Source organism: Streptomyces mashuensis (assembly GCF_014654785.1).
Lineage (GTDB): Bacteria > Actinomycetota > Actinomycetes > Streptomycetales > Streptomycetaceae > Streptomyces > Streptomyces mashuensis.
Genome location: NZ_BNBD01000004.1, coordinates 446,741 through 492,610, shown reverse-complemented (window position 1 = coordinate 492,610; position 45,870 = coordinate 446,741). Strand labels below are relative to the sequence as shown.

Annotated in this window: 35 protein-coding genes and 5 tRNA genes; 21 read left to right on the top strand and 19 right to left on the bottom strand. The window is 73.5% G+C overall.

Translation table 11 applies throughout. From position 1 onward, the window contains the following. Window positions 1-186: 186 nt before the first annotated feature. Window positions 187-735 carry a MarR family winged helix-turn-helix transcriptional regulator gene (locus IE305_RS14085; RefSeq protein WP_190129850.1) on the bottom strand — a complete coding sequence of 183 codons (549 nt, stop codon included), beginning with the start codon at window positions 733-735 and terminating at the stop codon, window positions 187-189. A gap of 101 nt (window positions 736-836) precedes the next feature. Here IE305_RS14085 and IE305_RS14080 point away from each other — a divergent pair, with 101 nt between their 5' ends. Then, window positions 837-2,138, top strand: coding sequence for an MFS transporter (locus IE305_RS14080; protein WP_190129849.1), 1,302 nt, complete (start codon window positions 837-839; stop codon window positions 2,136-2,138). An 8-nt stretch (window positions 2,139-2,146) separates the two neighbouring features. Here IE305_RS14080 and IE305_RS14075 read toward each other — a convergent pair whose 3' ends face one another. Both IE305_RS14075 and IE305_RS14070 read right to left on the bottom strand, forming a co-directional pair. Continuing rightward, complete coding sequence (locus IE305_RS14075; protein WP_190129848.1) at window positions 2,147-3,892, bottom strand: ATP-binding SpoIIE family protein phosphatase; 1,746 nt, start codon at window positions 3,890-3,892, stop codon at window positions 2,147-2,149. 188 nt (window positions 3,893-4,080) lie between these two features. After that, window positions 4,081-5,406, bottom strand: a complete 1,326-nt coding sequence (locus IE305_RS14070) for an NAD(P)/FAD-dependent oxidoreductase (RefSeq protein WP_190129902.1) — start codon at window positions 5,404-5,406, stop codon at window positions 4,081-4,083. Window positions 5,407-5,958: 552 nt separating this feature from the next. Here IE305_RS14070 and IE305_RS14065 point away from each other — a divergent pair. The 3 genes from IE305_RS14065 to IE305_RS33765 all read left to right on the top strand — a co-directional run bounded on the left by IE305_RS14065 (window position 5,959) and on the right by IE305_RS33765 (window position 8,913). Next, on the top strand, window positions 5,959-6,735 hold the full coding sequence (locus tag IE305_RS14065; RefSeq protein WP_190129847.1) for a TetR/AcrR family transcriptional regulator: 777 nt from the start codon (window positions 5,959-5,961) through the stop codon (window positions 6,733-6,735). A 158-nt stretch (window positions 6,736-6,893) separates the two neighbouring features. Further along, on the top strand, window positions 6,894-8,063 hold the full coding sequence (locus IE305_RS33770) for a sigma-70 family RNA polymerase sigma factor (RefSeq protein WP_373311623.1): 1,170 nt from the start codon (window positions 6,894-6,896) through the stop codon (window positions 8,061-8,063). A gap of 10 nt (window positions 8,064-8,073) precedes the next feature. Continuing rightward, complete coding sequence (locus IE305_RS33765; RefSeq protein WP_373311622.1) at window positions 8,074-8,913, top strand: NPCBM/NEW2 domain-containing protein; 840 nt, start codon at window positions 8,074-8,076, stop codon at window positions 8,911-8,913. On the opposite strand, the gene IE305_RS14055 is transcribed toward IE305_RS33765, so the two are convergent. After that, entirely contained in the window at window positions 8,897-11,035 is a 2,139-nt protein-coding gene (locus IE305_RS14055; RefSeq protein ID WP_190129846.1) for an asparagine synthase-related protein, read from the bottom strand. The two genes, IE305_RS33765 and IE305_RS14055, sit on opposite strands and share 17 nt — an antisense overlap. An 847-nt stretch (window positions 11,036-11,882) precedes the next feature. On the opposite strand from IE305_RS14055, the gene IE305_RS14045 reads away from it, so the two are divergent. Together IE305_RS14045 and lhgD are read left to right on the top strand one after the other, a co-directional pair. Further along, on the top strand, window positions 11,883-13,352 hold the full coding sequence (locus tag IE305_RS14045) for an NsdA family TPR-like regulatory protein (RefSeq protein WP_190129845.1): 1,470 nt from the start codon (window positions 11,883-11,885) through the stop codon (window positions 13,350-13,352). 66 nt (window positions 13,353-13,418) lie between these two features. Then, window positions 13,419-14,693, top strand: coding sequence for an L-2-hydroxyglutarate dehydrogenase (lhgD, locus tag IE305_RS14040; RefSeq protein ID WP_190129844.1), 1,275 nt, complete (start codon window positions 13,419-13,421; stop codon window positions 14,691-14,693). 25 nt (window positions 14,694-14,718) lie between these two features. On the opposite strand, the gene IE305_RS14035 is transcribed toward lhgD, so the two are convergent. After that, window positions 14,719-15,654: a glycoside hydrolase family 16 protein gene (locus IE305_RS14035; RefSeq protein ID WP_190129843.1), complete on the bottom strand. Its 936-nt coding sequence runs from the start codon at window positions 15,652-15,654 to the stop codon at window positions 14,719-14,721. Window positions 15,655-15,884: 230 nt separating this feature from the next. Between IE305_RS14035 and trmB the strand changes: the two genes are divergently transcribed. From trmB to IE305_RS32995, 4 genes are all read left to right on the top strand, one after another. Beyond that, window positions 15,885-16,691 (top strand): tRNA (guanosine(46)-N7)-methyltransferase TrmB, encoded by an 807-nt coding sequence (gene trmB / locus IE305_RS14030; RefSeq protein WP_229890926.1) that lies wholly within the window; start codon window positions 15,885-15,887, stop codon window positions 16,689-16,691. 74 nt (window positions 16,692-16,765) lie between these two features. Beyond that, window positions 16,766-18,082: a PrsW family intramembrane metalloprotease gene (locus IE305_RS14025; RefSeq protein WP_373311621.1), complete on the top strand. Its 1,317-nt coding sequence runs from the start codon at window positions 16,766-16,768 to the stop codon at window positions 18,080-18,082. Window positions 18,083-18,934: 852 nt separating this feature from the next. Then, entirely contained in the window at window positions 18,935-19,321 is a 387-nt protein-coding gene (locus tag IE305_RS14020; RefSeq protein ID WP_190129842.1) for a very short patch repair endonuclease, read from the top strand. An 83-nt stretch (window positions 19,322-19,404) separates the two neighbouring features. Then, complete coding sequence (locus tag IE305_RS32995) at window positions 19,405-19,716, top strand: hypothetical protein (protein WP_229890953.1); 312 nt, start codon at window positions 19,405-19,407, stop codon at window positions 19,714-19,716. Here IE305_RS32995 and IE305_RS14015 read toward each other — a convergent pair. The 8 genes from IE305_RS14015 to IE305_RS13980 form a co-directional block, all read right to left on the bottom strand. Further along, complete coding sequence (locus tag IE305_RS14015; RefSeq protein WP_190129841.1) at window positions 19,691-20,632, bottom strand: aldo/keto reductase; 942 nt, start codon at window positions 20,630-20,632, stop codon at window positions 19,691-19,693. The two genes, IE305_RS32995 and IE305_RS14015, sit on opposite strands and share 26 nt — an antisense overlap. 23 nt (window positions 20,633-20,655) lie before the next feature. After that, entirely contained in the window at window positions 20,656-22,182 is a 1,527-nt protein-coding gene (locus tag IE305_RS14010; protein WP_190129840.1) for an MFS transporter, read from the bottom strand. A 134-nt stretch (window positions 22,183-22,316) separates the two neighbouring features. Further along, window positions 22,317-23,372 (bottom strand): M23 family metallopeptidase, encoded by a 1,056-nt coding sequence (locus IE305_RS33485; RefSeq protein WP_268255925.1) that lies wholly within the window; start codon window positions 23,370-23,372, stop codon window positions 22,317-22,319. Between the two features lie 385 nt (window positions 23,373-23,757). Next, the gene (locus IE305_RS14000; RefSeq protein ID WP_229890924.1) at window positions 23,758-24,921 is read right to left on the bottom strand and encodes a PP2C family protein-serine/threonine phosphatase; all 1,164 of its coding nucleotides are present in this window, start codon (window positions 24,919-24,921) and stop codon (window positions 23,758-23,760) included. Window positions 24,922-25,206: 285 nt separating this feature from the next. Further along, complete coding sequence (locus tag IE305_RS13995; protein WP_190129838.1) at window positions 25,207-26,865, bottom strand: DEAD/DEAH box helicase; 1,659 nt, start codon at window positions 26,863-26,865, stop codon at window positions 25,207-25,209. Window positions 26,866-27,033: 168 nt separating this feature from the next. Beyond that, the gene (locus IE305_RS13990) at window positions 27,034-27,237 is read right to left on the bottom strand and encodes a cold-shock protein (protein WP_190129837.1); all 204 of its coding nucleotides are present in this window, start codon (window positions 27,235-27,237) and stop codon (window positions 27,034-27,036) included. 279 nt (window positions 27,238-27,516) lie between these two features. After that, complete coding sequence (locus IE305_RS13985) at window positions 27,517-28,335, bottom strand: DUF6227 family protein (RefSeq protein ID WP_229890920.1); 819 nt, start codon at window positions 28,333-28,335, stop codon at window positions 27,517-27,519. A gap of 163 nt (window positions 28,336-28,498) precedes the next feature. Continuing rightward, window positions 28,499-29,998 (bottom strand): MFS transporter, encoded by a 1,500-nt coding sequence (locus tag IE305_RS13980; protein ID WP_190129836.1) that lies wholly within the window; start codon window positions 29,996-29,998, stop codon window positions 28,499-28,501. 480 nt (window positions 29,999-30,478) lie between these two features. On the opposite strand from IE305_RS13980, the gene tuf reads away from it, so the two are divergent. Further along, on the top strand, window positions 30,479-31,672 hold the full coding sequence (gene tuf, locus IE305_RS13975) for an elongation factor Tu (protein ID WP_190129835.1): 1,194 nt from the start codon (window positions 30,479-30,481) through the stop codon (window positions 31,670-31,672). 161 nt (window positions 31,673-31,833) lie between these two features. Here the strand turns inward: tuf and IE305_RS13970 are convergent, their stop codons facing one another. Beyond that, window positions 31,834-32,559 (bottom strand): TetR/AcrR family transcriptional regulator, encoded by a 726-nt coding sequence (locus tag IE305_RS13970; RefSeq protein ID WP_190129834.1) that lies wholly within the window; start codon window positions 32,557-32,559, stop codon window positions 31,834-31,836. Between the two features lie 116 nt (window positions 32,560-32,675). Between IE305_RS13970 and IE305_RS13965 the strand changes: the two genes are divergently transcribed. Together IE305_RS13965 and IE305_RS13960 are read left to right on the top strand one after the other, a co-directional pair. After that, window positions 32,676-33,023, top strand: coding sequence for a darcynin family protein (locus IE305_RS13965; protein ID WP_190129833.1), 348 nt, complete (start codon window positions 32,676-32,678; stop codon window positions 33,021-33,023). A gap of 190 nt (window positions 33,024-33,213) precedes the next feature. Then, window positions 33,214-33,330, top strand: coding sequence for a SapB/AmfS family lanthipeptide (locus IE305_RS13960; RefSeq protein WP_190129832.1), 117 nt, complete (start codon window positions 33,214-33,216; stop codon window positions 33,328-33,330). A 394-nt stretch (window positions 33,331-33,724) separates the two neighbouring features. Here the strand turns inward: IE305_RS13960 and IE305_RS13955 are convergent. Both IE305_RS13955 and IE305_RS13950 read right to left on the bottom strand, forming a co-directional pair. Beyond that, a tRNA-Lys gene (locus IE305_RS13955) sits at window positions 33,725-33,797 on the bottom strand. A gap of 132 nt (window positions 33,798-33,929) precedes the next feature. Beyond that, window positions 33,930-36,065 carry a DEAD/DEAH box helicase gene (locus IE305_RS13950; protein WP_190129831.1) on the bottom strand — a complete coding sequence of 712 codons (2,136 nt, stop codon included), beginning with the start codon at window positions 36,063-36,065 and terminating at the stop codon, window positions 33,930-33,932. 287 nt (window positions 36,066-36,352) lie between these two features. Here IE305_RS13950 and IE305_RS13945 point away from each other — a divergent pair, with 287 nt between their 5' ends. Continuing rightward, window positions 36,353-36,841 (top strand): hypothetical protein, encoded by a 489-nt coding sequence (locus IE305_RS13945; RefSeq protein ID WP_190129830.1) that lies wholly within the window; start codon window positions 36,353-36,355, stop codon window positions 36,839-36,841. Between the two features lie 76 nt (window positions 36,842-36,917). On the opposite strand, the gene IE305_RS13940 is transcribed toward IE305_RS13945, so the two are convergent. Continuing rightward, the gene (locus IE305_RS13940) at window positions 36,918-37,268 is read right to left on the bottom strand and encodes a metallopeptidase family protein (protein ID WP_190129829.1); all 351 of its coding nucleotides are present in this window, start codon (window positions 37,266-37,268) and stop codon (window positions 36,918-36,920) included. A gap of 149 nt (window positions 37,269-37,417) precedes the next feature. Here IE305_RS13940 and IE305_RS13935 point away from each other — a divergent pair. From IE305_RS13935 to IE305_RS32985, 6 genes are all read left to right on the top strand, one after another. Then, window positions 37,418-37,490: transfer RNA gene (locus tag IE305_RS13935), tRNA-Glu, on the top strand. Window positions 37,491-37,540: 50 nt separating this feature from the next. Beyond that, a tRNA-Asp gene (locus tag IE305_RS13930) sits at window positions 37,541-37,615 on the top strand. Window positions 37,616-37,636: 21 nt separating this feature from the next. Then, window positions 37,637-37,710, top strand: a tRNA-Phe gene (locus tag IE305_RS13925). A gap of 143 nt (window positions 37,711-37,853) precedes the next feature. Beyond that, complete coding sequence (gene hrpA, locus IE305_RS13920) at window positions 37,854-41,864, top strand: ATP-dependent RNA helicase HrpA (RefSeq protein WP_190129828.1); 4,011 nt, start codon at window positions 37,854-37,856, stop codon at window positions 41,862-41,864. 108 nt (window positions 41,865-41,972) lie between these two features. Then, window positions 41,973-42,047 (top strand) — tRNA-Asp (locus tag IE305_RS13915). Between the two features lie 196 nt (window positions 42,048-42,243). Next, a complete protein-coding gene (locus tag IE305_RS32985; RefSeq protein WP_229890952.1) occupies window positions 42,244-42,402 on the top strand; it encodes a DUF6274 family protein in 159 nt (52 codons plus the stop codon). Between the two features lie 466 nt (window positions 42,403-42,868). Here IE305_RS32985 and bldC read toward each other — a convergent pair whose 3' ends face one another. Both bldC and IE305_RS13900 read right to left on the bottom strand, forming a co-directional pair. After that, complete coding sequence (bldC, locus tag IE305_RS13905; protein ID WP_003949541.1) at window positions 42,869-43,075, bottom strand: developmental transcriptional regulator BldC; 207 nt, start codon at window positions 43,073-43,075, stop codon at window positions 42,869-42,871. Window positions 43,076-43,588: 513 nt separating this feature from the next. Beyond that, window positions 43,589-44,425 (bottom strand): DUF8083 family protein, encoded by an 837-nt coding sequence (locus IE305_RS13900; RefSeq protein ID WP_190129827.1) that lies wholly within the window; start codon window positions 44,423-44,425, stop codon window positions 43,589-43,591. Between the two features lie 168 nt (window positions 44,426-44,593). Here IE305_RS13900 and IE305_RS13895 point away from each other — a divergent pair, with 168 nt between their 5' ends. Next, a complete protein-coding gene (locus tag IE305_RS13895) occupies window positions 44,594-45,730 on the top strand; it encodes a Leu/Phe/Val dehydrogenase (protein ID WP_190129826.1) in 1,137 nt (378 codons plus the stop codon). The last annotated feature ends 140 nt before the right edge of the window (window positions 45,731-45,870 follow it).

The window sequence follows — 45,870 nt, the reverse complement described above, 5'->3', positions numbered from 1 at the left end:
TCCGAATTCCGGACACGCCGAGGCATGCCGAAATACTTCCCGATAAAGGGTCGTACAGGTTTGTGGTGGTCGCCCGTGAGGCGGAGACGCTGTCGCAGAACCGTTACGGCGCCGCGGCAACTCGGAGAACACTACGGATGGGTCGGCTCCGTGTCAACTCTCGGTCAACCCGGTTCTGTCGGGTCGTCAGTCCAGGTCGCTGAGACGGCCGCCCGCGTCGGGCTGGGCCTCTTCCACCCGGCGGAGCAGCCGGGTGAGCATCTCGCCGAGGAGGGCTCGCTCGGCCGGCGAGAGGTCCTGGAGGAGGTCCTCCTCGAAGACGGTGGCCCTCCGCAGGCCGTCGAGCCACTTGGCGCGGCCTTCCTCCGTGATGCCGACGATCACGCGGACGCGGTTGGTCTCGTCGCGCTCGCGGGTGACGAGGCCCTCGGCGACCATGCGGTCGATGCGGTGGGTCATGGCGGCGGGCGTCAGGCCCAGGCGCTTGGCGAGGTCGCCGGGGCCGAGGCGGTAGGGCTCGCCGGCGAGGACGAGGGCCTTGAGGACCTCCCACTCGGCGTTGCTGATGCCGAGTTCGGCGGTCTGTCGGCCGTAGGCGACGTTCATGCGGCGGTTGAGCCTGCTGAGGGCCGAGACGACCCGTTCCACCTGCGGGTCCAGGCCCTGGAACTCGCGCTGGTAGGCGGCGATCTGTTCTTCGAGGCTCGGCTCGGCGGGCCCGGGGGTGTCAGCCATGCCCGGCAGTATGACACGAAAGCGATTGCCCTAAAGCCCTTCGCTGTGTACTCTTTACCTTCGAAGTTTAGGTCTGAAGTCTTCGAGCTTGAGGGGTGAGTGTGACCACCGCGATGGGCGCCGCGCTGCGCCGGATCCAGCTGGGCAACGCACTGAGCGCGTTCGGCAACGGCTTCACGGTTCCGTTCCTGTTCGTCTACGTGGCGCAGGTGCGAGGGCTGGGCGCCGGCACGGCGGGGATCGTGCTGGCGACGTTCGCCGTGGCCGCGCTGCTGGTGCTGCCGTTCATCGGTCGTGTGATCGACCGACGGGGTCCGCTGCCGGTGGCCGTCGCGGGTACGGTCTCCGCCGCCGCCGGCTCGCTGGGGCTGGGGCTCGCGAGCAGCGAGCCGCTGGTCGTCGCCGCCGCTGCGGCGCTGGGTGCGGGTATGGCGGTCATCCAGCCCTCCCTGGCCACGATGATCGTGTGGTGCTCCACGACGGCCACCCGCTCGCGTGCCTTCGCGATGCAGTTCTTCCTCAACAACCTGGGTCTCGGCGTGGGTGGCCTGCTGGGCGGCCAGCTGGTGGACACGTCCGAGCCGTCGAGCTTCGTGCGCCTCTTCGCCATAGAAGCGGTGATGTTCCTGGTCCTCGGTGCCGCCGTGGCGACGGTGCGGCTGCCCCGGGCGCCCAAGGTGGAGGACGCCGTGCCGGGCGCGGCCTCGGACGGCCGTGGCTGGCGGACCCTGCTCGGTGACCGGGCCATGGTGCAGCTGTGCGTGCTGGGCTTCGTGATGTTCTTCGCCTGCTACGGACAGTTCGAGTCGGGTCTCTCCGCCTTCGCGGTCGAGGTCACGAAGATCTCCCCCGCGACGCTGGGTGTCGCGCTCGCCGCCAACACCATGACGATCGTCGCCGCCCAGTTCCTGGTGCTGCGGCTCGTCGAGGGGCGCCGGCGCAGCCGGGTCATCGCGCTGGTCGGGCTGATCTGGGCCGTGGCGTGGGTGGCGGCCGGCCTGTCCGGGCTCGTCCCGGGGGCGCACGGCGTCGCGACCGCGCTGCTGATCTCCACCTATGCGCTGTTCGGCCTGGGCGAGTCGATGCTGGCGCCGACCGTGGCCCCGCTGGTGGCGGACCTGGCGCCGCCGCGGCTGGTGGGCCAGTACAACTCGGCGTTCGCCCTGGTGAAGCAGTTGGCGCTGGCGGTGGGCCCGGCCGCGGGCGGCCTGCTGGCCGGTGCGGGTCTCTACGTGCCGTACATAGGTCTGCTGATCGTCTGCTCGCTGGGCATAGCGGGGCTGGCGCTGGGGCTGGGCCGCCGGCTCACCTCGGCGCAGGACAATCCGGTGCGGACCCGTGTCGTGCGGACCGGCAATGCCACTCCTGCCGAGGTGGGCGAGCGGGTGACCGTCGCCGCCTGAGCCTCCGGTCAGCCGCGGCGGTGGCCGGTGGGCAGGGCGAATTCGCACCACACCGCCTTGCCGCCGCCCGGTGTGCGACGGGAGCCCCAGGACGAGGCGATGGTGGCGATGATCGAGATGCCTCGGCCGGCCTCGTCGGCGGGTTCAGCGCGGCGGCGGCGCGGCAGGTGGTCGTCGCCGTCGGTGACCTCGATGATCAGGCGGCGGTCGGTGCGGCGGAGCCGCAGGCGCATGGGGGGTGTGCCGTGCTGGAGCGAGTTGGCCACGAGTTCGCTGGTGGCCAGGACGCCGAGGTCGCGCAGGTCGGTGGGGAAGCGCCAGCTGGCCAGGACGCCGGAGGCGAAGGCGCGGGCGCGGGGTGCAGCCTCGACGCCGCCGAGGAGTTCCAGGGCGGCGTTGTGGAAGAGCTCGGCGTCGTGGCCGGTGCGGGCGGGGTGCTGGAGGACGAGGACGGCGACGTCGTCGTCGTGTTCCTGGGTGACACCGAGGGCGCGGATGAGGCGGTCGCACATGACCTGGGGGGAGCCGGTGGCGCCGGCGAAGGCGTGTTCCAGTGCCGCGACGCCCTCGTAGATGTCCTCGCTCCGGCGTTCGACGAGGCCGTCGGTGTAGAGGACGGCGCTGGCGCCGGGGGTGAGGGGGACGCTGCCGCTGGTGTGCAGCCAGCCTCCGGTCCCCAGGGGCGGGCCGATGGGTTCGGCGGCGCGATGGACGGTGCCGTCGGGGTCGCGGACGAGGATGGGGAGGTGACCGGCGGAGGCGTAGACGAGGCGGCCCTCGTTGGGGTCGTGGACGGCGTAGACGCAGGTGGCGATCTGGGTGGCGTCGATCTCGGCGGCGAGTCCGTCGAGGAGCTGGAGCACCTCGTGGGGCGGCAGGTCGAGACGGGCGTAGGCGCGTACGGCGGTGCGCAGCTGGCCCATGACGGCGGCGGCGCGGACGCCGCGGCCCATGACGTCGCCGATGACGAGGGCGGTGCGGCCGGCGCCGAGGGTGATGACGTCGTACCAGTCGCCGCCGACCGCGGTGTCCTTGCCGCCGGGCAGGTAGGTGGCGGCGACGCGCAGGTCGTCGGGTTGTTCGAGCTGCTGGGGCAGAAGGCTGCGTTGCAGGGTGACGGCGGCTTCGCGCTGGCGGCGTTCGCTGGCGCGCAGGCGTTCGGCGGCCTGCACCTGGTCGGTGACGTCGGAGGCGAAGACGAGGACGCCGCGCTGCTCGTCCGGGCCGGCGCCGGTGCCGAGGTCGAGGGGTGAGCAGGTGAAGGTGTAGTAGCCGGGCCGGGCGCGGCCGCGGTCCGTGGTGGTGGCGGGGGTGACGCGGCGGGATTTCACGGTGCGGGGTTTGCCGCTGCGCAGGACCTGGTCCATCAGGGGCAGCAGGCCGAGCTCGGCGAGTTCGGGGAGGGAGTCGCGGGCCGGTGCCCCGGGGTGGCGGGGGCCGAAGACGGCGGAGTAGGCGTCGTTGACGTAGGCCAGGCGGTGGTCGGGCCCGTGGAGGACGGCGATGAGGGCGGGCACCCGGCCGAGGAGGCCCGGGGCGGTGAGCCCGTCGAGGGCGGGTCCGGCGGGGTGGGGGCCGGGCGCGGCCGCCGGGGGGCTGCCGGCGCGGGCCGCGGGCACGGCGCCGGGCACCGGCCCGGCGGTGCGGGCGGGTCCGGCCTGGGCCGGCTGTGCGGCGGCGGTGCTGGTGGTGCGGTCGGTGCGAGCTCGGCGTTGTGCTCCGGGGAGCCGGGCGCTCCAGCGGGTGAAGTTCACTGAGGGTTACCTCGTGGAGTCGTGCGGGGTCCGGTCCCCGGGGAAGTGCGGCGAACGTCCCGTTCCCTCGTGCTCGTCGCTCTTCGCAGGGAGCGGCCCGCCGGTGGTCACGCGTCCAGTGTGGCCGACCGGACCATCGCTCGTCAGGCGCCGCGTCCGGGAAGGGTGTTCGTGGTCGGTGAACCGTCTCAACTGGCCTCGGGGTGACGTCCGGTGCCCGCCGCGAGTTCGAATTCGGCTCGGGGGTTCTCCAGGGAGCCGAGGGAGACGATCTCACGTTTGAACAGTCCCGCGAGGGTCCATTCGGCAAGGACGCGCAACTTCCGGTTGAAGGTGGGGATGCGGCTGAGGTGGTAGGCGCGGTGCATGAACCACGCCGGGTAGCCCTTGAGCTTGTGGCCGTAGACGTGTGCGACGCCCTTGTGCAGGCCGAGGGAGGCGACCGATCCGGCGTAGGCGTGCCGGTAGTCCTTGAGGCCGAAGCCGCGGATGGACGCGAGCACGTTGCGGGCGAGGACCTTGGCCTGGCGCACGGCGTGCTGCGCGTTGGGCGCGCACTCGGCGCCCGGCTGGTCCGAGGTCAGGTCGGGCACCGCGGCGGCGTCCCCGGCAGACCAGGCGTGCGGGGCGCCCTCGACCTGGAGGGCCGCGGTGCACTTGAGGCGGCCGCGTTCGTCGCGCGGCAGGTCGGTGGCGGCGAGCACGGGGTGCGCCTTGACGCCGGCGGTCCACACGAGGGTGCGGGTGGGGAAGCGGGAGCCGTCGCTGAGCAGGGCCACGCGGTTCTCGCAGGACGTGAGGCGGGTGTCGAGGCGCACGTCGATGTTGCGTCCGCGCAGTTCCCGCACGGCGTAGCGGCCGAGGTCCTCGCCGACCTCGGGCAGGATGCGGCCGGTGGCCTCGACGAGGACGAACTTCAGGTCCTCGGGCTCGACGTTGTGGTAGTAGCGGGTGGCGTAGCGCGCCATGTCCTCCAGTTCGGCGAGGGCCTCCACGCCCGCGTAGCCGCCGCCGACGAAGACGAAGGTCAGGGCGGCGTCGCGGACCTCGGGGTCGCGGGTGGAGGACGCGATGTCGAGCTGTTCGAGGACGTGGTTGCGCAGGGCGATGGCTTCTTCGACGGTCTTGAAGCCGATGCCGTACTCGGCCAGGCCCGGAATGGGCAGGGTGCGGGAGACGGAGCCCGGGGCGAGGATCAGCTCGTCGTAGTGGAGGGAGAGGGGCCCGGTGCCCTCGTCCTCGGTGGCGAGGGTCTTCACGGTGGCGGTGCGTTCGGCGTGGTCGATGGCCGTGACCTCGCCGGTGACGACCTGGCATTTGCCGAGGGTGCGGCGCAGCGGGACGACGACGTGGCGCGGCGAGATGGAGCCGGCGGCGGCCTCGGGCAGGAACGGCTGGTAGGTCATGTACGGCTCGGGGTCGATGACCAGGACCTCCGCCTCGCTGCGGCGCAGCTTCTTCTGGAGGTGCAGGGCCGCGTACAGGCCGACGTAGCCGCCCCCGACGACGAGGATGCGGGCGGGGCCCTCGTAGGGGTGCTCGGGGGGCCGCTGAGGCGCGGGGGACGGGGCCGTGTGCCCCTCCCGTTCCCGCTGTTCCCTGCGTGCCTCCTGCCCCTCGGGGGCCGGCTCGTTCACCAAGGCACCTTCCTCCGCTTTCCTCGAGGTGTTCCCCGGGTGTTTCCCTCGTGCCGCGCGTGCCTTGCGGGGTTCCGCGCGTTCCTCCGGGCGTTGTGGCACCACTTCTTCCCATGACGCACCGGGGTCATTGCTTTGTCCACAGGACCGGCGAAATGTATGACCGGTGTCGGAGCTGATCGCTCCATCTCGGTGAACCGGTTCCGGGCAGAAGTCCCGCAGGTCAGGGGGGATGCGGCGGGGTGGTGCGGTGGTGCAGAATCGGGTGGGATCGGCCCTGTACTCCAATCGGGGGTGGTCTGTGCGGAGCTACCCTCTTCTTTCTTGACCTGGGCTCAACTATGTTCGTACTCCGTCGGGGTGCCGAGACACGCCCCGGCAGTCAGGGCGGGGAGTCTCCGGGGGGAGACGTCATAACCGGGGGAACGTATGCACATTCAGGGCTCTCATTGGTCTGCTGCTGTCGCGACGACTGACGGCACGGGTGGCCGTCATACGCCGTTGCGCGTGGATGCACAGCGCAATCTGGAACATGTGCTGCGGGCGGCTCGCGAGGTCTTCGGCGAGCTGGGGTACGGAGCGCCCATGGAGGACGTGGCGCGCCGGGCCCGGGTGGGCGTCGGGACGGTGTACCGCCGCTTCCCGAGCAAGGACGTGCTGGTCCGGCGCATAGCCGAGGAGGAGACGGCCCGGCTGACCGAGCAGGCACGGACCGCACTGGGCCAGGAGGAGGAGCCCTGGTCGGCGCTCTCCCGGTTCCTGCGCACGTCCGTGGCGTCGGGCGCGGGCCGGCTGCTGCCGCCGCAGGTGCTGCGCGTCGGTGTCGAGGTGGAGGCCGAGGACGGCAGGGCGCAGGCCCCGGCCGCGGCCGCCGCTCCCGCGCCGGAGCGGGCGCGGGTGCCGCAGCAGCGGCAGCCCGGCATCGCGGGCGGCCAGCTGCACGAGCTGCGGCTCGTCGAGCAGCGTCCCGCCCCCGCCGAGGAGCGTGACGACGCGGGCGCGGCGGCCCTGCTGGAGGTCGTCGGCCGGCTCGTCGAGCGGGCCCGCGCGGCGGGCGAGCTCCGCGAGGACGTCACCGTCGCCGACGTCCTGCTGGTGATAGCGACGGCCGCGCCGTCGCTGCCGGACGCGGCCCAGCAGGCAGCGGCCTCCTCGCGGCTGCTGGACATCCTGCTGGAGGGCCTCCGGTCCCGCCCGGTCGCCTGACGCCCCGCCGCACCGGGTCACTCCCGGCCGGCACCCCGGCGTGCCGGTACGAACAAACCCGGACGAGTGGTTGATGTTCGGGGAGTGACCCTGGGGTGCGCCCGTGTGCGACGCTGCTCGGTGTTTCGAGTGGGTCGGCGTGTACGGGAGCCTCCGCTATGGGTGTTGACAGGCGGGACGAGCCACGCGGGAACCGCGGGGGGACGGACGATCCCCCGGCGGAGTCCGGTGCCCTGGAGCTGTGGAGCGGCGACGCCGCTCCCGCGGTGCCCAGGCAGCGGGAAGGCGGCGCGGCCGACGACGACGGGCTGCCCGGCCCCGACCCCGACGCGCCCCCGTCCGACCTGGAGCTGGTCACCCGGCTGCGGGGCGGCGAGAACGGCGAGGCGTACGAGGAGCTGTACCGGCGGCACGCCGACGCGGTCCGCCGCTACGCCCGGAGCTGCTGCCGGGACGCCCACACCGCCGAGGACCTCACCAACGAGGTCTTCACCAGCACCCTCCAGGCGGTACGGCGCGGTGCCGGACCGGACTCGGCGGTACGGGCGTACCTGCTGACCACGGTGCGGCGGGTCGCGGCGGCCTGGGCGAAGACGGCCCGGCGCGAGCAGCTGGTGGAGGACTTCGCGGTCTTCGCCTCCACCACGGCGGTGTCGACGGGCGCCGACGACGACACGCTGACGCTGGGCGCCGACGTCCGGGCGATGCGGGAGGCCGAGGAGTCACTGGCCGTGCAGGCGTTCCGCAGCCTGCCCGAGCGGTGGCAGACGGTTCTGTGGCACACGACAGTGGAGGAGGAGTCACCCAGCGATGTGGCGCCGCTGCTGGGCCTGAGCGCCAACGCCACCGCCGTCCTGGCCCACCGGGCCCGCGAGGGACTCCGGCAGGCCTACCTCCAGGCCCACGTCAGCGCGGCCCTGACGGAGGGGAGCGGCTGCGCCCCGTACGCGGACCGGCTGGGCGCCTACGCCCGCGGCCGGCTCCGCAGCCGGGCCGAGCGGGGGGTGCGCAAACACCTGGAGCAGTGCGCCCGGTGCCGTACGGCGGCCCTGGAGGTCGCCGACGTCAACGCACGGCTGCGCGCGCTGCTGCCGGTCGCGGTCGTCGGCTGGTTCGCCGCGGACTGGTCCCTCAAGGCCGCCGCCGGCCTGACGGCAGCCACGACGGCCGGCGCCGCAGCAGGCACCGCCGGAGCCGGCGCGAGCACCACGAGTGGGGCGGGGGCAGGGGTGGGGGGTGGGGGGGGTGGCCCCCGGGGCTGGAGGCGCTGCCGGTTCCGCTGCCGGGTCCGGGTCCGCCGGGTCTGCCGGTTCCGCCGTTGCCGGTGAGGGGCTCGGGATGGCGGCGCGGGTCGGGTTGCTGGCCGGGGCGGTGGCTGCGGCGGGGGCGATCGTCGCGTACGCGCTGGCCAGCGGCACCGGGGCGCCCGCGGGCGACCTGCGGGCGCGGCCCACGGCAGCGCCGGTCGCCTCCGCGACCGCGCCCGCCCCCGGCCCCTCCCTCACCGCCTCCCCCGCACCCACCTCACCCCCCGCCCTCGTCGCCAAGGCCGCGAGGGCCACCCCCACGGCCGGCCCCACCACCGCCGAACCGTCCCCCACCCCCACACCCCGGCCCAGCACCACGCCCACCCCGAGGCCGGCCCCCACACCGTCGCCGACGCCCACCCCCACACCCACCACCCCACGGCCGGCGAACACCGCGAAGCCCGGCCCGCCCCCGTCCGGCCCGCCCGTCGTGACCGTCGCCCACCGCCTCAGCGAGCTCGACTACCAGGGCCTGGGCAACGGCGACGAACCCGAGGTACGGCTGTACGGCAGCAGCTGGCTCTGGCAGCGGCACGGGCTGCGCGTCGCCGGCACGGCATACCCGCACGGCGTCAGCGTGCACTCCTCGTCGTCCGTGACCATCGACCTGAACCGCACCTGCACCTCCTACGACGCCCTCGCCGGCGTCGACGACATGACGCTGGGCCTGGGCGCGGCGACGTTCTCGGTGTACGCGGACGGCAAGCGGATGTGGGGGTCCGGCCTGGTGCGGGCCGGGCAGGCGCCGGTCCCCGTGCACGTGCCGCTCGCCGGGCACCGGACGTTGCGGCTGGTCGTGGACTCGGAGGCCGCCATGGACCGCGTGGCGGTGGCCGACTGGGCGCTGGCCCGGATCAGCTGCATCCGGTAGGCGGGACCGCCGGCCCCACCGCCTCCCCGGAGCCGTCCCCGTCCCCATACCCGTACGCCGCCGGAGTGTCGTCCGACCAGCACGTGCCGCGGCGCGCCAGCAGGCGTTGCAGCCACACCTCCATGGCCACCAGCTGTGCGAGCCCGTCGAGCGCCACGGGCTCCCCCGCTGCCGCCGCCCGTAGCGCGCCGCGCACCGCCGCGGCGTCGGCGAGGCCCGCGTCGGCGAGCAGGGGCGCGTCGAACAGGTCCTGCAGCGGTTGCGCGTACGTACGCAGGCCCGTGCGTGCCGCTGCCGCGTGCGTGGCGTGCGAGGTGGCTCCCCACCCGGGCGGGAGGGCGTGCACGCCGGCGCCTGCGAGCACGTCCCGGAGCACGGAGGCACGGGCGCCGGGCTGTACGCGCAGGGGTTCGGGGAGGGCGCGGCAGGCGCGTACGACCTGGTTGTCGAGGAAGGGGGCGTGCAGGCGCTGGCCGTGTGCTTCCGTGGCCTGCTCGAAGACGCGGTGGTCGGCGGCGTGGCGGTGGAGTGCGGCGGCGGCGCGCCGTTCGCCGGGGCGTGGTGGGAGGCCTGCGGGCGGGCGTTCGGCGGCGCGCCGCAGCCGGGCGCCCACGTCGGCCAGGGCCTGGCCCGTGAGCCAGCGTGCGGCGGGCCCGGGGCGGCACCAGGCCAGGGCCGCGAGCGAGGCGCCCACCGGCCCCCAGCCCCCGTCACCCGCGCCATGGGCCCGGCCGTCCTCCTGTTGTACGGCCAGGCGGAACAGGGCGGTGGCGGCCTGTTCGAGCCCGTCGCGGTAGGGCGTGCGGGCCAGGGTGCGGGCGGCGCGGTAGACGGTGAACGGCACGGCCAGCGCGTTGCCGGCCGTGCCGTCGGCGCGGGCGAGCGCGGAGACGGGCCGCAGGAGGTGCCGGCGGCGCCGGTCCGTCAACAGGTCGGCGAGGCGGGCGGGGTGGGCGTCGAGGGCCTGCCGGGCGCCGTGTCCGACGAGGTGGTCGGTGCCGCCGGCGGCGAGGCGGCGGCGGTGACGTTCGGCGGTGACGAGGGCGGGGCCGGGTTCGTCGGTGAGGGGGCCGTGCGCGAGGGCGGCGTACGGCAGGGCGTCGTGGCCGGCGGCGACGACGACGTGGCGCACTCCCGGGTGACTGGACAGGGCGGCGGCGCGGGCGAGTTCGGCGTCGTGGGCGGAACCGGCGGCGGTGGCGAGGTCGTTGAAGGTGACGGCGAGGAGCCGCTGGTGTGCCGGGCCGTCACCCGATGGGGTGGCGTTGTGCGTGCGGGGGCCGGCGGCGAGGAGCGCGAGGGTGCCGGAGGCGCTGCCCCCGGAGAGGTCGGTGCCGGCCACGGGACCGCCCGCCGGCCCCGGGCCCGCGCTGTCCCCGTTCCCCCGTGGGCCGCTCCCCCACGGCCAGGGGAGCCGCCCGGCACTGCGGTGCGGGGCGGCGAACCGGGCGCGTACGGCTTCCGTGAGGGCTTCGCGGAGGGTGTCGACGGCGTGGGCGGCGTCGTGCCGGGACGCGGTGGCGCCGGCGAGGGTGGCGGTGGGTTCGTAGCCGGTGATGTCGCGGCTGCCGTCGCGGAGGACGAGTGCGTGGCCGGGCGGTACGCGCCGTACGCCGGCGTAGGGCGTGCCGTCGCCGAGGGCTTCGGGGACGTCGGGGCAGGCGAGGAGGGCGGCGAGGTGGCCGGCGTCGGGCGGGGCGCCGACGAGGTCGGCGAGGGGCAGGGCGGCGGTGGCGTAGGCGGTGCCGCCGGGGACGGCGGTGTGGAAGACGGGGCGGGCGCCGGCGAGGTCCCCGACGACGGCGAGGCGGCGGCCGGCCTGGGCGACGGCGGTGTAGCTGCCCGGCCAGGCGGTGAGGTGGCGCAGGGCGCCGCCGCGGGCGGCGGTGAGGCCGGCGCGGAGGGCGTCGTCGTCGGCGCCGCACCGGCCGAGCACTGCGAGGCGGGTGGTGCTGTCGTGGTTGCTGTGAATGACGCGTACGTCGTCGGGGCGCCAGTCGCCGACGGCCCACAGGGGGGCGCTTCCGCCCCACAGGAGGCGCGCGCCGACCGGTGTCGCGCGGGGGCCGGCCGCCGGTCCGGCTCCGGAGGAGGCACAGCTCCAGCCCACCAACCAGCGCATCGCCGCCTCCACAGGCTGTGGACAACCGCCGGGCGGGCCGACGGCCGCCCCGCCGGACCCGCCCCCGGCCGTCGTGCCGACCGCACTCCCGTACACCACCGCACCGACCACCCGTCATGGCGTCATGGGCCGACCCGACCGGGCCCAACCGGCCCAACCGGCCCAACCGGCTCGACCGGCTCGACCGGCCCGACCGGCTCAACCAGCCGCAGCCGCCGTGGAGTTGCGCCACTCGCGCCCCAACGCCATGCACGGAACGCCATGCACAGAACAATGATGTCCGTACCGTGCGGCCCCGCACCCACCCGGGGGTGGTCAAGCAGCCAACGCTCGGGACAACGGCGGGAGATGGGCTTACGTCACGGTTGGGGTGATTTGCGGCGGCTACGCACCCGTCCGCGCCCCAGAGGCGGAAGCGTCTCGACCTGCCCTCGATGTCGACATTCGGCCAAAGTTCGGGTCCAGCGCATACGAGAGGCGACGCGGGGCCACGGCCGTGCGCACACAAGGGCGCATGCTGCGGTCCGGGAGGCGCGAGCAACCTCCCGGACCGCGTCCGCCGCCCGCGGGGAATGAGGCGACGGCTCCCCCAGCCCACTGGATCCAGTACAGCGGGCCAACCCACGCCCCTCCATGGAACCGCCGCCCCCTTGGCGCGGACAGAGCGCACGGCGGGCGCACGGCCACACACAACCGGAGCACGTGCCCCTCCGTGCACGCACATACGGGCCAGAATCTCGCCATCCGGGACATCGCCTCTTAACGGTCGGGATGCGGCGAACTACGCTGGGTTTACGAATGCCTCGTGCCTATGCCGGGGCGGGCGTCGTGTCGTCGAGGGGTGCGCATGTCCAGGGAGCCACGCGGGCCGAACGAGAAGCTGGGCACTGTCCTCGCCCTCGCAGGGATCAGCAACGCCGGTCTCGCGCGCAGGGTCAACGACCTCGGTGCACAGCGCGGATTGACCCTTCGCTACGACAAGACCTCGGTCGCCCGGTGGGTTTCGAAGGGCATGGTGCCGCAGGGCGTCGCCCCCCACCTGATCGCGGCGGCCATAGCGGCCAAGCTGGGCCGGCCCGTCCCGCTGCACGAGATCGGGCTGGCGGACGCGGACCCCGCGCCGGAGGTGGGGCTCTGCTTTCCGCGCGATGTCGGCCAGGCGGTGCGTTCGGCGACGGAGCTGTACCGGCTGGATGTCGCCGGTCGGCGCGGGGGCGGTGGTATCTGGCAGAGCCTGGCCGGATCCTTCTCCGTCAGCGCGTACGCGACACCGGCCTCGCGCTGGCTGATAACGCCCGCGGACAGCTCGGTGGCGCGGGAGCCGGCGCAGGCGGCCCGCGAGTCGGCGACGCCCGGTCCGGGTGGCGGCGGGTCCGCCGGCCCGGACTGCGGTTTACCGCAGCGTGTCGGCCACAGCGATGTCGGCAAGCTGCGGGAGGCCGCCGAGGACGCCCGGCGCTGGGACTCCAAGTACGGTGGCGGCGACTGGCGTTCGTCGATGGTGCCCGAGTGCCTGCGGGTGGACGCGGCGCCCCTGCTGCTCGGCTCGTACAGCGACGACGTGGGGCGCGCCCTGTTCGGGGCGACGGCCGAACTGACGCGCCTGGCGGGCTGGATGGCGTTCGACACCGGCCAGCAGGAGGCGGCCCAGCGGTACTACATCCAGGCGCTGCGACTGGCCCGCGCGGCGGCCGACGTGCCGCTGGGCGGGTACGTGCTGGCGTCGATGAGCCTCCAGGCCACGTACCGCGGTCACGCGGACGAGGGCGTGGACCTCGCGCAGGCGGCCCTGGAGCGCAACCGCGGCCTGGCCACGGCCCGCACGATGAGCTTCTTCCGGCTGGTCGAGGCGCGGGCGCAGGCCAAGGCCGGGGACGGGCCGGCCTGCGGGGCGGCGCTGAAGGCGGCCGAGGGCTGGCTGGAGCGGGCGCGGCCGGGGGACGCGGACCCGTCGTGGCTGGATTTCTACACCCATGAGCGGTTCGCGGCCGACGCCGCCGAGTGCTACCGCGACCTGCGCATGCCACGGCAGGTACAGCGGTTCACGGAGCAGGCGCTGGCGCGGCCGACGGAGGAGTTCGTACGCTCGCACGGCCTGCGGCTGGTGGTGTCGGCCGTGGCCGAGCTGGAGTCGGGCAACCTGGACGCGGCGTGCGCGGTGGGCGCCCGGGCGGTGGAGGTCGCGGGGCGCATCTCGTCGGCGCGCACGACGGAGTACGTACGGGACCTGCTGCACCGCCTGGAGCCGTACGGGGACGAACCGCGCGTGGTGGAGCTGCGGGAGCGGGCGCGGCCGCTGCTGGTGGCACCGGCCTAGCCGCACCGGGCGGGCCCGGGGGGCCGCGGGCGGGCCCGGGAGCGGGGCCGGGCGGGCATGATCCCCATGTGGCGGCGGGTTGTCAGTGCCACAGGCCATCATGGTGGCGTGGGCGGTGAGGCACTGAGAGCGTGCGACTACGACGGTGACGTGCTGGTCGTCGGCGGCGGCATCGTGGGCCTGTCGACGGCCTACGCCATCACGCGGGCGGCGCCGGGCACCCGTGTGGTGGTGCTGGAGAAGGAGAGCGGCCCGGCGGAGCACCAGACCGGGCGGAACAGCGGTGTGATCCATAGCGGCGTCTACTACCGCCCGGGGTCGTTCAAGGCGCGGTTCGCGGTGGCGGGCGCGGCGGAGATGGTGCGGTTCTGCGCCGAGCAGGGCCTGCCGCACGCGGTGACCGGCAAGCTGATCGTGGCGATGGAGCGGGCGGAGCTGCCCCGGCTGCACGCGCTGGTGCAGCGCGGCCGGGAGAACGGCATACCCGTGCGGGAGCTGGGCCGCGCGCAGATAGCCGAGTACGAGCCGGCGGTGCGTGGCGTGGGCGCGATCCACGTGGCGACGACGGGGGTGTGCGACTTCGGCGCGGTGGCGCGGCGGCTGGCCGCCCTTGCCGAGGAGGCGGGGGCGTCGGTGCGGTACGGGGCCGAGGTGCGCGTGATCGGCCGGCGCGGCGGGGCCGTGGCGGTGCGGACGGCGCGCGGCGAGGTGCTGCGGGCGCGGGCGCTGGTGAACTGCGCGGGGCTGTACAGCGACCGGGTGGCGCGGCTGGCGGGGGACGACCCGGGGCTGCGGATCGTGCCGTTCCGGGGGGAGTACTACGCGTTGGCGGCCGAGCGGGCGGGGCTGGTGCGGGGGCTGGTCTACCCGGTGCCGGACCCGGCGTTCCCGTTCCTGGGCGTGCACCTGACGCGCGGCGTGGACGGCGAGGTGCACGTCGGGCCGAACGCGGTGCCGGCCACGGCCCGCGAGGGGTACGGGCGGCGGGTCGTACGGCCGGCGGAGCTGGCGGGCACGGCCGCGTGGCCGGGCACGTGGCGCCTGGCGCGGCGGCACTGGCGGTACGGGGCCGGCGAGGTGCGGCGGTCGCTGTCGAAGGCCGCGTTCACGGAGGCGGTGCGGCGGCTGCTGCCGGACGTGTCGGCGGACGACCTGATACCCGCGCCCCCGGGCGTGCGGGCCCAGGCGGTGCTGCGGGACGGCACGCTGGTGGACGACTTCCGGTTCGTGGAGTCGCGGCGGATGGTGCACGTGCTCAACGCGCCGTCGCCGGCGGCCACGGCGTCCCTGCCGATCGGGCGGGAGGTGGCGCGGCGGGTGCTGGCGCAGCTGGACCGGTGAGCGGAATGGGCGGCGACCGGTGCGGCTACGCGGGTGCGTAGACGCGTACGTAGTCGACGAGCAGCCGCGCCGGGAAGCGGGTGGTGCGGTCCGGCGGGCCCGGCCAGTCGCCGCCGACGGCGAGGTTGAGCAGCAGGTAGTGCGGGTGGTCGGACACCCACTTCCGGCCGCGGCCGAGCCGGTCCGCGCGGACCGACCCGTAGGGCCGGCCGTCGAGGTACCAGGTGATGCGGCCGCGCTCCCAGTCGACGCGGTAGACGTGGAAGTCGTCGGCGAGGGAGCGGCCGCGGCCGAGGTCGGTGTGCCGTTCGACGCCCTGGGCGGCGTAGCCGGGGCCGTGCACGGAGCCGTGAGCGGTGCCGGGCTCGCGGCCGAGCACCTCCATGACGTCGATCTCGCCGTTGCCGGGCCAGCGGACCCGGTCGATGTCGGCGCCCATCATCCAGAACGCGGGCCAGGTGCCCTTGCCGCCGGGCACCTTGATCCGGGCCTCGAAGCGGCCGTACGTGCGGGCGAACCGGCCCTTGGTCGTGATCCGGCCGGAGGTGATGTCGCAGGGCCCGGACGCGCAGTGCATGCCGGGCAGCCGCTCGTGGCGGGCGGTGATGGCCAGGTTGCCCTGCCCGTCGAGGGAGACGTTGGCGGGGCGGTCGGTGTAGTACTGCCACTCGTGGTTGCCCCACTGGGGCTCGCCGCCGCGGTCGTACACCCACCGGGCGGCGTCGGGCCGCCGGTGGGCGGGCCCGGTGAACTCGTCGGCCCAGACAAGGCGCCAGCCACCGGGGCCGGAGGCAGCGGCTCCCTGCGGGCCGGAGGCAGCGGCTCCCTGCGGGCCGAAGGCAGCGGCTCCCTGCGGGCCGAAGGCCGCGAGGAGCAGCACGAGGACGGCCGGGACAGCACTGAGAACGGGGCCGAGGACGGGGCCGAGGGCTGGGGCGAGGGCGCGGAGGAACGGGCGCATACGGGTCTCCGTGGCTCCGGGTGATCACGGGCCGGCCGGGGAGTGGCCAGGGGGATCGTAGGAGGAGCGGGGCCCGGCGAGGGCCCACCACGCCACCGGGGGCACGGCAATCCGTACGAGCAGGTCACCCGCGGTCACACGATCGGGCGACACGATGAAAACGCCGGTCCGCCCGGTGGAACGGGCGGCCCCGAGGGGTTCCGGCGGCCCGCCCGTAGACTGGGAGGACTGTGTCCGAGAACTCCACGTACCCCGCCCCGTCCCTCGCCCGGCCCCTCGACCGCCCGGCCGCGCCTCCGCGTGCCCGGCGGGAGCCGATGTTCCCCGAGGGCCCGGCCCCGGACCCGGCCGGCTCGCACCACGAGCGGCGGATCCGGTCGTTCCAGCCGCGCCGCAGCCGGGTGACCGCCGGGCAGGGCGACGCGCTGCGCCGGCTGTGGCCGCAGTGGGGGCTGGACATCGACGGGATGCGCCGGCTCGACCTGGGCGAGCTGTTCGGCGACCCGGCGCTGCCGGTGGTGCTGGAGATCGGCTTCGGCATGGGCGAGGCGACGGCGCAGATGGCGGCCGCCGACCCCGGCACGGGCATCCTCGCGTGCGACGTGCACACACCGGGCCAGGGACACCTGCTGGGCCTGGCCGAGCGGAACGGGCTGAAGAACGTGCGCGTGGCCAATGGCGACGCGATCATCCTGCTGCGGGAGATGCTGGCGCCGGACGCGCTGGCGGGCATCCGCGTCTTCTTCCCGGACCCGTGGCCGAAGAAGCGGCACCACAAGCGCCGGCTGATCCAGCCGGAGTTCCTGTCGCTGGCCGCGGCGCGGCTGGCGCCGGGCGGCGTGCTGCACTGCGCGACGGACTGGGAGCCGTACGCGGAGCAGATGCTGGAGGTGCTGTCCGCGGCGCCCGAGTTCGAGAACACGCAGCCGGACGGCGGGTTCGCGCCGCGTCCGGAGTTCCGTCCGCTGACGCGCTTCGAGTCGCAGGGCCTGGACAAGGGGCACGTGGTCCGGGACCTGATGTTCCGCCGCCGCTAATGCGCGCCCGCCCCCTGGTGCAGGGGGCGGAAAACCGCCCGTCGCCGGGCGCTGACCTTGGTTAGGGTCGTCTGGTGCACGAGTCACCGCCCTTGGCCCCTCAGCAACCACCGACCTTCCAGCACTACAAGCCGCGCCGCGCCCTGTGGGACACCCTCTGGGACAACAAGGCCGTGCGGGTCGGCGGCCTGTGTCTGCTGCTCGCCCTCAGCGGGCTGATCATCCTGGCGCTGGTCCGCGAGCAGACCGGCACCGAGGGCTTCCTGGTGGGCCTGGGCCTCGCCGTGCTGCCCGTGCCGCTGCTGGTCGCCGCGTTCCGCTGGATGGACCGGGTGGAGCCCAAGCCGTGGCGGGACCTGGTGTTCGCCTTCGCGTGGGGCGCGTGCGCGGCGACGCTGGTGGCGTTGCTGGCCAACAGCCTGGCCACCGAGTGGCTGACCAGCACCGTCGACCCGGCGGAGGACGTGGACCCGTCGGGCTGGGGTGCGACGTTCGTGGCGCCGGTGGTGGAGGAGAGCGCGAAGGGCGCGGCGCTGCTGTTGCTGTTCCTCTTCCGCAGGCGCAACTTCAACGGGATCGTGGACGGCGTCGTCCTCGCCGGCATCACGGCCACGGGGTTCGCGTTCACCGAGAACATCCTCTACCTGGGCAACGCGTTCGCCTCCGACCAGTCGTTCGGCTACTCGGGGGTGCCGTCGATGACGGCGGGCACGTTCTTCGTCCGGGTGCTGATGTCACCGTTCGCGCATCCGCTGTTCACGTCGATGACGGGGCTGGGCTTCGGCATCGCGGCGTCGCTGCCGGCCCGGCGGCGGGTGCTGCGCACGCTGGTGCCGGTGGGTGCGCTGGTGACGGCGATGCTGCTGCACGGCGTGTGGAACGGTTCGGCGTCGCTGGGCGGCCTGGGCTTCCTGGCCGTGTACGCGCTGTTCATGGTGCCGGTCTTCGGCCTGCTGACGTGGCTGACGATCTGGTCGCGGCAGACGGAGCTGCGGACCATCCGGGCGTACCTGCCGGCGTACCAGGCGGCGGGCTGGCTGACGCCGCCGGAGCCGCCGGCGCTGTCGTCGATGCGGGCCCGGGGCATCGCCCGGGACACGGCCCGCCGCACGGGCGGCCCGGCGGCGGCACGGATCGTGGCGGAGTACATATCCTTCGCCACGTCGCTGGCCTTCCTCCGCCACCGCGCCCACCGCGGCACCCCGGACCCCGACTTCACCGCCCGCGAGCAGGAGCTCCTGGCCCACCTCTGGCAACGCAAACACATAGCCCAACCGGCCCTGGCCCAAGCAGTAGCCACCTGGCCCCACCCCACCTGGACCCCACCCCCACACCCCTGGCCCCAGGGCCCAGGCCCGACGTGGCCGCAGGCGCCGGGGCGGCATCTCTGACGCCTGGAAATACCGACCGCTTCGGCCACCGGCAGCGGGAAAGCGTTGCCCACCCGGTGGTAGCGCGCCGCCTTGTCCCTCCCCGGAGAGCGTCCAGTCCCGGGGTAAGCCCTGGATGATCGCTGCCTGCTCGACGGTGAGCAGGGGCCGGCAGGCCTGAACAGGTCCCGCTCAGGAACACAGTCATCCGGATCGTTGGCCACACCCCAGCCGTCGACACCCAGTGCTTCCCAGGCCTTCTTCGCACGGCTGGGCCCGAGGTCCGCGCCACCGTGCTTCTTGGACCCGCCGACGAGCGTCGGAGCCGCGGTACCCGGTGCCGTGGCCTTCTCCAGCCACCGCTGCAGGACGGCGTCACCCTCGGCACCGTAGGGAGCGCAACGCTCCACCATGGTGTCCTTCAGGGCCTCCGCCACGGTGACGACCGTCTTTTCATCGCCCACGGGCCACTCGAACCCGACGCCCACGAGGAGCGCCTGGGGGTCATAACCGGAGCGTACGAGGTCAGAGCTGCGGGGCTCCGAGGGGACGGGCCACCTGCCGAGGTTCCACCAGCTCGCGCCCCCTTGGGGCACGGTGCCGGAATCCGGCCCGGTGCAGGCCCACGGCATCCCCCTCCCCCCCCGGGTACCGGCGCCCTTTCCATCGATGTCAGCGGGGCACCGCTGGGGTTCATGAGCCCTCCTGGATGCGACGGGTGCAAGTGGCTTCAGCCCACACCCAAGAGCGACGATTCGATCTTTGTTGGAGAGGCAGCCGGAGAGCGTCGCCCCGAATCACCATGACCGACCTCCGCCACGGCAGAATGGAGGCGTGCCCGCTCTTCCTTCCTCGCCCGATGTCTCTGCACGGATGAGTCGCCAGGCCAGCCGTGACACCGCGCCGGAGGTCGCCGTGCGGCGCCTGCTCCACCGCGAAGGGCACCGCTTCCGGCTGCACCGCCCCGTGCCGGGCATGCCGCGGCGGACCATCGACATCGCCTTCCCGGGCGTGCGGGTGGCCGTCTTCCTCGACGGCTGTTTCTGGCACGGCTGCCCGCAGCACGCCACCAGCCCCAAGGCCAACGCCGAATGGTGGCGCCAGAAGCTGGACCGCAACATGACGCGCGACCGGGAGACCACCGAGCGTCTCACCGAGGCGGGATGGACGGTGCTGCGGTTCTGGGAGCACGAGGACCCGGTCACCGTGGCCGCCGACATCGCCGCGGTCGTCAGCTCGGCACGGGGGCTGCGCCCTTGATCGCCGGCGCGCCCCCCTGCTGCCCTGCTCCAGGCGGGAGTTAGCCTCACCAGCAGAGGACAACCGAGCTGGAGGGCATGGCCATGGTGAAGGTTCCTGGTGCGGTGATTGCTGCTGGTGGGCTGGTCGGGGGGTATGGCTTGGCTCGGTGGAGTGGGCGGCGGGCGTTGGGTGGGGTGGCGTTGGCGGGGGCCGGGGTGGCTGCGGCGCGGGAGTGGAAGGACAGTGCTGGGGGCGCGGCGGCGGCCGGGTTGAGCGGGTTGTACGTGGCGGCGTTCGCGGGGTCGCATCCGCTGGCGAAGAAGATCGGGGCGTGGCCGTCCGTGTTCGCCGTGGCGGGCGGGGTGGCGCTGGCCTCGTGGGCCGTGGTCAGGAGGGTTCCGACGCCGCGGTGAGGAGCGCCAGCTCGTCCTCCGTGAGGTGGAGTTCGGTCAGGGCCAGCAGCGCCGGCAGCTGGTCGGTCGTGCGGGCGCTGGCCAGCGGGGTGGCGACCGTCGGGCGTGCGGCGAGCCAGGCCAGGGCGACGGTGGCGGGTTCGGTGTCGTGGGCGGCGGCCACCTGGTCGAGGGCGGCGAGGACGGCGCGGCCGCGGGGCGTGTCGCCGTAGGCCGCGGCGCGGCCCGCGCGGGCGCTGTCCACGTGGGCGCCCGGCCGGTACTTGCCCGTCAGGAAGCCCTGCGCGAGCGCGAAGTACGGCACCGCCGCCACGCCGTGGCGTGCGGCCACCTCGGCGAGCGCGCCCTCGTATGTTTCACGGGAAACCAGGTTGTACTGCACCTGGAGGGCCACGTACTTCGCCAGCCCCGACGCGTCGGAGAACTCCAGCGAGGCCGCCAGCCGCTCGGCGGAGATGTTCGACGCGCCGATCTCGCGGACCTTGCCCTCCTTCACCAGCCCGTCCAGCGTCGTGATGACCTCCTCGACCGGCACCGACGGGTCGTCGAAGTGGGTGTAGTAGAGGTCGATGCGGTCGGTGCGCAGCCGTCGCAGCGACTCCTCGGCACCGGTTCTGATGGCGGCCGCGGACAGCCCGCGCGGCTCCGGATGCCCGCCGCCCACCTTCGTCGCGACGACGACGTCGTCGCGGTGGCCGCGCGCGGCCAGCCACGCGCCGATGATGGTCTCGGACTCGCCGCCCCGGTGGCCCGGCACCCATGCGGAGTAGATGTCCGCCGTGTCGACGAAGTTGCCGCCGGCGTCCGCGTAGGCGTCGAGGACGGCGAACGACTCCTTCTCGTCGGCCGTCCAGCCGAAGACGTTACCGCCCAGGGCCAGGGGGTGGACCTCCAGGCTGCCGATACCGATCGTCATCGCCCGCCTCCTTCCGGTGCCGGCTAGTCCGCCGGCGCCGGGGCGGGCAGGGGTTCCGGGGGGCTGACCGACAGGGGCGCGGCGATGTCCTCGAGGGAGCGGCCCTCGGCGCGTACGGCCAGGAACGCCGCGACCACACCGCCCAGGCACATCAGCGCCGCGCCGATGGCGAAGGCCAGCACCGTGTCGCCGACGACGCCGCCGCGGGTCAGCGACGCGAAGAGCAGCGGGCCGCTGATGCCGCCCGCCGCCGTGCCCACCGCGTAGAAGAAGGCGATGGCCATGGCCCTGGTCTCCATCGGGAAGATCTCGGAGACGGTGAGGTACGCGCTGCTGGCGCCCGCCGACGCGAAGAACAGCACGACGGCCCAGCAGGCGGTGAGCGTGACCGCGTTCAGCCGGCCGGCGCCGAACAGCCACGCCGTGCCGAACAGCAGCAGCCCGGCCAGCAGGTACGTCGACGTGATCATGATGCGCCGGCCGAGGGTGTCGAACAGCTTCCCCAGGAACAGCGGCCCGAGGAAGTTGCCGACCGCTATCACGGCGAAGAAGTAGCCGGTGGACGACGTGGAGACGCCGAAGAACCGGGTGAGGATGGCGCCGAAGCCGAAGGTGATGGCGTTGTACAGGAACGCCTGGCCGATGAAGAGCGCAAGGCCGAGCACCGCGCGCCGGCGGTAGTCGGAGAACACCGTGCGGGCGATGTCGCGGAAGCCGAAGCTGTGCCGCTCCCGGATGGTGAAGCGGCCCTTCGCGGGCGGCAGCGGCTCTCCCTTCTCGGCGACGACCCGCTTCTCGATGGCCGTGACCAGCCGTTCCGCCTCCTCGCCGCGGCCGTGGATGAACAGCCAGCGTGGACTCTCCGGCACGTGCCGGCGGACGAAGAGGATCATCATGCCGAGGATGACGCCCAGGCCGAACGTCAGCCGCCAGCCGATGTCCTTGGCGAAGATGCTGGTGTCGAGCATGAGGATCGACAGCAGCGAACCGGCGATCGCGCCGAGCCAGAAGCTGCCGTTGATGATGATGTCGACGCGGCCCCGGTAGGCGGCCGGGATCAGTTCGTCGATGGCGGAGTTGATCGCCGCGTACTCGCCGCCGATGCCGAAGCCGGTCATGAAGCGGAAGGCGAAGAACCACCAGGAGGAGTAGGAGAGGGCGGTCAGCGCCGTCGCGCTCAGGTACACGGCGAGCGTGACCATGAACAGCCGTTTCCGGCCGAACAGGTCCGTCAGCCGGCCGAAGAAGAGCGCGCCCGAGCAGGCTCCCGCCACATACAGCGCAGCGGCCACACCGGTCACGCCGCCGGACGTGATCGGCAGGCCGCTGCCCTGTTCGGAGAGGCGGCCGGCGATATTGCCGACGACCGTCACCTCCAGGCCGTCGAGCACCCAGACGGTCCCGAGCCCGATCACGACCGTCCAGTGCCAGCGTGACCAGGGCAAGCGGTCGAGGCGGGCGGGAACGGAGGTCGTGACCGTTCGCGGCGTCCTCGGCGACTCTGGGGTCCTCGGGCTCGTCGTCGTCACATGCTCTGATTTCCCGGTCATCGGCAGAACATTCCCGGCACAACCGGTCGGACTGCTACATAACCCGGCTGCCTCGTTGCGCTTGCGGCGCGCGCCGGGCCCGCACTCGCGCCGTGCACGGCCCGCACGCCCCCCTCCACCGGGCCCCTACGGGCCTACGGGTCCAGCCCCCTCCCCCGCAGCCAGCCCAGCGGGTCCACCGGGCCGCCGCCGCCCGGCCGCACCTCCAGGTGCAGGTGGGGCCCGGTGACGTTGCCGGTCGCCCCGACCCGGCCGATCACCGTGCCGGGCGCCACCGGCCCGGACGTGACGACCATGGAGGAGAGGTGGCAGTACCAGACCTCGGTACCGTCCTCGAGCGTCTGCACGATCCGGTAGCCGTACGCGCCGGCCCAGCCCGCCGACGTCACCCTGCCCCCGCTCACCGCCTTGACCGGCGTACCGGTCGGCGCGGCGAAGTCCTCGCCGGTGTGGCGCGCCGACCAGTGGCTGCCGGCCTGCCCGAACCCGGCGGTGAGCGTGTACGCGCCCACGGGGAGCGTGTACGTGGCATACGGGCCCCCGGCGAGCGCCCGCGTGCCGGCGGGGGCTGTGCGGGGGGCGGCGCGCGGTGCGGTACGCGGGGCGGCGCGCGGTGGTGTGTGCGGGGCCGTACGCGGCGCGGGCGCCGCCCGGTGCTGGGCCTGGGCCTGGGGCTGGTGCTGCGTCGTGCGGTGCTGGGGGGCCTTCCGTGGCGGGGGTGGGGCGGCGGCCGGCTTCCGGGTGACGGCCGCGTTCCGGGCAGGGGCCGCCGCCCGGGCCTTCCGGGCCTTCTCCTTGGCGGTGGCCTGCTGAGCCGCCGCCGTCCGCGCCCGGTGCTCCTCCGCTCTCTCCGCCGCCGCCTTCCGCTGCTGCTCCGCCGCCGTGTGGAAGGCGCTCCGCCGCAGCGACTCGTCGGCCTCCGTCCGCTGCCGTTCGGCCTGTTGCAGGATGCGCACCCGCAACGCCTCACCGGCGTCGGCGGTGCTGAACACGACCTCCACGACCGGCGTGTCGGCCGGTACCACCACCTCGCGGGCCGGCAGGGTGCGCGGCCCGGGCGTCCGCTGGGCGACGTTCGCCGAGGGGGCCGGGTCCCCCGGCCGGCCCTGGGCCCCGGCGGCCTCGGCCACGCCGCCGGCGCCGACCGCCGCGATGACGCCGACGCCCAGCGCCGCACCACCGCGCGCCACCGAACCGCCGCGCTGTTTGGGCGCGCGGTGCCGGCCGCGCGCGGGCCGGCCGTCGCCCCGAGAGGAGAGGCCGACGGGAGGAGAGGGGTCGCCGAGGTGAGGCGACAGGGAAGACGGGGGACACGGAGGAGACGGGGAAGACGGGGAATCGGGGCGGCGGACGGGGGAACCTCCGCCGGGGGCAAGGTCGTTGGACGTCACAGGAGGAGCACTCCTTCCTGCCGCCTTCCGGCGGCACGACGACCGTGCTGCGTTTCCGCTGAGTTTCCGCGTTGTCGAACGCTAATGGACCCGCGGGGCCGGTGGCAGCCGAACGGGTGAATGCGCCGGGCGAACGCGCGCCGCGCACCGTGGCACTGACGAGGCGTCAGTGGCGGTACGGCCGTCAGTCGGTGCGCCCCGCCTGCACGCGGACCGCACGGGAGGGCGTACGGGCCGTCGTCTGTGCGAGGGCGCTGCCGACGACGGCGGGGCGGTGCCGGCCGTCGCCGCGCCGGATGGCGAGCAGAGCCATGTCGTCGGCGGCCCGCCCGCCGGCATGCCGGGCCACGTCGGCCGTCAGCGCGTCCAGCAGCGCCTCGGGGTTGCGGAACTGCCGGCCGTGCAGCAGCCCCTGCGGGTCGTAGAACGAGCCGTCCGCGTCCCGGGCCTCGGTGACCCCGTCGGTGAAGAGCAGCAACGTCGCGCCCGCCGGGAAGGCGCACTCCGTCACCTTGTCCGGCCACGTGCCGAGCTCCCCCATGCCCAGCGGCAGGGCGGGGGCGGCTCCGGACACCTCGCGGGCGCGGCCGTCCGGGTGCAGGAGGAGGGGCGCCGGGTGGCCGCGGTTGACCATGCGCAGCACCGAGCCGCCGGGCGGCACCTCGGCCAGGACCGCGGTGGTGAAGCCCTCGGCCGCATCCAGGCTCGGGCGCCGTGCGCCCTCCCGTTGCAGTGCGCGCTCCAGGCGCGCGGCGAGCCCCTCCAGCGTGCGCTCCTGCTCCGCCGCCTCCCGGAACGCGCCGATGACCACCGCCACCGCCTCGACCGCGCCCAGCCCCTTGCCGCGGACGTCGCCGACGATGACGCGTACGCCGTGCGGGGTGTCCTGCACCGCGTACAGGTCACCGCCGATGCGGGCGTCTGCCTCCGCCGCGACGTACCGGGCCGCCACGCGCAGCCCGCTGATGCGCGCCGGGGGCGCGGGCAGGACGGCCAGCTGCGCCGCCTCCGCGATGCAACGCGCCGAGGCGAGCTTCCGCACGCTGCTGCGCACGATCCGGTTGATGCAGAGCGCCAGCACGCCGACGGTCAGCTCCGTCACCACCTCCGTCAGCGACTCCCCCACCTCCGGCGCCGGCCGGACGAAGGCCAGGACGACCGTGGCGGCCAGCGCGGCCAGCGCCGCGCCGAGCGTGGCGCGGCCGGCGAGCAGCGCGGCGGCGACGAGCGGGGCGGAGATGAAGAACGGGGCGGACGAGTACTTCGCCGGCGTCAGCAGGTCGAAGAGGACGCCGCCGGCGATGAGCGCGGCGGGCAGCCAGCGCACGAGGCCCCGGAGCGGATGCACGGGGAGCCGGTCCGGGCGGACCGCGGGTCCGTTTCGCTTCCCCACCGTGCGCACGCTCTCCTCACGAGGCCCACCAGGTCACCAGGTCACCGGACGACGCACCGAACCCGGGGCGAGCCTTGGGCACGGGGCGACTGTCCGCACCTACCTTGGCGGCTGTCGCTTGCGCTGGCGAATCGGCGTTCGGCCGTGTGGGGGAAGGGTGCGGCGGAGAGCTGCCGCGCGGGTGGGTCACCTGCGTGCCCACCCGCTGCTCACCCGCTGGTCACCCTCGTCACCCGGCGCTCAGCGGCCGCGGCCGCCGTCGCCCGCGCCGGGGCGCGGCGCGCCGGCCCGCTGACCGCCGCCGGGAGCGGCACGGCGCCGGCGGCGATGCGCGGCACCCGCGGCCGGGGCGGCGGTGGGGGCGGCGGAGGACAGCTTGTTCCGCGCCGGGCGGCCGGTCTGCCGGTTCTCGTCGCGGCTCTGCTGCTGCCCGGTCGCCTTGCCGGACGCCTTGCCGGACGTACGGCCGGACGGACGGGCGGAGGCACTGCCCCCGCGCCCGCCACCGCGCCCGTTGCCGTTGCCGTTGCCGTTGCCGTTGCCGTTGCCGGCCACGTTCCCGTTGCTGCTCCCGTTCCCGTTGCCGTTCCCGGAGAGGCCCTCGGCCCGGGCGGCGCTGCCGCGGCCCCGCGAGCGGCGCTTGGCCGAAGCCGCCTTGGGCGCCGGCGCGGGCGCCGGAGCGTCGATCGTCACCGGCACACCGCTCGGCTCCCGCGCGCCCGTGATGCGCGCCAGCTCCGGAGCCTGCGCCGTCACCGAGGCGACCCCCGGCTTGATCTTCGCCGTCGCCATCATCCGGCTCGTCTCGCGGCGCTGCTCGGGCAGCACCAGCGTGACGACCGTGCCCGTCTCGCCCGCGCGGGCGGTGCGCCCGCCGCGGTGCAGGTAGTCCTTGTGGTCGGCCGGCGGGTCGACGTTCACGACGAGGTCGAGGCCGTCGATGTGGATGCCGCGCGCCGCGACGTTCGTCGCGATCAGCGCGGTCACGTGCTCGGTGCGGAACCGCTCCAGCGTCCGGTCGCGCTGCGGCTGGCTCTTGCCGCCGTGCAGCGCCGCGGCCCGGACGCCCTGCGACAGCAGCCGCTTCACCAGCCGGTCGGCACCGCGCTTGGTGTCGACGAACATGATGACGCGGCCCTCGCGGGCGGCGATCGACGTGACCACGGCCTTCTTCACGGTCACGTCGGCGACGTGCAGCAGGTGGTGGTCCATGGTGACGACGGCGCCCGCCGAGGGGTCGACGGAGTGCGTCACGGGGTCGGTGAGGAACCGGCGCACGAGCCGGTCCACGTCACGGTCGAGGGTGGCGGAGAACAGCATGCGCTGCCCGTCCGGGCGCACCTGGTCGAGCAGCCGCGTGACCTGCGGCAGGAAGCCCATGTCGGCCATCTGGTCGGCCTCGTCGAGCACCGTCACGGCCACCCGGCCGAGCCCGCAGTCGCCGCGCTGGATCAGGTCGGCGAGCCGGCCCGGCGTGGCCACGACCACGTCGACGCCGCGGGCCAGGGCCTGGGCCTGGCGGTTGATGGACACGCCGCCGACGACCGTGGTGGTGCGCAGGCCGAGCGCGTTCGCGTAGGGCTGGAGGGCGTCGGTGACCTGCTGGGCCAGCTCGCGCGTCGGCACGAGGACGAGGCCGAGCGGCTGCCCCCGGTCGGCGCGCGTGCCCGCCGCGACGAAACCGGCGGTGCGGGTGAGGAGCGCGAGGCCGAAGGCGAGGGTCTTGCCCGATCCCGTGCGGCCGCGGCCCAGGACGTCCCGGCCGGCCAGCGAGCTGGGCAGCGTGGCGGCCTGGATGGGGAACGGCTCGGTGACGCCCTCGCGGGCGAGCGCGTCGAGCAGGGTCTCGGGGAGGCCGAGACCGGCGAAGGAGCTGGGCATAAGGGGACCTTCCCTCATGGGGTGCGGGCCCCCTGGGGTGGACGAACGGGGTACGGGTGCGTCGCGGGACGCGGGTGACGCGTACGGGCCGTACGCGTACGGGTGTGACAACGGGGCCCGCACGCACGCAGTGGCGTTGCGGGCCCCGGTGTACGGGGCGAGGTCATGCGGCGACCTCGCGCTGCGTCACAGGGTGACGATGTTCTCCGCCTGCAGGCCCTTCTGGCCCTGGGTGACGTCGAACTGGACCTTCTGGCCCTCGATGAGCTCGCGGAAGCCGGTGGAGGCAATGTTCGAGTAGTGGGCGAAGACGTCGGCGCCGCCGCCGTCCTGCTCGATGAAGCCGAAGCCCTTCTCCGCGTTGAACCACTTCACGGTGCCAGTCGCCATGTCCGTTTCTCCTTCTTGAATGGGTGGGTTCCCGGACCGGTAAGACCGGCGAAAACAAAAATGCGCCTTCGGCTACATGGCCGAGGCGCACACAAGTTCATGGGTACCACAACTGCAACTTCGATTCAGCGTAGCACGGGCATTCGGCGCTGTGGGGCGGTACGTGGGCGGGATCACGTACCGCCGGACGTACCGCCGGATGCACTGCCGGGCGTACCGCCGGATCGCGTGCCACGCGCCCGGCGCGCGCCCCGCCCGCGCGCGCCCCGGCGTCCGGCCCTATAACTCCACCCCCTGCGCCCGTGCGTGCCGGTCGGCCGCGACCTCGGCCTCCGCCTCGTCGAGGTAGACCTCGCACACGAGCCGGCCGTCGGCGGTCATGTTGTGCTCCAGCTCCCACAGGCTGACCTCGCCGCCGCCCTCCAGCAGGAAGGCGTGCTCGTAGAAGCGGCACCAGGTGGCGTCCCGCCCGGGGCCGCGCCGCCTCGGCTTGGTGATCAGCGCGATGTGGTGGCCGAGCGCGCCCTGCAGCAGCTCGCGCACCACCTCCCCCGGGCCGTCGGCGTTCTCCGCCCGGCGCAGGAGCCGGCGCGCGTGGTCGGGCGACGCCTCCGAGACGTACTCCCGGCGCGGCCGGGTCGGGCCCATGGCGAGCAGCAGTTCCTCCGCGAGCCAGGCGGGCAGCTCCTCGGCCTCGCTGTCGGGCCCGATGCCCCCGCCGCCGATGCGGTCGTGCACCCGGCGCTCGGCGGCCTCCAGCGCGCTCTCGTGCACATACAGCTCGTAGACGTAGTGCTCCTCCGGGCCCGTGTCGTGCTCCAGCTCGTACAGCAGCAGGCTGCTGCCGTCGGCGAGCAGGAAGATGTGCCGGTAGGTGTTGCAGCGCAGGGGCCGGTCGTCGTCGTTGCGCTGCCGGTAGGAGCGGAGCTCGGCCTGGTGCATCAGGGCGGTGCGCAGCCGGGCCAGGACGGGCTCGCCGATCTCGAAGCCGTTCTGGGCGCGGCCCAGCAGCTGCTCGACGTGCTCGCCGTGCTCGCCATGGGCGGCGCTCCCGCGGTCGTGCTCGTCCTCGCCCCCGCCCGCTCGCGTCTTCGCCATGCCCGTCGACCTCCCGACCCTTCGCCGCGCGATCGCCGCGCGACCCGAAACGACACCCCTCCCCGCGCACTTACCGTAGCGGCGCGAACACGGGCGCGGGGCGGAGTTTTCACCAACTGCCCGCCGGGGGGCGGCATCCGGCCGCGGCCCGCCCCGCGGCCGGTCAGGGCTCGCCGGCGGGGGAAGCGATGCGGGCACCGGCCCACCAGCCCGCCGCGGCCAGCGCCGACAGCAGCAGTCCGGCGACGACGAAGGAGTGCGCGGGCGCGGCGTCGACGGCGAACGGCAGTACGAGATGGCCGGCGGTGGCCGCCGTACGGCTGACGGTCTGGTCGACGGTCAGCAGCCGCAGCCGCTGCGCCGGCCCGAACCGCGACAGCCGGGCCCGCAGCGTGACGGCGGCGACGGGCAGCAGCAGCCCGGAGGAGGCGCACAGCAGGACGACGAGGACGAGCGAGCCGGCGACGCCGAGGCCGGCCAGCGACAGCCCGGAGACGACCCAGGCCAGGCAGTACGTGCGCAGCCAGGGGCCGCGGCGCGGCAGGTGCCCGGTGAGCAGGTTGCCGACGAGCCCGCCGGCGGCGGTGGCGGCGAGGGCGAGCCCGTATCCGGCCACGCCCTGCCCGAAGCGGGTGACGAGCATGGGCGGCAGCCCGACGGTGGAGACGGCGCCGGCGAACAGGGCGGCGCCGTGCAGGACGACGGCGATGCCGATGCGCGGGTGCGCCCGCAGGAGGGGCCAGGCGCGCACGGCGAGCACGCGCGCGCCGGAGCGCGGGCGATGACCGGGGCCTGGGCGGCGGCCGAGGACTGGGCGGTGACCGGGGCGCGGGCTGTGACCCAGGGGCGGCAGTACGGGTACGGGGCGCGGGAGGAGGCGTACGCGCCGTAGCGAGCGGAGGAGGCGCCGGGGGGAGGCGGCGCGGGCGGCGCGCAGGAGGCCCTCCAGGGCGCGCAGGCCGCGAGCGCCCCGCGAGCCGACGCCCGCTCCCGCGCTCACGCCCCCGCCCGCCCCCGCACCCGTCCCCGTGCGCGTCCCCGTGCGCGCCCCCGTGCGCGCCCCCGCACCCCTGGCGCTCCCCGTCACGCGCTGGCGGGCGAGCCAGTGGAGGGCGAGGGCCGAGACGGCGAACGTGAAGCCGTCGATGGCGAAGAGGTGGATCTCCGAGACGAGCAGCAGGAGCGCGCCGACGCTGCCCTGGCCGGCGGCGGCCGCGATGCGGGCGGTGAGGTCGAAGAGGGAGCTGACCTGTTCGACCTCGGCGGGCGAGACGAGCTGGGGTATGAGGGCGCCGAGGTTGGGGTCGAAGACGGCGCTGAGGGTGCCGAGCAGCAGCACCATGACGAGCAGGAGGGTGAGCCCGGCCGGGTCGGGGGACCAGAGGAGCGGCAGGGCGGCGGCGACGAGGGCGCGGACGGCGTCCACCCAGGCCAGCGAGCGCCAGCAGGAGAACCAGGCGACGACGGAGCCGGCGCCGCCGACGACGACGTACGGCACGGATTCGACGGCGGCGACCAGCCCCATGAGCGAGGACGAGCCGGTGGCGTCGTAGACGACCCACATGGCGGCGAGGGCATAGAGCCGGTCGCCGAGCACGGACAGGGTCATGGACAGCCAGAGCACCCGTACGCGCCGGCAGCGCAGCAACCGCACGTGTCTCATGCGATATGCCTCATGGCGCATGCCTCACGGCGTCTTACCTCCGGCACTTCCGGTCCCCGGGGGCGCACACCCTAGGGCCGGCCGGGCCGGCGGCCTTCCGGCATTCCTCCGCAAACCCGGACCAGTACCGGCGCGCCACCACCCGCACGGGTCGCACCGTTCGCCCGCCGTCTCACCAGGCGGACCCCGGCCCCCCGCGGGCGCCGGGCGGGCCCGGCGCCCGCTCGCCCGGGTGACCCCTCGGCACCACCGCTCGCCCATCCGGGGACGTGGCGCGCGCCACACGAGGCTGTGACGCCATAGAGTTACGGGTGCATTGCTCTGCGTATCGACGGGTTCGACTGGTACGGCGGGTTTGTACGTTCCTGGGCGTCCCTGGGCGTTCCTGACGGGCGTGAGCGCGATGTGGACATTTCAGGACGCGAGGGATCGGCGCCGCCGGCCTTCCTTCGTCCTGCTGAGGTGAACAGGAGGTTCCCAGTGGCGAAGGCGAAGTTCGAGCGGACGAAGCCGCACGTCAACATCGGCACCATCGGTCACATCGACCACGGCAAGACCACCCTTACCGCGGCGATCACCAAGGTGCTCCACGACGCCTACCCCGACCTCAACCAGGTCTCGGCCTTCGAGAACATCGACAAGGCCCCCGAGGAGCGGCAGCGCGGCATCACCATCTCCATCGCGCACGTCGAGTACCAGACGGAGCAGCGGCACTACGCGCACGTCGACTGCCCGGGCCACGCGGACTACATCAAGAACATGATCACCGGTGCGGCGCAGATGGACGGCGCCATCCTGGTGGTCGCCGCGACCGACGGCCCGATGCCGCAGACAAAGGAGCACGTGCTCCTCGCCCGCCAGGTCGGCGTCCCGTACATCGTGGTGGCGCTGAACAAGGCCGACATGGTCGACGACGAGGAGATCCTGGAGCTCGTCGAGCTGGAGGTCCGCGAACTGCTCAGCGAGTACGAGTTCGACGGCGACGGGGCTCCGGTCGTCAAGGTCTCCGCGCTGAAGGCGCTGGAGGGCGACGAGAAGTGGGGCAAGTCGGTCCTGGACCTGATGACAGCGGTCGACGAGGCGATCCCGCAGCCGGAGCGCGAGACGGACAAGCCGTTCCTGATGCCGGTCGAGGACGTCTTCACGATCACCGGCCGCGGCACGGTGGTCACGGGCCGGATCGAGCGCGGGGTGCTGCGCGTCAACGAGGAGGTCGAGATCATCGGCATCCGCGAGCAGTCGACGAGGACGACCGTCACCGGCATCGAGATGTTCCGCAAGCTGCTCGACGAGGGCCAGGCCGGTGAGAACGTCGGCCTGCTGCTGCGCGGCATCAAGCGCGAGGACGTCGAGCGCGGCCAGTGTGTGATCAAGCCGGGTTCGGTGACGCCGCACACGGAGTTCGAGGGGCAGGCGTACATCCTGTCGAAGGAGGAGGGCGGCCGCCACACCCCCTTCTTCAACAACTACCGCCCGCAGTTCTACTTCCGTACGACGGACGTGACGGGCGTGGTGACGCTGCCGCAGGACAAGGAAATGGTCATGCCGGGCGACAACACGGCGATGTCGGTGCAGCTGATCCAGCCGGTCGCGATGGAGGAGGGCCTGAAGTTCGCCATCCGCGAGGGCGGGCGCACCGTCGGCGCCGGCCAGGTCACGAAGATCACGAAGTAGCCGGCGGAGGGCGGGAACGGGACCGCACCGGACCCGGCCAGAGGACCCTGGAGCCGACCGGCCGCCCCGTTCCCAACCGACACGCTAGCGCCCGCCCCACGACCGGGTCCGCAACCGGAACGGCGTGGCGGCAGGAATCCCGAACCCGGCCGCCGGCGCCCTCAGCGCGGTTCCCCCAGGGCCGCCAGGATCTCGTCCACCGTGTGGGTGAAGAGCGGTTCCGGGTCGGTGAGGGCGAAGTCGAGATGGCCGAAGACCTCGACGGCCACGGTTCCGTAGAGGCGCGTCCAGCAGGCGACGAAGACGTAGATGACGTCCAGCGGCACGGGCGCGCCGGAGAGGTGCTCGCGGACCTCCTCCAGCTGGGCCGCCCAGGACGGGTCCAGGCCGGTGGGCGGACGGATGCCGCCCTTGCGCCAGAGCTCGACCATCAGGCCGAGGAGCACGCCGCCGAAGCGCCAGCCCGAGTCGTGCGCCACCGTGCCGGGCGTGGTGTCGGCGTCCGCGACGGGCTTGGCGAACAGCAGCCCGAACTCGCGGGGGTGGGCCAGCGCCCAGGCGCGCAGTTCGTGGCACACCTCGCGCAGCTGCCGCCCGGGTCCGGCGGCCGGGTGCCGGTCCCGGGCGGCGGCCAGGGCGTCGGCGAGCTCGTCGTAGAGCGACGAGGTCAGCGCCTGGACCAGCTCCCGGTGGCCGGCGTAGTAGCGGTACAGGGCCGGCGCGGTCATCCCCATCTCGCGGGCGATCGCGCGCAGCGTGACGGCGCCCGGCCCCTCCTCGACCAGCAGCCGCCTGCCGGTGCGCAGGATCTCGGCCAGCGCCTCCTCACGGACGCGGTGCCGGCGCCCGCCGACGGCGGTGCGCGGAGTGCGCGGAGTGCTCGACACGGCCGGCCGCCCCTTTCCGCTCGCTCACTTGACAAAGTTAACGGGTTTCACTTTACCCTACGGCCTGAAAGTTAACGCCGTTAACTCGTTAACCGACTCATGTCCCGGGGGTCCCCATGAAGTACGGCATCGTCCTCACCTACACCGTCACCCCGCGCTGGCTCGCCCTCTCCCGCGAGCAGCGCAACACCCTGCGCGAGACCCACCTGGAGCCGGTCTTCGCCGCCCACGCCGGCCGGGTCACCGCACGCTTCTACGACGCCGAGGCGTTCAACGGCCGGTTCTCGGACTTCGCCGTGCTGGAGACCGACGACCTGGGCGCGTACTACTTCCTGATCGAGGCACTGCGGGACACCCCGATCGTCGCCGAGGGCTACCTGACCTTCAACGACGTGCTGCTGGGGGTCGAGGACGGCTTCCACGCGTACGAGCGGGCCCTGGCCGGCGAGGCCGGCGCGCGGTGAGCACGGGGGCGGCCTGACGCCGTAGGGGCGCCGGAGGCCCGGCCGGTGCGCGAGATGCGACCGGTCGCGGGGACATGGGGGACGCCGCTTTCCCCGCGATGCTGCCGCCCTCAAGTTCGGGGACGGCCAGGTTCGGGGGCCTGCCGGACGGGAAGTGTCAGGGCATGGCGCCAAGCGGAAGGGGGAGGACATGACGCTGCTCGACCTCCAGGCCCTGGTGGCGGACGACGAACACGGAGACGCGCTGTTCTTGTCGCGGAGCGACGAGCCCAGCAATTTGAGCATCGTTCTGTGCCAGGACGACTGACGGGCCATAGCGGGTGCTCCGGACGACTGGAGCACCCGAGGTCGGGGGCGCCCTCGACAGCGCCACTGTGGCCGTTCCGCAGCCGGCCGCACCCGGACGCCGCGTGATCTGCGTCGCGCGGCGGCGATCTCCACAAGATCAAGGAGATGCTGCGGCACACCACCATCACGCCGATCTCGGATAGCTGCACGAGGCTGCTGCCGGAGACCGACGGGGAAGTCGCGGAGAACGCCGCGTGCCTGGCGCCCCGGGCCCGCTCGGCCGGTAACCCCGACGCTGCCGGGCTCACTTCGGGCTCACATGAGGCCCCAGACATGTCTTCGCCCCGGCTGGAGAAACCCAGCCGGGGCGAGAAGATGCAGGTCAGAGACGGTGTCGCGACCTCATCGGGCGGTAGGCCGTGTGGGACTCGAACCCACAACCAATGGATTAAAAGTCCACTGCTCTGCCAATTGAGCTAACGGCCCGTACACCGCAGCATAGCCCGGACCGCCGCCGGAGCCGGAGTCGTTGTGGGTCACACACGTGTCCGGGGCGGTCACGCACGAGGGCCCGTGCGGCGTGGAACGCCGTACGGGCCCTCATATCAGCTGGTGGTGTCAGCCGTTGCGCTTCCAGCGCGGCTTGTCGGTGCGGCGGTCGAAGGACGAGCCGCCGCGGTGGTCGTCCCGACGGCCGTACGGGCGGTCGGCGTTGCCGGAGCGGAAGCCGCCGGAGGGGCGGTGGTCGTCGCGGCGGTCGCGGTTGTACGGACGGTCGCTGCCACCGGAGCGGAAGCCGCCGCCCACGCGGTCGTCACGGCGCTCCTCGCGGCGGAAGCCACCGTCGCGACGGTCGTCCCGGCGGAAACCGCCACGGTCGTCACGGCGCTCGTCCCGGCGGAAGCCGCCACGGTCGTCGCGACGGTCCTCACGGCGGAAGCCACCGCGGTCGTCACGGCGGTCGTCGCGACGGTCGTCCCGGCGGAAGCCGCCACGGTCGTCACGGCGCTCCTCGCGGCGGAAGCCGCCACGGTCGTCACGGCGCTCCTCGCGGCGGAAGCCACCGCGGTCCTCGCGACGGTCGTCACGGCGGAAGCCGCCACGGTCGTCGCGACGGTCGTCACGGCGGAAGCCACCGCGGTCGCCGCGGTCCCGGTCGCGGTCCTCGCGGCCCGGCTGGGACGGGATGCGCGGGGCGGCGGCCGCGGCCTCGGCGCGGGCCTCGGCCTCGGCCTCCTTCGCCGCCTCGGCCGCGGCGACCTCGGCGGCCGCGGCCAGGGCCTCGTCCGGGTCCTCGCCGCGCTCGCGGGCGGCGCGGGCCAGGAGGCGGTCGGCCTCCTCGCGGAGCTCGGTGGCGCGGCGCTGGGCGCGCTCCAGGGCGCGGGTCAGGTCGCGCAGCTCGCGCTCGGCCTGCTTGGCGGCGTTGGCGGCGGAGTCGGCCTGGACCTCGGTCAGGGAGCGGGCGCCGGTGATGCGGGCGACGTCCTCGTCGAAGGCGCCGGCGCCGCCGACGATGTGGCGCGAGGCGTCGACGCCCGCGTCCTCCATCAGGCGGAAGATCTGGCGGCGCTGGTGCGGCAGGGCCAGGGAGACCACGGTGCCGGACTGGCCGGCGCGGGCGGTGCGGCCCGAGCGGTGCAGGTAGTCCTTGTGGTCACCGGCCGGGTCCACGTTCAGCACCAGGTCGATGCCGTCGACGTGGATGCCGCGGGCGGCGACGTCGGTGGCGACCAGGACGTTGACCTGGCCGGCCTTGAAGTTCTCCAGGACCCGGGTGCGGGCGCCCTGCGTCATGCCGCCGTGCAGCGCGTCGGCGCGCACACCGGCGTCGAGCAGCTGCTCGGCGACGCGGTCGGCACCCATCTGGGTGCGGACGAAGATGATCGTGCGGCCCTTGCGGGCGGCGATGGCGGCCGTGACCGGCGCCTTGTCCTTCGGCTTCACCACGAGCACGTGGTGGGTCATCGTGGTGACCGCGCCGGCCGACGGGTCGACCTCGTGCGTGACGGGGTCGACGAGGTAGCGTTTGACCAGGGTGTCGATCTCGTTCTCCAGCGTCGCGGAGAACAGCAGGCGCTGGCCGCCCGGCGGCACCAGGTCGAGGATCTCGGTGACCTCGGGCAGGAAGCCCATGTCGGCCATCTGGTCGGCCTCGTCGAGGACGGCGATCTGCACCTTGTCCAGGGAGGCGGCGCCGCGCTCGATCAGGTCGCGGAGGCGGCCGGGGGTGGCCACGAGGATGTCGACGCCGCGCTCCAGGGCGTGGATCTGGTTGCCCATGGACGTACCGCCGCAGACGACCTTCATCTTCAGGCCGAGCACGTCGCCGTACGGCTGGAGGGCGTCGGCGACCTGCATCGCCAGCTCGCGGGTCGGGGTGAGGATCAGGCCGCGCGGGCGCTTGCGCTCGGTGTGGCCGTCGGCCAGCACGGACAGCAGCGGCAGGCCGAAGGAGAGGGTCTTGCCGGAGCCGGTGCGGCCGCGGCCCAGGATGTCCTTGCCGGCCAGGGCGTCCGGGATGGTCGCGGCCTGGATCGGGAAGGGCGTGGTGACACCGTTCTGCGCGAGCTTGCGGACGACGGCCTCGTCCAGGCCCAGGTCGGCGAAGGTGATCTGCGGCTCGGTGGGCTCGGCGGTCTCGGTGGGCTCGACGGCCTCGGCGGCCGGAGCGGTCTCGATGGCCTCGGTGACCTCGACGAGCTCGGCGGTCTCGACGGCCTCGGGCATGGCGGTGGTGTCAGGGGAAATGGACATGCGAAATGCGAAAACCTTCCGGAGTTTCGGCACGCGCCCAGTACTCCGTGTCGGCTTCACAAATGACCGCCTCGATGCGGTCAGCCACGGCAAGGTAAGGAACGCGCCACACGACGCGCTTCTCACAGGGCGCCGGGCAAATGGGATCAAACGATCTGCCACCATACGCACTCCTGGGCCCGGAGCGCAAGCCCCCCAGGTCGGAGGGGCCGGACGGGTTACGGCGGCGGGTTACGGCGACGGGTTACGACGACTGCCCCGGACCCGGCTGCGAGGGCGGCTGCGTCGTGGGGGGCTGCTGCGAGGGCGGGGTCGGCGGCGCCTGGGTGACCGGGGGCTGGGTGGGCGGCTGGGAGGGCGCCGGCGGCCGCGCCGGGCCCTGCGTGGCCGGCGCCGGGCCGGCCGTCGGCCGGGACGGCCCGGCGGGCTTCCCGGCCCGCCCCGGCGGCGGGGAGCTCTCCGCCGCCGACGGGCTCGCCGACGGCGTACCGGAGCGGCCGCCCTTCGCCGCGGGGCTGCCGCTCGCCCCGCCCTTCGCCGCCTTGTTGTCGGCCCGGCCCGGCCGGCCGCCCGGCATCCGCAGGCCCCCGTCGGGGTCCGAGCCCGCCTCGCGGTGCCTGGCCGCCTCCGAGGGCGAGGGGTGTCCCGGGTCGCTCACGCTCATGCACCCGCCCAGGGCCAGGGTGGCCGCGGCCACGGCCGCGAGCCGGGTGAACGCTGTCGCGTGCGCTGAGGGTGCGCGCAGGGGTGGGCGCATGGGTGGGACCGCCTTCTGATGCAGGGGACATGCCCCCTGCCCAACTGGCGCCGGGCCGCGCAGGACACGCGGGCGGGGCGGCGTCCCCGTGCCCGTCAGCCGTAGCCCAGGGCGTGCAGCCGGTCGTCGTCGATGCCGAAGTGGTGGGCGACCTCGTGAACCACCGTCACCTCGACCTCCTCCACGACCTCCTCCCGCGTCGCGCACATGCGCAGCGTCGGGCCGCGGTAGATCGTGATCCGGTCGGGCAGCACCCCGGCGTACCACTCGCCGCGCTCGGTGATCGGCGTGCCCTCGTACAGGCCGAGCAGGTCGGGGTGGTCCCCCTCGGGCTCGTCCTCGACGAACACGGCGACGTTGTCCATCAGCCGCGTCAGCTCCGGCGGGATCCGGTCCAGGCCCTCGGCGACCAGTTCCTCGAACTCCTCGCGCGTCATCTCCAGCACGCCGCCATTGTCCCCGCGCGGGGCCGCCGGGACCCCTCCGGGCGGGGCCGCCGCAAACCCCGCGGCAAACCGTTTTGGCGATACCTCCTCGCATCCCATATGCTTCTCACGTCCCCGAGGCGCCGACGAGGCGCCCAGGTGGGCCATCAGCCCTCATCGTCTAGTGGCCCAGGACGCCGCCCTTTCAAGGCGGTAGCACGGGTTCGAATCCCGTTGGGGGCACCCTGGAACGTGTGCGAGACTTGTTCTCGCGCACCGACCGGATGAAGCAAGGTCCTGTGGAGCAGTTTGGAGTGCTCGCCACCCTGTCAAGGTGGAGGCCGCGGGTTCAAATCCCGTCAGGACCGCTGCGACCCTCGTGGTCGCTCGGCTGGGTAGCTCAGTTGGTACGAGCGTCCGCCTGAAAAGCGGAAGGTCGCCGGTTCGACCCCGGCCCCAGCCACAGTGAGGCCCCCATCGCGAGATGGGGGCCTCAGTGTTTTCCGGCCCGCGCCCCCTTTCCATTCCGGCCCGCCGCCCACGTCCCCGCCCCCGCCCCAAATGCGTTCGCCCCCCGCCCGGGGCTGGTGCGATGCTGGGTGGCGTATGTCTACGCAGCCTGCCACCGCCACTTTCGCCGACCTGGCCGCCCGCCTGCCCGAGCTGACGTTGCGCGACGCGCAGCGGCTGGGCCGCCGGCTGGACGGGGCGCGCCGTATCCGCAAGCCCGAGGCCAGGGCCGCCGTCCTGGCCGAGATCGCGGCGGAGACCGGCGCCGCCGAGCTGCGCGTGGCGGCCCGCCGTGCGGCCGTACCGGAGATCAGCTACCCCGAGGCGCTGCCGGTCAGCCAGAAGAAGGACGACATCCTCCGGGCGATACGCGACCACCAGGTCGTGATCGTCGCGGGTGAGACGGGTTCGGGCAAGACCACCCAGATCCCCAAGATCTGCCTGGAGCTGGGCCGCGGCGTACGGGGTGTGATCGGTCACACCCAGCCGCGCCGGATCGCCGCCCGTACGGTGGCGGAGCGCGTGGCCGAGGAGCTGCGGACGCCGCTGGGCGAGGCGGTGGGCTGGAAGGTGCGGTTCACGGACCAGGTCGGCGACACGACCATGGTCAAGCTGATGACCGACGGCATCCTGCTGGCGGAGATCCAGACCGACCGTGACCTGCGCCAGTACGACACGATCATCATCGACGAGGCGCACGAGCGCAGCCTCAACATCGACTTCCTGCTCGGCTATCTGGCCCAGCTGCTCCCCCGGCGCCCCGACCTCAAGGTCGTGATCACGTCGGCGACGATCGACCCGGAGCGCTTCTCCCGCCACTTCGGCGATGCGCCGATCGTGGAGGTCAGCGGGCGGACGTACCCGGTGGAGGTCCGCTACCGGCCGCTCCTCGAAGAGGAGAGCGGCGACGCGGACCGCGACCAGATCACCGCGATCTGCGACGCCGTGGACGAGCTGCGCCGCGAGGGGCCGGGCGACGTCCTCGTCTTCCTCTCCGGTGAGCGCGAGATCCGCGACACGGCGGACGCGCTGGAGAAGAAGAAGCTGCCGTTCACGGAGATCCTGCCGCTGTACGCGCGGCTGTCGCACGCGGAGCAGCACCGGGTCTTCCAGCGGCCGGGCAACCAGACGCTGCACCGCATCGTGCTGGCGACGAACGTCGCCGAGACGTCGCTGACGGTGCCGGGCATCAAGTACGTGATCGACCCGGGCTTCGCCCGGATCTCGCGCTACAGCCACCGCACGAAGGTGCAGCGGCTGCCGATCGAGCCGGTCTCGCAGGCCAGCGCCAACCAGCGCAAGGGCCGCTGCGGCCGGACGAGCGACGGCATCTGCATCCGGCTGTACGCGGAGGACGACTTCCTCTCCCGGCCGGAGTTCACCGACGCCGAGATCCTGCGCACGAACCTCGCGTCCGTCATCCTCCAGATGACCGCGGCCGGCCTGGGCGACATCGAGAAGTTCCCGTTCATCGACGCGCCGGACCGGCGCAACATCAAGGACGGTGTGGCCCTGCTCCAGGAGCTGGGCGCGCTGGACCCGGAGCAGAAGGACCCGAAGAAGCGGCTGACGCCGCTGGGCCGGAAGCTGGCGCAGCTGCCGGTGGACCCGCGGCTGGCGCGGATGGTGCTGGAGGCCGACAAGAACGGCTGTGTCCGCGAGGTGATGGTGATCGCGGCGGCGCTGTCGATCCAGGACCCGCGGGAGCGGCCGGCGGAGAAGCAGCAGCAGGCCGACCAGCAGCACGCCCGGTTCAAGGACGAGACGAGCGACTTCCTCGCCTTCCTGAACCTGTGGCGGTACGTGCGCGAGCAGCAGAAGACGCTGTCGTCGTCGGCGTTCCGCCGGATGTGCAAGCAGGAGTACCTGAACTACCTGCGCATACGTGAGTGGCAGGACATCTACTACCAGCTGCGTACGGTCGCCAAGGGCATGGGCATCCACCTGTCGGAGGACGAGGCCCCGGCGGACCGTGTGCACCAGTCGCTGCTGGCGGGTCTGCTCTCCCACATCGGCCTGAAGGACACCGACAAGAACAACGAGTACCTGGGGGCGCGGAGTGCCAAGTTCGCCGTGTTCCCCGGGTCGGCGCTGTTCAAGAAGCCGCCGCGCTGGGTGATGTCGGCGGAGCTGGTGGAGACGTCCCGGCTGTGGGCGCGGGTGAACGCGCGCATCGAGCCCGAGTGGGTCGAGCCGCTGGCGCAGCACCTGGTGAAGCGCACGTACAGCGAGCCGCACTGGGAGCAGAAGCAGGCGGCGGTGATGGCGTACGAGCGGGTGACGCTCTACGGCGTGCCGATCGTGGCGCAGCGCAAGGTCACCTACGGCCGGATCGACCCGGAGACCAGCCGTGAGCTGTTCATCCGGCACGCGCTGGTGGAGGGCGACTGGCGGACGCACCACCGCTTCTTCCACGACAACCGCAAGTTGCTGGAGGAGGTCGAGGAGCTGGAGCACCGGGCCCGGCGCCGCGGCATCCTCGTGGACGACGAGACGCTGTTCGACTTCTACGACCAGCGGCTGCCGGAGCACGTGGTCTCGGGCGCGCACTTCGACTCGTGGTGGAAGCACAAGCAGCGCGAGGAGCCGCAGCTGCTCGACTTCGAGCACTCGATGCTCATCAACGAGAACGCGGAGGCGGTCACCAAGGCCGACTACCCGGACGCGTGGCGGCAGGGCCGGCTGAAGTTCAAGGTCACGTACCAGTTCGAGCCGGGGGCGGACGCGGACGGCGTGACGGTGCATGTGCCGCTCCAGGTGCTCAACCAGGTGTCGGCCGACGGTTTCGACTGGCAGATCCCGGGGCTGCGGGAGCAGCTGGTGACGGAGCTGATCCGGTCGCTGCCGAAGGCGGTGCGGCGGCACTGCGTGCCCGCGCCGAACTATGCGCAGCGGTTCCTGGCGGAGCTGGGCGGGGAGGTGCCGGAGCAGCCGCTGACGGTGGCGCTGGCGCACCGGCTGCACCGGATGACGGGTGTCCGGGTGGAGCCGGAGGACTTCGACGCCGGCCGCGTCCCCGACCACCTCAAGATCACGTTCCGGGTCGTCGACGAGCGCCGCCGGAAAATCGCCGAGGACAAGGACCTGGAGGAGCTGCGGGTCCGGCTCAAGCCGAAGACGCAGGCGGCGATCAGCAGGGCCTTCGAGGAGGCCACGACGGCCGCCAAGGGCGCGAAGGGCACCCGGGGCGCGAAGGCCGGGTCCGGGGCCGCCGGTGGCGGTGCCGCGGCGCCCGAGCAGCGCTCGGGCCTGACGTCGTGGACGATCGGCACGCTGCCGCGCACCTTCGAGACGCGGCGCGCGGGCCAGCCGGTCAAGGCGTACCCGGCGCTGGTGGACGAGGGTGCCTCGGTGGCCGTACGGCTCTTCGACACGGAGGAGGAGCAGCGGGAGGCGATGTGGCGCGGTACGCGCCGGCTGGTCCTGCTGAACCTGCCGTCGAACCCGGCGAAGTTCGCCCAGGACAAGCTGGGCAACCAGCAGAAGCTGGCGCTGTCGGCCAATCCGCACGGCTCGGTGCAGGCGCTGTTCGACGACTGCGTCGCGGGTGCGGCGGACAAGCTGATCGCGGCGCACGGCGGCCCGGCGTGGGACGAGGAGTCCTTCCGGAAGCTGTTCGACGCGGTGCGGGCCGACATCGTGGACGAGACGCTGCTGACCGTCCGCCGGGTGCAGGAGGTGCTGGCCGCCTGGCAGGCGTGCGAGCGCCGGCTGAAGGCGACGAACAGCCCGGTGCTGCTGACGTCCCTGGCGGACATCAGGGAGCAGCTGTCGGCGCTCGTCAAGCCGGGGTTCGTGACGGAGCACGGCGTACGGCGGCTGCCGGACCTGCTGCGGTACCTGGTGGCGGTGGACCGCCGGCTGACGCAGCTGCCGACGGGCGGCGAGCGGGACCGGGCGCGGATGGCCAAGGTGCACGAGATGCAGGACGAGTACGCGTGGCTGCTGGAGCAGTTCCCGAAGGGGCGGCCGGTGCCGGCGGAGGCCCGGGAGATCCGCTGGATGATCGAGGAGCTGCGGGTGAGCTACTTCGCGCACGCGCTCGGCACGGCGTACCCGGTGTCGGACAAGCGCATCGTGAAGGCGATCGACAAGCTGGCGCCCTGAGACGGGTGGGGGGCGTGTGCCGCACGCCTCACCGCGCTGGTTCGACCGCACCCCCTGACCTGCTGTAGAGTCTTGCTTCGCAGCCCCCGGAAGGGGAAAGCACAGCAAGGTCCTGTGGAGCAGTTTGGAGTGCTCGCCACCCTGTCAAGGTGGAGGCCGCGGGTTCAAATCCCGTCAGGACCGCACCGGTTGAAGGCCCGGATCCGTCGTACGACGGATCCGGGCCTTCTGCGTTCGTCCTTGACTGCGACACGTGCCAGGGGTACCCAGTGGGTGGGAGGTGCTGCGCTCGATGACGACGACCACCCGGACCGGCGATCCACGGACCGGCGACCGGCAGGCCGGCGACCCGCGGACCGGCGACCAGCGGGCCGAGGGCATCCGGCACGCGACGCGGGCGCTGTTGCGCGCCCACCTCTCCGCGGCCGCCGGCTACCGCCACCTGACCCGGCACTGCCCCGTGTGCCACCGGCTGCTGCGGCTCGCGCAGGAGTCGGGTGGCGAGCCGCGCGAGGGCGGCGGGCCCGTCCTGCGCTGAAGGGCGCTGTGCCCCGTACCGCGCCGGGCACCAACGGCGTGGCGTTACGCCCCGGTTCATTACCCCAGTGGCACGATGAGTGACAAGTCCGTCGCGTTGTGACAGGTGTCACCGAAAGAGTTTTGCGGATGAGGGAACTCGGCCCCTTCCGGCACCCGGTCAATTTAATATGTGCAATTGCACCCGACCGGAGGAGGTGCCGGGCCGGCCCGTGCGGCCGGGGGCCCTCCTTTCGGGGGAGCTTCGCGGGCGCCGCACCGGAGGCGTTTCCCGGCGCGCGCCCGCACAAAAAAGAGATCGCGCTGGACCCGGCGGAGTCCAGCGCGATCGACGACCGGCCCAAGTCGGTGGGCGGGGAACCTGTTGGGGCAGGCTCCCGTATCGCTTTTCGTGCCTGTCGTGCTGTGGAGCTTCAGAAGGGCGATCGCCGGGTTGGGGGCCCCGGAATCACCCGGTCATTCAGTTGTCAGGCCTCGCTGCGCTGCTGGGGAATGCCCGCCAGCAGGGCGCGGACCTCTGCCTCGCGGTAGCGCCGGTGCCCTCCGAGCGTGCGGATGGACGTGAGCTTGCCTGCCTTCGCCCAACGGGTGACCGTCTTCGGGTCCACGCGGAACATCGTGGCAACCTCAGCCGGGGTCAGCAGCGGCTCGGCATCAGGGGTGCGAGCGGTCATGAGCGGCCTCCTCGGGAGAACCGAACCATCACGTCGGTTCTTTCCTCTAAATTCTGCACCTTGACCCGCGTTGCCCGAAATGGCGGACGCGGGCCGAGTCGGTTATAGGACGAACGGCTTGTCCTCGGCACTACAACTACACCATCTGTCCAGCCACGTCGGCCAAACCGATGGAATTGCCCTCTCAGGTGTTCAACCTCGACGGAAGCCGATGGACCATGCCATAGCGGACAGTCACGCCGCTGTGACGATCAGTCACGGTGGGATCAAACAGATCAGGGGCCACCAGACCCGCCAAGAAGTGCAATGCCGAACTATCCGCCCTTACTTGAGCGGAAGGAGCCCTTCCCGGACTCCTTGTCCTATTTTGCCACGAGGATGGGCGATCAGCGCAAGACCTAACGTAAGTGCATTAGGTCACGGTTGCCGCTTTGCTCCGGCATTGGCCCGGATCAGGACCTAGGTCCCGCCGCGCCGGCTCCCGGCCCCGGCCGCCCGGGCCGCCACCCGGGGTCAGTTGGCGAACTGGCGGTCCCGGACCGCCCGCCAACGCTCCGTCAGCCGCTCGTACGCCTCACCGGCCCGCACGCCGTCACCCGCCCGCAGCGCCGCGAGCCCCTCCGCCGTGTCGGCGGCGGAACGGTCCTCGGCGAGCTGTGCTTCGGGAACCATATGCACAAGTCCCCCGTAGTCCAGCTCCACCAGGGAGCGCGGATGGAACTCTTCCAGCCACCGCCCCACCTCCACCAGCCCGTCGATCAGCGGCCCCTCCTCCAGGGAGTCCCGCAGCGTACGCAGCCCGCGGGCCACCCGGCGCCGCGCCTGGACCATGGGCGTGCGGTAGCGCAGCCGCGGCCCGTCGGCGCCCTTGCCGTACTCCCGCTCCTCGTCGGCGAAGAGGACGAACCAGCGCAGCGGCACCTGCCAGGTGGCCGTCCTGATCCACGGCCGGGCGTCGGGGTTCCGCTCCAGCCAGCGCTCGTAGTCGGCGACCGCCTGGCGCCGCACGACGGGCGGCAGCACCGCGTCGAGGACCGGCGCCGGGAACCGCTCCGCCAGCTCCTGCAGCGCCAGCCAGCCGCGCAGCCGGGTCCGCCACGGACAGACGCACACCACGCCGTCCACGACCGCCACGAACGCGTCCGCGCTCTCGTGCACCGGCACCGCGACCGGCGGCGTCGGCAGCAAGTCCGCCAGCGACCGGCGCAGTTCGTCCTGGGCGCCCGGCAGGACGGCCCGCCGGGCGTACCGGGCCCAGTGACCCCGCTCCGGCTCCGGGAACGCCCCCAGGGGCTCGTACACCCGCAGATACGCCGCGTACGGAACGTTCACCGACGACGCCACGCCCACGCTCGCTCCCTCACGCCGCAGGACAGCTCCCATACCGACCGAATCGTCCCATGCCGGGGACGCACGGGAGAGTGATCCTCGGCACGCGGAGAACCGGCCGGGCCTGCAGGCCCTACCCTCATGCCAACCGGCCCTCCACCACCCCTCGGAGGGCGACCTCCGCGACATATGGGAGTCACCACCGTGACCGACGTACGTCCCTCCGCCCCCACCGGCATCGGCGCCGGCGGCGGCGTGCTGCACACCCTCTTCCGGTCCGAGCTCGGCGGCCACGAACAGGTCGTGCTCTGCCAGGACCGCGAGAGCGGCCTGAAGGCCGTCATCGCCCTCCATTCCACGGCGCTGGGCCCCGCCCTCGGCGGCACCCGCTTCTACCCGTACGCCTCCGAGGAGGAGGCCGTGCTCGACGCGCTCAACCTGTCGCGCGGCATGTCGTACAAGAACGCCCTGGCCGGGCTCGACCACGGCGGCGGTAAGGCCGTGATCATAGGGGACCCCGAGACGATCAAGACCGAACAACTGCTGCTCGTATATGGCCGATTCGTGGCCTCGCTCGGCGGTCGTTACGTCACCGCCTGCGACGTCGGCACGTACGTCCAGGACATGGACGTGGTCGCCCGTGAGTGCCGCTGGACCACCGGCCGCTCCCCCGAGCAGGGCGGCGCCGGCGACTCGTCGGTGCTGACCGCCTTCGGCGTCTTCCAGGGCATGCGGGCCGCCGCGCAGAAGAAGTGGGGCGAGCCGACGCTGCGCGGCCGCCGGGTCGGCGTGGCCGGCGTCGGCAAGGTCGGCCACCACCTGGTGGACCACCTGGTCGAGGACGGCGCGGAGGTCGTGGTCACGGACGTACGGGCCGACGCCGTCGCCCGGGTCACCGGCCGGCACCCGCAGGTCACCGCGGTCGCCGACGCGGCCGCCCTGGTCCGTACCCCGCTGGACGTCTACGCCCCGTGCGCGCTCGGCGGCGCGCTGGACGACGCCACCGTGGCGGCCCTGACGGCCACGGTGGTCTGCGGCGCGGCCAACAACCAGCTCGCCCACCCCGGCGTCGAGAAGGACCTGGCCGACCGCGGCGTGCTCTACGCGCCGGACTACGTGGTGAACGCCGGTGGCGTGATCCAGGTCGCCGACGAGCTGCACGGCTTCGATTTCGACCGGGCGAAGGCGAAAGCAGCCAAGATCTACGACACGACATTGGCCATTTTCGATCGCGCGCAATCGGACGGCGTGCCTCCGGCGGTCGCGGCCGACCGCCTGGCCGAACAGCGGATGGCCGAGGCCCGCGCCGCGGCCGGCACCCGCTGACGGCACCCGAACGGCTACCGTCCGTCCGCCGTTCGGGTGAGGGGTCGCTGCGCAGCGGATCCCACAGACGGGCCACGAGGGGTGGTGAATGAGAGAACCCTCACCACCCCTCGGCGGGTCGGCGCTCGTAACACGTTAAA

Coding starts and splice junctions, on each gene's coding strand:
- IE305_RS14065 (WP_190129847.1), top strand. CDS start 5,959: ATGCACATTCAGGGCTCTCATTGGTCTGCTGCTGTCGCGACGACTGAC.
- IE305_RS13965 (WP_190129833.1), top strand. CDS start 32,676: ATGAAGTACGGCATCGTCCTCACCTACACCGTCACCCCGCGCTGGCTC.
- IE305_RS13990 (WP_190129837.1), bottom strand. CDS start 27,237: ATGGCGACTGGCACCGTGAAGTGGTTCAACGCGGAGAAGGGCTTCGGC.
- IE305_RS13960 (WP_190129832.1), top strand. CDS start 33,214: ATGACGCTGCTCGACCTCCAGGCCCTGGTGGCGGACGACGAACACGGA.
- IE305_RS14035 (WP_190129843.1), bottom strand. CDS start 15,654: ATGCGCCCGTTCCTCCGCGCCCTCGCCCCAGCCCTCGGCCCCGTCCTC.
- IE305_RS32995 (WP_229890953.1), top strand. CDS start 19,405: ATGGTGAAGGTTCCTGGTGCGGTGATTGCTGCTGGTGGGCTGGTCGGG.
- lhgD (WP_190129844.1), top strand. CDS start 13,419: ATGTGGCGGCGGGTTGTCAGTGCCACAGGCCATCATGGTGGCGTGGGC.
- bldC (WP_003949541.1), bottom strand. CDS start 43,075: ATGACCGCTCGCACCCCTGATGCCGAGCCGCTGCTGACCCCGGCTGAG.
- IE305_RS13980 (WP_190129836.1), bottom strand. CDS start 29,998: ATGAGACACGTGCGGTTGCTGCGCTGCCGGCGCGTACGGGTGCTCTGG.
- IE305_RS14015 (WP_190129841.1), bottom strand. CDS start 20,632: ATGACGATCGGTATCGGCAGCCTGGAGGTCCACCCCCTGGCCCTGGGC.
- IE305_RS14055 (WP_190129846.1), bottom strand. CDS start 11,035: ATGCGCTGGTTGGTGGGCTGGAGCTGTGCCTCCTCCGGAGCCGGACCG.
- IE305_RS14020 (WP_190129842.1), top strand. CDS start 18,935: ATGAGTCGCCAGGCCAGCCGTGACACCGCGCCGGAGGTCGCCGTGCGG.
- IE305_RS33765 (WP_373311622.1), top strand. CDS start 8,074: ATGGCGGCGCGGGTCGGGTTGCTGGCCGGGGCGGTGGCTGCGGCGGGG.
- IE305_RS13995 (WP_190129838.1), bottom strand. CDS start 26,865: ATGAGGGAAGGTCCCCTTATGCCCAGCTCCTTCGCCGGTCTCGGCCTC.
- IE305_RS14045 (WP_190129845.1), top strand. CDS start 11,883: ATGTCCAGGGAGCCACGCGGGCCGAACGAGAAGCTGGGCACTGTCCTC.
- IE305_RS14085 (WP_190129850.1), bottom strand. CDS start 735: ATGGCTGACACCCCCGGGCCCGCCGAGCCGAGCCTCGAAGAACAGATC.
- IE305_RS33770 (WP_373311623.1), top strand. CDS start 6,894: ATGGGTGTTGACAGGCGGGACGAGCCACGCGGGAACCGCGGGGGGACG.
- IE305_RS13985 (WP_229890920.1), bottom strand. CDS start 28,335: ATGGCGAAGACGCGAGCGGGCGGGGGCGAGGACGAGCACGACCGCGGG.
- IE305_RS13895 (WP_190129826.1), top strand. CDS start 44,594: ATGGGAGTCACCACCGTGACCGACGTACGTCCCTCCGCCCCCACCGGC.
- IE305_RS13950 (WP_190129831.1), bottom strand. CDS start 36,065: ATGTCCATTTCCCCTGACACCACCGCCATGCCCGAGGCCGTCGAGACC.
- hrpA (WP_190129828.1), top strand. CDS start 37,854: ATGTCTACGCAGCCTGCCACCGCCACTTTCGCCGACCTGGCCGCCCGC.
- IE305_RS14010 (WP_190129840.1), bottom strand. CDS start 22,182: ATGACCGGGAAATCAGAGCATGTGACGACGACGAGCCCGAGGACCCCA.